53 protein-coding genes and 1 CRISPR repeat array (2 of these 54 running past the window's edge) are annotated in these 57,671 nt (G+C 35.1%); of the genes, 49 read left to right on the forward strand and 4 right to left on the reverse strand.

The features are described from left to right. The 9 genes from ACSSV9_RS02925 to ACSSV9_RS02965 all read left to right on the forward strand — a co-directional run. Nucleotides 1-259 carry the 3' portion of a YraN family protein gene (locus tag ACSSV9_RS02925; protein WP_437345721.1) on the forward strand. The gene continues 107 nt to the left of window position 1, outside the view, so the window shows 259 of its 366 coding nt (coding positions 108-366); the start codon falls outside the window, past its left edge; the stop codon is at nt 257-259. 726 nt (nt 260-985) lie between these two features. Next, nucleotides 986-2,290 carry a S41 family peptidase gene (locus tag ACSSV9_RS02930; RefSeq protein WP_437345722.1) on the forward strand — a complete coding sequence of 435 codons (1,305 nt, stop codon included), beginning with the start codon at nt 986-988 and terminating at the stop codon, nt 2,288-2,290. A gap of 224 nt (nt 2,291-2,514) precedes the next feature. Next, nucleotides 2,515-3,072, forward strand: coding sequence for a GNAT family N-acetyltransferase (locus ACSSV9_RS02935; RefSeq protein WP_437345723.1), 558 nt, complete (start codon nt 2,515-2,517; stop codon nt 3,070-3,072). A gap of 148 nt (nt 3,073-3,220) precedes the next feature. Continuing rightward, nucleotides 3,221-3,694, forward strand: coding sequence for a class I SAM-dependent methyltransferase (locus ACSSV9_RS02940; RefSeq protein ID WP_437345789.1), 474 nt, complete (start codon nt 3,221-3,223; stop codon nt 3,692-3,694). Continuing rightward, complete coding sequence (locus ACSSV9_RS02945; protein WP_437345724.1) at nt 3,684-4,520, forward strand: CPBP family intramembrane glutamic endopeptidase; 837 nt, start codon at nt 3,684-3,686, stop codon at nt 4,518-4,520. The genes ACSSV9_RS02940 and ACSSV9_RS02945 overlap by 11 nt, the downstream gene beginning before the upstream one ends. A gap of 71 nt (nt 4,521-4,591) precedes the next feature. Beyond that, on the forward strand, nt 4,592-5,224 hold the full coding sequence (locus ACSSV9_RS02950) for a class I SAM-dependent methyltransferase (protein WP_437345725.1): 633 nt from the start codon (nt 4,592-4,594) through the stop codon (nt 5,222-5,224). 49 nt (nt 5,225-5,273) lie between these two features. Continuing rightward, on the forward strand, nt 5,274-6,791 hold the full coding sequence (locus ACSSV9_RS02955) for a M1 family metallopeptidase (RefSeq protein ID WP_437345726.1): 1,518 nt from the start codon (nt 5,274-5,276) through the stop codon (nt 6,789-6,791). Nucleotides 6,792-7,164: 373 nt separating this feature from the next. After that, nucleotides 7,165-8,073 carry an MBL fold metallo-hydrolase gene (locus ACSSV9_RS02960; RefSeq protein ID WP_437345727.1) on the forward strand — a complete coding sequence of 303 codons (909 nt, stop codon included), beginning with the start codon at nt 7,165-7,167 and terminating at the stop codon, nt 8,071-8,073. Beyond that, on the forward strand, nt 8,070-8,552 hold the full coding sequence (locus ACSSV9_RS02965) for a hypothetical protein (protein WP_437345728.1): 483 nt from the start codon (nt 8,070-8,072) through the stop codon (nt 8,550-8,552). Before ACSSV9_RS02960 ends, ACSSV9_RS02965 begins: the two co-directional genes overlap by 4 nt. Before the next feature lie 3 nt (nt 8,553-8,555). Here the strand turns inward: ACSSV9_RS02965 and ACSSV9_RS02970 are convergent, their stop codons facing one another. Further along, nucleotides 8,556-10,808 carry a PAS domain S-box protein gene (locus ACSSV9_RS02970; RefSeq protein ID WP_437345729.1) on the reverse strand — a complete coding sequence of 751 codons (2,253 nt, stop codon included), beginning with the start codon at nt 10,806-10,808 and terminating at the stop codon, nt 8,556-8,558. Between the two features lie 205 nt (nt 10,809-11,013). On the opposite strand from ACSSV9_RS02970, the gene ACSSV9_RS02975 reads away from it, so the two are divergent. Next, nucleotides 11,014-11,793 (forward strand): hypothetical protein, encoded by a 780-nt coding sequence (locus ACSSV9_RS02975; protein WP_437345730.1) that lies wholly within the window; start codon nt 11,014-11,016, stop codon nt 11,791-11,793. Here ACSSV9_RS02975 and trmB read toward each other — a convergent pair. Further along, nucleotides 11,790-12,434, reverse strand: coding sequence for a tRNA (guanosine(46)-N7)-methyltransferase TrmB (gene trmB / locus ACSSV9_RS02980; RefSeq protein WP_437345731.1), 645 nt, complete (start codon nt 12,432-12,434; stop codon nt 11,790-11,792). The two genes, ACSSV9_RS02975 and trmB, sit on opposite strands and share 4 nt — an antisense overlap. Nucleotides 12,435-12,558: 124 nt before the next feature. On the opposite strand from trmB, the gene ACSSV9_RS02985 reads away from it, so the two are divergent. The 28 genes from ACSSV9_RS02985 (at nt 12,559) to ACSSV9_RS03120 (ending at nt 42,552) form a co-directional block, all read left to right on the forward strand. Beyond that, the gene (locus tag ACSSV9_RS02985) at nt 12,559-13,200 is read left to right on the forward strand and encodes an SOS response-associated peptidase (RefSeq protein ID WP_437345732.1); all 642 of its coding nucleotides are present in this window, start codon (nt 12,559-12,561) and stop codon (nt 13,198-13,200) included. A 35-nt stretch (nt 13,201-13,235) separates the two neighbouring features. Continuing rightward, entirely contained in the window at nt 13,236-14,321 is a 1,086-nt protein-coding gene (gene prfA, locus ACSSV9_RS02990) for a peptide chain release factor 1 (protein ID WP_437345733.1), read from the forward strand. A 401-nt stretch (nt 14,322-14,722) separates the two neighbouring features. Continuing rightward, complete coding sequence (locus ACSSV9_RS02995) at nt 14,723-15,196, forward strand: hypothetical protein (RefSeq protein ID WP_437345734.1); 474 nt, start codon at nt 14,723-14,725, stop codon at nt 15,194-15,196. Next, entirely contained in the window at nt 15,186-16,241 is a 1,056-nt protein-coding gene (locus ACSSV9_RS03000; RefSeq protein WP_437345735.1) for a hypothetical protein, read from the forward strand. Before ACSSV9_RS02995 ends, ACSSV9_RS03000 begins: the two co-directional genes overlap by 11 nt. A 19-nt stretch (nt 16,242-16,260) precedes the next feature. Further along, complete coding sequence (locus tag ACSSV9_RS03005) at nt 16,261-17,133, forward strand: hypothetical protein (protein ID WP_437345736.1); 873 nt, start codon at nt 16,261-16,263, stop codon at nt 17,131-17,133. After that, complete coding sequence (locus ACSSV9_RS03010) at nt 17,117-18,205, forward strand: hypothetical protein (protein WP_437345737.1); 1,089 nt, start codon at nt 17,117-17,119, stop codon at nt 18,203-18,205. Before ACSSV9_RS03005 ends, ACSSV9_RS03010 begins: the two co-directional genes overlap by 17 nt. 370 nt (nt 18,206-18,575) lie before the next feature. Continuing rightward, nucleotides 18,576-19,520 carry a type III-B CRISPR module RAMP protein Cmr1 gene (gene cmr1, locus ACSSV9_RS03015; protein ID WP_437345738.1) on the forward strand — a complete coding sequence of 315 codons (945 nt, stop codon included), beginning with the start codon at nt 18,576-18,578 and terminating at the stop codon, nt 19,518-19,520. Next, nucleotides 19,517-21,217 carry a type III-B CRISPR-associated protein Cas10/Cmr2 gene (cas10, locus tag ACSSV9_RS03020; protein WP_437345739.1) on the forward strand — a complete coding sequence of 567 codons (1,701 nt, stop codon included), beginning with the start codon at nt 19,517-19,519 and terminating at the stop codon, nt 21,215-21,217. Before cmr1 ends, cas10 begins: the two co-directional genes overlap by 4 nt. Beyond that, nucleotides 21,201-21,851, forward strand: coding sequence for a type III-B CRISPR module-associated Cmr3 family protein (locus tag ACSSV9_RS03025; RefSeq protein ID WP_437345740.1), 651 nt, complete (start codon nt 21,201-21,203; stop codon nt 21,849-21,851). The genes cas10 and ACSSV9_RS03025 overlap by 17 nt, the downstream gene beginning before the upstream one ends. A 53-nt stretch (nt 21,852-21,904) precedes the next feature. Next, nucleotides 21,905-22,249, forward strand: a complete 345-nt coding sequence (locus tag ACSSV9_RS03030) for a type III-B CRISPR module-associated Cmr3 family protein (protein ID WP_437345790.1) — start codon at nt 21,905-21,907, stop codon at nt 22,247-22,249. Next, on the forward strand, nt 22,246-23,409 hold the full coding sequence (locus ACSSV9_RS03035; protein WP_437345741.1) for a hypothetical protein: 1,164 nt from the start codon (nt 22,246-22,248) through the stop codon (nt 23,407-23,409). Before ACSSV9_RS03030 ends, ACSSV9_RS03035 begins: the two co-directional genes overlap by 4 nt. Before the next feature lie 3 nt (nt 23,410-23,412). Beyond that, complete coding sequence (gene cmr4 / locus ACSSV9_RS03040) at nt 23,413-24,333, forward strand: type III-B CRISPR module RAMP protein Cmr4 (RefSeq protein WP_437345742.1); 921 nt, start codon at nt 23,413-23,415, stop codon at nt 24,331-24,333. A 10-nt stretch (nt 24,334-24,343) separates the two neighbouring features. Beyond that, a complete protein-coding gene (gene cmr5, locus ACSSV9_RS03045; protein WP_437345743.1) occupies nt 24,344-24,751 on the forward strand; it encodes a type III-B CRISPR module-associated protein Cmr5 in 408 nt (135 codons plus the stop codon). Continuing rightward, the gene (cmr6, locus tag ACSSV9_RS03050; RefSeq protein ID WP_437345744.1) at nt 24,744-25,601 is read left to right on the forward strand and encodes a type III-B CRISPR module RAMP protein Cmr6; all 858 of its coding nucleotides are present in this window, start codon (nt 24,744-24,746) and stop codon (nt 25,599-25,601) included. The genes cmr5 and cmr6 overlap by 8 nt, the downstream gene beginning before the upstream one ends. A 6-nt stretch (nt 25,602-25,607) precedes the next feature. Continuing rightward, nucleotides 25,608-26,546 (forward strand): CRISPR system precrRNA processing endoribonuclease RAMP protein Cas6, encoded by a 939-nt coding sequence (cas6, locus tag ACSSV9_RS03055; protein WP_437345745.1) that lies wholly within the window; start codon nt 25,608-25,610, stop codon nt 26,544-26,546. A 93-nt stretch (nt 26,547-26,639) separates the two neighbouring features. Then, on the forward strand, nt 26,640-27,596 hold the full coding sequence (gene cas1 / locus ACSSV9_RS03060; RefSeq protein WP_437345746.1) for a CRISPR-associated endonuclease Cas1: 957 nt from the start codon (nt 26,640-26,642) through the stop codon (nt 27,594-27,596). A gap of 7 nt (nt 27,597-27,603) precedes the next feature. After that, the gene (cas2, locus tag ACSSV9_RS03065; protein WP_437345747.1) at nt 27,604-27,882 is read left to right on the forward strand and encodes a CRISPR-associated endonuclease Cas2; all 279 of its coding nucleotides are present in this window, start codon (nt 27,604-27,606) and stop codon (nt 27,880-27,882) included. A 175-nt stretch (nt 27,883-28,057) separates the two neighbouring features. Next, nucleotides 28,058-29,690: a CRISPR direct-repeat array (repeat unit 37 nt; unit sequence ATTCAAATTCACCACCTTGATAAAGAAGGATTGAGAC). Between the two features lie 441 nt (nt 29,691-30,131). Then, nucleotides 30,132-31,226 (forward strand): C39 family peptidase, encoded by a 1,095-nt coding sequence (locus ACSSV9_RS03070; protein ID WP_437345748.1) that lies wholly within the window; start codon nt 30,132-30,134, stop codon nt 31,224-31,226. Nucleotides 31,227-31,450: 224 nt separating this feature from the next. Further along, nucleotides 31,451-31,702 carry a hypothetical protein gene (locus ACSSV9_RS03075; RefSeq protein ID WP_437345749.1) on the forward strand — a complete coding sequence of 84 codons (252 nt, stop codon included), beginning with the start codon at nt 31,451-31,453 and terminating at the stop codon, nt 31,700-31,702. Nucleotides 31,703-31,847: 145 nt separating this feature from the next. After that, nucleotides 31,848-32,456 carry a hypothetical protein gene (locus ACSSV9_RS03080; RefSeq protein ID WP_437345750.1) on the forward strand — a complete coding sequence of 203 codons (609 nt, stop codon included), beginning with the start codon at nt 31,848-31,850 and terminating at the stop codon, nt 32,454-32,456. Nucleotides 32,457-32,533: 77 nt separating this feature from the next. Beyond that, entirely contained in the window at nt 32,534-32,893 is a 360-nt protein-coding gene (locus ACSSV9_RS03085; RefSeq protein WP_437345751.1) for a hypothetical protein, read from the forward strand. After that, nucleotides 32,883-35,384 (forward strand): ATP-dependent helicase, encoded by a 2,502-nt coding sequence (locus tag ACSSV9_RS03090; RefSeq protein WP_437345752.1) that lies wholly within the window; start codon nt 32,883-32,885, stop codon nt 35,382-35,384. Before ACSSV9_RS03085 ends, ACSSV9_RS03090 begins: the two co-directional genes overlap by 11 nt. Nucleotides 35,385-35,411: 27 nt before the next feature. Next, nucleotides 35,412-36,206, forward strand: a complete 795-nt coding sequence (locus ACSSV9_RS03095; protein ID WP_437345753.1) for a hypothetical protein — start codon at nt 35,412-35,414, stop codon at nt 36,204-36,206. Nucleotides 36,207-36,215: 9 nt separating this feature from the next. Next, the gene (locus ACSSV9_RS03100) at nt 36,216-36,584 is read left to right on the forward strand and encodes a hypothetical protein (RefSeq protein ID WP_437345754.1); all 369 of its coding nucleotides are present in this window, start codon (nt 36,216-36,218) and stop codon (nt 36,582-36,584) included. Nucleotides 36,585-36,679: 95 nt separating this feature from the next. Further along, on the forward strand, nt 36,680-37,594 hold the full coding sequence (locus tag ACSSV9_RS03105; protein ID WP_437345755.1) for a patatin-like phospholipase family protein: 915 nt from the start codon (nt 36,680-36,682) through the stop codon (nt 37,592-37,594). Between the two features lie 73 nt (nt 37,595-37,667). Continuing rightward, nucleotides 37,668-39,530 carry an NAD(P)/FAD-dependent oxidoreductase gene (locus tag ACSSV9_RS03110; protein ID WP_437345756.1) on the forward strand — a complete coding sequence of 621 codons (1,863 nt, stop codon included), beginning with the start codon at nt 37,668-37,670 and terminating at the stop codon, nt 39,528-39,530. Between the two features lie 366 nt (nt 39,531-39,896). After that, entirely contained in the window at nt 39,897-41,153 is a 1,257-nt protein-coding gene (locus ACSSV9_RS03115) for an MFS transporter (protein WP_437345757.1), read from the forward strand. 100 nt (nt 41,154-41,253) lie between these two features. Next, complete coding sequence (locus tag ACSSV9_RS03120; protein WP_437345758.1) at nt 41,254-42,552, forward strand: sodium:proton antiporter; 1,299 nt, start codon at nt 41,254-41,256, stop codon at nt 42,550-42,552. Here ACSSV9_RS03120 and ACSSV9_RS03125 read toward each other — a convergent pair. Then, nucleotides 42,538-43,080 (reverse strand): hypothetical protein, encoded by a 543-nt coding sequence (locus ACSSV9_RS03125; protein ID WP_437345759.1) that lies wholly within the window; start codon nt 43,078-43,080, stop codon nt 42,538-42,540. The two genes, ACSSV9_RS03120 and ACSSV9_RS03125, sit on opposite strands and share 15 nt — an antisense overlap. Continuing rightward, on the reverse strand, nt 43,073-44,050 hold the full coding sequence (locus ACSSV9_RS03130) for an asparaginase (protein WP_437345760.1): 978 nt from the start codon (nt 44,048-44,050) through the stop codon (nt 43,073-43,075). Before ACSSV9_RS03130 ends, ACSSV9_RS03125 begins: the two co-directional genes overlap by 8 nt. Before the next feature lie 388 nt (nt 44,051-44,438). Between ACSSV9_RS03130 and dnaA the strand changes: the two genes are divergently transcribed. The 11 genes from dnaA to ACSSV9_RS03185 all read left to right on the forward strand — a co-directional run. Then, on the forward strand, nt 44,439-45,848 hold the full coding sequence (gene dnaA / locus ACSSV9_RS03135) for a chromosomal replication initiator protein DnaA (RefSeq protein ID WP_437345761.1): 1,410 nt from the start codon (nt 44,439-44,441) through the stop codon (nt 45,846-45,848). A gap of 303 nt (nt 45,849-46,151) precedes the next feature. Next, nucleotides 46,152-47,273, forward strand: a complete 1,122-nt coding sequence (gene dnaN, locus ACSSV9_RS03140) for a DNA polymerase III subunit beta (protein ID WP_437345762.1) — start codon at nt 46,152-46,154, stop codon at nt 47,271-47,273. A 1-nt stretch (nt 47,274) separates the two neighbouring features. Continuing rightward, nucleotides 47,275-48,375 carry a DNA replication/repair protein RecF gene (recF, locus tag ACSSV9_RS03145; RefSeq protein ID WP_437345763.1) on the forward strand — a complete coding sequence of 367 codons (1,101 nt, stop codon included), beginning with the start codon at nt 47,275-47,277 and terminating at the stop codon, nt 48,373-48,375. Next, on the forward strand, nt 48,350-48,646 hold the full coding sequence (locus ACSSV9_RS03150) for a DciA family protein (protein WP_437345764.1): 297 nt from the start codon (nt 48,350-48,352) through the stop codon (nt 48,644-48,646). The genes recF and ACSSV9_RS03150 overlap by 26 nt, the downstream gene beginning before the upstream one ends. Before the next feature lie 2 nt (nt 48,647-48,648). Then, nucleotides 48,649-50,637: a DNA topoisomerase (ATP-hydrolyzing) subunit B gene (gyrB, locus tag ACSSV9_RS03155; protein WP_437345765.1), complete on the forward strand. Its 1,989-nt coding sequence runs from the start codon at nt 48,649-48,651 to the stop codon at nt 50,635-50,637. Beyond that, a complete protein-coding gene (locus ACSSV9_RS03160) occupies nt 50,637-51,632 on the forward strand; it encodes a magnesium transporter (RefSeq protein WP_437345766.1) in 996 nt (331 codons plus the stop codon). The genes gyrB and ACSSV9_RS03160 overlap by 1 nt, the downstream gene beginning before the upstream one ends. Before the next feature lie 33 nt (nt 51,633-51,665). Beyond that, a complete protein-coding gene (gene gyrA / locus ACSSV9_RS03165) occupies nt 51,666-54,101 on the forward strand; it encodes a DNA gyrase subunit A (protein WP_437345767.1) in 2,436 nt (811 codons plus the stop codon). A gap of 95 nt (nt 54,102-54,196) precedes the next feature. Further along, a complete protein-coding gene (locus ACSSV9_RS03170; protein ID WP_437345768.1) occupies nt 54,197-56,035 on the forward strand; it encodes a M1 family metallopeptidase in 1,839 nt (612 codons plus the stop codon). 245 nt (nt 56,036-56,280) lie between these two features. Then, a complete protein-coding gene (locus ACSSV9_RS03175) occupies nt 56,281-56,598 on the forward strand; it encodes an ArsR/SmtB family transcription factor (protein WP_437345769.1) in 318 nt (105 codons plus the stop codon). Between the two features lie 15 nt (nt 56,599-56,613). After that, nucleotides 56,614-57,414 carry an arsenite methyltransferase gene (gene arsM / locus ACSSV9_RS03180; RefSeq protein ID WP_437345770.1) on the forward strand — a complete coding sequence of 267 codons (801 nt, stop codon included), beginning with the start codon at nt 56,614-56,616 and terminating at the stop codon, nt 57,412-57,414. Nucleotides 57,415-57,552: 138 nt separating this feature from the next. Beyond that, on the forward strand, nt 57,553-57,671 hold the beginning of the coding sequence (locus ACSSV9_RS03185; RefSeq protein WP_437345771.1) for a S8 family serine peptidase. The gene runs 2,707 nt beyond the window's last position; the window shows 119 of its 2,826 coding nt (coding positions 1-119); the start codon lies at nt 57,553-57,555; its stop codon lies off the right edge, out of view.

Below are 57,671 nucleotides of genomic sequence, written 5' to 3' on the forward strand. Positions count from 1 at the left end.
CGGACATGGTGAAATCGATATAATCTGTAAGGAGAATGAAACCATTGTTTTTGTGGAAGTTAAATATAGAAAATCATTCAAATACGGTGACCCGGAACTGGCAATTACAAAAAGCAAACAAAGGCAAATTCGTAAAATTGCCGAAGCTTATCTCTATGAAAAAAATATTTTCGATGTTCCCTGCAGAATTGATGTAATTACAATTCTACATGAAAGTGGAAAAGAACCCGTGCTTAATCACTTTAAAGATGCCTTTTGATTTGAATAAACTTCTTCTCCTACTTAATAACAGCTGATTGCTCTCTCACAACCAAATTTGTCATCAGTTTGTTTTCGTAAAAGGAAAGAATGTTTTGCGACTGTCTAATTATTATCACTTTTAAAGTAACCAGGCAGAAATTTCCACGAATAAATTATATAGCTTTTTTGGTGCTTATGTATCTCTGAATAAAGAGCCTTTTATTTGTAGATCTATTATCGACAGTTATATCAGCCTTTTAGATAATCAATTATTAGTTTCTATTTATTCCTGCATTAATTCCAGCTGCCATCTGACTCAATTTTTATGCACAGCAATTAACCATAATAAAAGTAGCAGCAAAATTTTTAACTTATTCCCCTGTTCATCGGATCTTAGTTTATGTAACTTTTTTACTCTACTGCAAGTCATAATTGGGTATAAAATAAACGTTCTTTTAATAAGTAATTTCAAACACAAAAACCAATGCTATCTCCTTCGATGTGTATACTTATCTAATCTACCACCAAATAAATGCATTAGAAGCCGAAGAATAAATCATCTTCTGCATTTATGTAGGGGATCTAAAGTTTAAGTATATACTTACTTGCAATATTTTCAATGGAAGATGGTAAAACTTAGAATTAATCTGGAGTCACATTAAATCAAGAGTGTAGTTCCTGAAGAAAATACGGGATTTTTATGCGTTGACTCATATTATTTTAAATTTACTCAACGGAGGATAAAGTGAAAAAGTTTAGACTATTAATTTTATTGCACATCGTCCTATCTTCGATTGTGTTTGCTCAACTTGAAAATACGCTCTCAAGAGAGGACAAATTGAATGGACTGTCAAAGATATGGATGGAAGTTACATATAATTTTGCTTTCTTTCATCATGTACCTGATTTGAACTGGGATAGTACCTACAAAGCTTTTATACCAAAAGTATTAGAAACAAAAAGTGACTGGGATTACTATTTAGAATTACAAAAATTCATGGCGCTCTTAAAAGATGCTCACACCCGTCTTTTTCCGCCAGTTGCTTTACGAAAAAAATATTATGGGACTGCAACCAAACAAATTTTGACCCGCCTGATAGAAGGAAAAGTAATCATCACAAAAGTAATATCTGACTCACTTCGACAAAAAGGATTAAAAGAAGGAATGGAAATAGTAGCAATCAACAATACAAATGTTTTTGACTACGTCGAAAAAAATGTGGCACCTTATGTATTTGCATCTACTATACAGGACCTCAATTTGCAAAAATATGGTCATTTTTTGTTGAATGGTAGCGTTACAAAACCAATACAAATTGATGTAAAAGATTTCAGAGGCAAAATTAAAACATACTACATAAACCGCGAACCCTGGATTTTAGAAGAACAACTTTTTAGTGGAAAACAGTGGGATTTTGAAATACTGAACAATAATATTGGTTATTTAAAAACATATAATTTTATTTCGAGTGAACAATTTCAAACAAAATTCGATTCCCTATACAAAATAATTTTAACAACCGATGGATTAATTATTGATGTACGAAACAATATTGGTGGTTCGACACAAGTAGCTCATTATATTTTAAGACATTTTACACAAAAACCATTTAAATCGGTAAATTGGAGAACACCCAAAAATATCTCAGCAAATCGATCATGGGGTAAAAAAATTGAATGGTTAAATGTAGAGGGAAATTTTGTATATCCACACACGGACAAAACAATATACACGAAACCTCTAATTGTATTAGCGGATGAAAGTACATTTTCTGCAGCTGAAGATTTTTGTGTAGCGTTTCTAACAATGGAGCGGGGTAAATTGATTGGTCGCAAAACTGCAGGAAGCTCGGGTAGTCCACTATTAATTAATTTGCCCGGAGAAGCTTTTGCCTCAATATGTACAAAGGAAGATTTTTTCCCGGACGGTAGAGAATTTGTCGGCATCGGCATCTTGCCTGATATCGAAGTAAAGACTACAGTCAATGATATTATAGAAAATAAAGATGCCACGCTGGAAATGGCAATAAAAGAAATAATAAATGAATAGTCTTTTTTCAATTTATAGAAAAAAAGTTTCGCAAAGATTTGTAATTTTTTGTCGGTGTACCACCAGCAGCTTCTATAAAAGTAAGCAAATAAAGATTTAACAGAGCCATTTAAAATGGGAAAATTTATAAAAAATAATCTTTTTATTGAGTTTTCTCAGGATTTGTTCGTTATCAGATATGAATAGTACAAACTAACGTCCCGAAGAGAAAGGGAAATCATAATATGGATGAGTTAGAATTACAGCTGCCAGCATTAGAGCATAAAACAGCAGCAGAAAAATTCAAAAGTGAATTTTTTGAAAACAAGGAATATGTTATAAATGGAAGTGCTTTGTTTGACCGGATGGAATATGAAGAGTGGCTGATACATAATACAAATAATCGCCATGAAAGTACTGTAAATCCTGGCTGGGTAACGGCAACCACATTTTTTGCTGTCAGAAAAAGTGACTTAAAAATTATAGGAATGATTGATATCAGGCATAATCTTGAAAATGATTTTCTGGCAAAGTATGGTGGTCATATAGGTTATTCAGTTTGTCCGAGCGAAAGGAGAAAGGGGTATGCGACAGAAATCTTAAGAATGGGAATTGAATATGCAAAATCCTTGCATATTAAAAAACTAATGCTTGCATGTTTTTCGGATAATATTGCATCTATTAAAACAATTGTAAAAAATGGTGGAGTGTTGACTGAAACAAAAATATATACGGACGACCAACAGGTAAATATGCCTGACTCAAAAGGGAAACTTGTAAATATTTACTGGATTGACTTATGAGTTTTTAATTATAAAAAAAATAAAAAGGAGCGAGCGTAGATATACTAATATGAAAAAGAGTTTTGCAACAAAAGGTGTTTTTCCTCACCAATGAGCTTTTACACTGCTTTTTCCTTTAAGAAATATTTTTCTATCGCCGGAAAAATTAATTAAAAGGCTTGATGTAAAGGAAAACTATAAAGTATTGGAAGTAGTACCGGGTCCGGGTTATTTCAGTATTCCTGTTGCAAGAAAACTAAAAAGCGGTAAACTTTATCTTGCCGACATTCAATCTGAAATGCTGGATTATGCAAAAAAACGATTCGAAAAAAGAAAGATGAAAAATGTAGAATACTATTTGTGTAATGGAAAGACATTTGATTTCAGCGATGATTTCTTTGATGTTATTTATTTAATTACCGTATTAGGAGAAGTTGAAAATAAGGATGCGTACATCAAGGAGTTTTATCGAATGTTAAAAAGAGATGGAATAGTTTCGATTTCTGAACTTGCCGGGGATCCCGATAAGATGAGTATCGAAGAATTAGTTGCTCTCTTTGAAAAGCATAATTTTTATGTTGATGCTCAGTATGGAAACAAAAGAAATTTCACAATAAATTTTAAGAGGAAAAATGGAAAATAAAATTATTGAAAAGTACAACCGGCCGGTTTTCTTTTACGGCCTATCATTGTTAATCCCATGGATTTTATGGTTTGCAGCAGCCTATATCAGCCATATGCCAGAAAGAAATAACCTGTTACTTTTTGCCCAGGCAGGATTGTCCATACTTGGTTTACTGGCTCCGGTATTTGTAGCAGCTTATTTATTTTTATCGAATAAAGAGCTATACAACGACCTGAAAAACAGAATGTTCAGCCAAAAAGGGTTCAGTCCGATATATACTGTGTCAGCTTTTATATTGATTTTTCTATCAATGGTTGCAGCGCAGTTCATATCCCTTGTGTTTGGACATAGCCTCGACCAGTTTCACATTTCAGGTTCACCGAGTTTTACCTCTGCAATATTTTCACCATGGTTCATTCTGCTTTTTGCACCTATTGTTGAAGAATTAGCCTGGCACTCTTATGGCACTGATACATTGCGCAGGAGGTTCAATTTATTTAACACTTCGATTATATTTTCTTTATACTGGGTTTTATGGCATGTGCCTCTTTCCTTTATCAGTGGCTACTATCACAGTAATGTTGTAGCTCAAGGCGTATTGTATTCGTTAAATTTTGTATTCAGCCTGTTTGTATTTGTAATTTTAATGAACTGGCTGTATTATAAAACAAATCGCAATATTTTAGTAGCCGTAATATTTCACTGCTCGGCAAATGTAACGAATGAAATTTTTGCCACTCACCCCGATAGCAAAGTCATTCAAACAGTATTGCTGCTCATTATTGCTATCATAGTTTTAATTAAAGAAAGAGAGATGTTCTTCAGAAAGGATGTAATAAAGTAATAAATCAATCAAGCTATGATAATAAATTAATTTTTTTGGAAAAATATTTAGTTTAATCTGGGAATTCGAAGATGAATAATCCATGGGAAAAGATAGACTTAAATATTTATGAGACTCATATGTCATCAAAAAATGTGTTTCAACTTCAAACACTGAATAAGATTACGAAGGAACAGCTAACAGATTATGATAACTCTTTTATAACCATTCTTGGCATAGCAGGTGGGAATGGACTTGAGCATATAGATTGTGCAAGAACAAAAAAAGTCTATGGTATCGATGTCAATAAAGACTATTTAAAGGCCTGCAGAGAGAGGTATCCGAATCTTAATGAGATTCTGGAGTTGATTCATTGTGACCTCACAAAAGATGATGTCATTTTGCCTGAATCGGATGTTTTGATTTGTAATTTGATAGTTGAATACATTGGAGAAAAAAAATTTGCTAAACTCATTCAAAGAAACAGGAAAAATGTAAAGGTTATTTCTTGTACTATCCAAATCAATGATGGGAACGGTTTTGTGAGCCGTTCCGAAGTTCAGTCTGCTTTTGATTGTTTATCAGAGATTCACAATGATATTGATAAAAATGAACTTGTAAAGGAGCTTGCGGCCATTAACTTCGCCTGTATCAAAGAAATTAATCACCCACTTCCAAACGGTAAACGTTTAATGAGAATCGATTTTCGGAATAATGATGGATAATAGATTCAAAATATATTTTGATTTGCCAGGATTCGTTAAGGAGTAAAGTATGATCCGCAAATTATTCATTTTCACTTTTATTAGCTTTGTCTCGACAGTTTTTGCCCGGAGTAATTCTTACGATATTAAACAGTATGATTTGTATATTCAGCCCGACTTTGTAAACAAAAGCCTTTTCATCTCCACAACGATTCGTGTGAATAATCCGGCACTTCAGGATACTTTTTATTTCGGGCTTAACGATCGTTATGAGATGCCAACGGTCAGATCAAATACATCACCGGTTTCTGTACAAAGAGAAAATGGATGGATTATTGTCGTCTTGCAAAGGCCCGCTAAAAATGTCACTCTTGTAATAGAAACAAAAGGAATAATCGGGAAAAGTGATAGCGAGAACAGGCAGGTAATAACAGATTCGAGCCTTTTTTTACTCTGGTCAGATAGATTTTACCCTATTGATTTTACCCACTGGGCAAAGGTCAAAACCACAATTTTACTTCCTGATAATTTTCTTGCAATTGCTCCAGGAAAACTGATTAGCACAAGAAAAAATGGTAAAATGATTGAGCATACATTTTTAACAACTAATCCTACGGTATGCTTCTCAGTCTTCGCAGATTCAAGATGGATTATGTCGAAAAGGAAAATCAACGGGATAACGATGCAGACGCTCCTTTATCCGGAAAGTCAAAAATTTTTGGAGCAGATTTTTAGTACGAGTAGCGAAATATTAAAATTCTATTCAGAAACTTATTGTGCTTATCCCTTCGACCAGTTCAGTTTTATTACTCTCGATAGCATTTATGCAAGACGAGCGTTTCCGGGATTTGTTGGATATAATCCCGGCTATCTGAAAAAAGAATTCACAACAACTGGATTTGATGCACACGAAACTGCACTTTTGTGGTGGTTCTATACCATGCGGGGCGAAGGGCCGGGGAGTTTTCAATGGACAGAAGGTTTTGGAGACTATGCAGAATTTCTCTATAATGAAAAATATCAAAAACCAATACCAGGAATTTTCCGTTATTTCCGTGAAAAATATCTGTCAATGCCTTCACAGGAAGATGTATTTTACTACGACCTTACAGGAAATACCCCGCAACAGATTGTTCATGGTAAATATCCCTGGCTTATGCATCTTATCCGTTATAGAGTAGGCGACGAGAAATTCAGAGAAGCGATGAAACTGATTTTTAAGAAATTTCGATTTCGAACATTTACCATGGAAGAGTTCATCGGTGTTTTGGAAGCAGGATGTGGACAAAAGCTTCAATGGTGGAAACAGGATTGGCTGGAAAGAAAAGGTGTGCCTTCAATTACATTCAAATCGGAAATTTTATCAAGCGACAGTTTATACATTATCAAATGTATTTTTACACAAGTCGCAAACCTTTATTATTTACCTATCGAAATAAGAATTGAAACTGAAAAGGGGCCTGAGATAAAAAAAGTGAATATCAGTGAAAGACAGGCAATTTTTACTTTTGAATCTCGTGAAAAACCTACTAATATAACGATTGATCCAAATAACTGGCTTCTAATGAAAATAATCGAGTTGAACTGAGTATTAATAATCTTTTAATCTGACTTTATTGTGGCAAACAAATTATGTAGAGGATTTATATAAATTCTGAGTTGAAAGGAATAAAAAGGGCACACAAGATTTTGTGATTTAAGCTAACATAAAAATCATAAGAAATAGGAAAAGTTTCACTAAATTAGAATATGCAATCTACCTTAAAAAAGCGACAACAAACTATAAAGCACTATCAGAAATTATTGTGCGTTTAGTCTATACAACAATTGATGAAAATATCAAAATAGCAAACAAATATATACAATAGTAAACAACCTTCCTGCTGGATAAAATTAAGACCTTAGTAAACTTTAGGTAAGAAGATTGTGTTTTTATTTACAAACTAATTAAAGGGGCAAATATGAAAACAACGCGCAAGAATTTTATAAAAACCTCGCTTCTTATTACCGGTGGAATTTTATTGGAGGGAAATAAGTTTTTCGTAAAAGCAGCACAGCAAATTTCGGGATTTAGAAATCTAAATGAAAATATCGGTATCTATACAGAAAAAGGGGGTACAATCGCCTGGTACGTAAACGACGACGCTGTTGTTGTTATCGATGCACAGATGGACGATTCGGTACGCAATTTCTATAAAGGACTTAAAAACAAAACAAGTCGTCGTATCAATTTCTTAATCAACACGCATCATCATAGAGACCACACTGGTGGTAACCATTTTCTGAGAGAATTTACAGACAAAATAGTGGGACATGAAAAATGCCGGGAAATGCAACAAAAATTCTACGGCAACAGCGATACTCCCCAAGCTTATGCGGATATTGTTTTCGAAAATGAATGGACTGTCGACCTGGGAAAAGAAAAAATCCATGCAATTCATTTTAATCCAGCACATACCGCTGGCGACATCGCCGTTCGTTTTGTAAACTCGAATATTGTTCATATGGGCGACGTTGTATTTAACAATACTTACCCCTATATTGATTTTCCGGGAGGATCAAACCTTTACCAATGGATTGAATTTATTAATAAAACTCTCGCATTGTACGACGACAATACAACTTTTATTTTCGGACACGCCAACAATGACGAAAATGTGATCGGTAAAAAAGAGAGCTTGCTTCAAATGAAAAATTATCTGACAACACTCCTTGATTTTGTAGATAATCAGATTAAAACAGGTAAATCGAAAGAAGAAATTATTAACGCAGAAGAAATACCAGGATTTGCTTTCCTTAAAGAACGCTGGAATGGCGCGCGACGCATGAATCTTGAAAGCGCTTATGAAGAAATAATAAAAAGAAAATGAAAAGAATAATTCTATTTTGTCTGATCATTACAACTTTTTTTACAGTGGCTTGTGAAGAGGAAAAAAAACAACCACCCGAAATTCCTTTATCCACTCTTTTGGCTGCAGACGATACTCTAATTTTCAAGAACAAAAAGCTGATACTGAAAACCAGTATCTGGTACAATAAAATGCCTCCAATTCCAGAAGCCACTCCTAATTTTAATATTCTATTAACACTTCAAACTACGGACTCGAGTTTAATCGATTTCCCTGTTGATATAGTCGCTTACTACTTAATCCGGGATAATCAAGTGTTTGCTGGACTGACCAGCGAAGAGATCTATCCGAATAATTTTCCTTATAAATATGAAAAAATTGGACGCGACGGTCCTCCCGACTGGGAATACGAATCAATAACTGTAGTTGCACTGGTAACTTTAGAGGGGAAGCAATCTTTATTAAAAGCAAAAAATCAATTTATCGATGTGGCTTATTGAGAACTAAGTTGAATCAATATTAAAATCTCTTCTATTAAAGACAACGCGGAAAATTGAGCCTTTATTCTTTTTACTTTTTAGCGTAATTATAGCTCCATTAATGTTACAATAATTTTTAACGAGTGCAAGACCGAGCCCATTGCCTTCATATTTTCTTGAATATCCAATTTCCTCCTGCATAAAAGGTTTGAAAAGCTCCCTCTGGAATTCATCAGACATTCCAATTCCAGTATCCGCCACATCTACAAACAGTTGATTCCTTTTATTTCTATCAATGATAATTTTTACACTCCCTTTTTCGGTATATTTAATTGCATTGTCGATCAAATTCGCAAATATCTGAACAACACTATATTCATCACCAAGAATTTTTGTGTCATCAGTTTTTTTCTTAAGCTCAAAATTGAGATTTTTTACACTGGCAAAGTTCTGATACTCGTTATAAAGCAATAAAAGTCTTTCATAAAGGTCAAATTCCTTAAATAACGGTTGGTATGATTTTGTTTGCAACTCAGCCATATTAAGAATTAAATCGATCGTGCGTATCAACCGTTGACTGGAAATTTCGATGCCGTTAAAATACTCATTTGATTCGTTCGTTTTTTCGGGAAGATTTTCTACAATAAAGTCTTTTATCAACGAAACATAACCCAGTATTCGATTTAACGGCGAGCGTATTTCGTGCGATATTTGCGCAAGAAATGCAGATTTAAGCTTTTCAGAGTGCTCCGCCTTTTCCTTAGCAATTAATAATTGGTTTTCATATTGCTTTCTTTCAACTATTGCTTTTGTTATCGACAAAATATGCGGTTCGTTCTTCAGATAAATTATTTTAGCCGACATAAGAGCCGGGATTAACGTTCCATCTTTTGCTCTGAATAACGACTCAAGATTTTCAACAATTCCATTCTTCATTAGACCTGCGATCAATTTATCCCTGTCCTCTGGTATTGCCCAGATATTTATCTCAGACGAAAGTTTACCAATAACATCTTTTTCTGTATAACCCGTCAAGCGAGTAAACCCTTCGTTAATTTCAACATACTCGCCATTTAGTTTATTAATGTTCACTGCATCGGGACTGGTATAAAATGCTGCTTTAAATTTCGTTTCGTTTGCTTCGGCTTTCTCTTTGGCTTCAATTATTTCTTTCTCATATTTCTTCCTGTCACTTATATCTCTTACAATGTCGGAATGAATAATTTCACCATTATATTCAAATGATGTAACCGATATTTCTACTGGAATAATAGTTCCATCTCTGGTTTTGTGCTCTGTTTCAAACGTATAACTCCTTCTTTCAATTGACTTTTCCCAGTGTTGCTCCCAGTTTTCTTTTTTAACATGCGGATCGATATCAAAAACTGTTTTGGAAAGCAATTCTTTTTTTGTATAACCGAGTTCTTTACAGGCAGACTTGTTTGCATAGATTATTTGTCCCTTTGAATTAACCCAGAAAATTGGGTCGTGCGCATATTCAATCGTTTTCTCAATTGCTCTTAATTTTTCTTCTTTCTGTTTGCGTATGGTTATATCCGTATTTGCAAAAACACATGTTTCAATTTTACCATCGTGTGTTAATTTAGGATAAATTCTGGCAATGGTTATAATTTCCTTACCATTCCTGTCTTTGTATTTGATTTCAACATCTTTAAACTTTTTGCCTTTATATATTTCATCGACCAACTTCTTCACATAATCATTTTCATATTTCTTACGTTTTATAATTATTGGGGAGCTGATAAAATTCGATACTTTTTTTGAATCTAATTTTTCGAGATTACCAAAGACTTTTTCGGCAGCAGCATTGAGATAAACAAAGTTCAAATTCCTATCGACAGTAAAAATAATATTAGGTGAATTGTCGACGGCACTTTTGAATTGAAACTCGACCTTCTTTGATCTTTCTTTCTCTTCAATCATCTCTGAAATATCGTACAAAATTCCATTAACTACATGGTGATTATCTATCTTCGTTAATTTTGCAATGTCTCTAATCCATCGGATCGAACCATTTTTGTGTAATATTCGATAAATTAGATTAGCCGTATGATTCTTCTTTTTGAACAATTGTTCTCTTTTTTTCTTGAATAGTTTTATATCCTGTTTATAAATTATTTCACTCCATTTTAATTTGCCGGATATAAAATTCTTAGCAGGATATCCGGAGACTCTCATTGCTTCGCCTTCTAAATAAATAAAACGATTTTCTGTCAAATCGAACTGATACAAAATTCCATCGAGTCTTTTCGTCATAAGACGAACGACAATTTCTTTATTGGTCAGCTTCGTTTTTATTTTCCCTATGTTATCCGACTTTTTCAATATTAATATTTAATTTTCTCTAATTATTATCGGACGCATTGAATTTAACTTAAATTAATACAAAAATCATTATTGCTAATTACGAATAATAAATTTAATTTGAAGTGAGGTAATCCATTCAAAAATATGAGGGGCGATGAAAAGGTTATTGTATTTATGTTTATTTCTTCTAATTTCATGTTCAGAAAGCTCTGATATTGTAGCTCCAGTTCTTTACAACGTAGAAAAATCAAGCACAGCTACAATAAAATTAGGAATCAAAAATTATGCATATATCAACAACGAACTAAAAATCCTTTTTCTTGAGGTACCGTCTGATTCAAGATGCCCAATTGGAGTAGAGTGCTTCTGGGAAGGAAATGCAGTCGTTCGTTTAAGAATTGTGTTGGGTTCAGAAAAAAGGACTGTCGACCTTAATACTTTCAGGTCGTTCGGATATTCTTATTCGATTGGAAATTATTTAATACGACTCAAATCGTTGTCCCCTTATCCGGTCTATCCTGACTCGATTAATCCAGAAGAGTATGTAGTCGAACTTGAGATACTTAATTCTCCTAATCCAATTCAAATTGAAAGCATAAAAGAACTCGAATTATATAAGAAAGATCCTTACGTTATTAACAAGATGGAATTATTGGACGATAAATTAATCCTTCAAGTATCATACAGTGGCGGGTGTAGAAAGCATGAATTTTACACTCTTTGGTATTATCCACCATGGTCTTCCGTATCAGATGTAAATCTTTATTTAATGCATGACAACAATGGCGATATGTGCGAGGCGTATTTAAGTGATACCGTATTCATCGATTTAGGACCCATAAAACAATATTTTCAAAGTATGAATATCGATGGTGTAGCTCTACACGTTCATAACAATCTGGAATTATATGATTCGATCAGGTACAATTTTTAATCGAGAGTAAAACGGACGAGTTTTATTTTCTTCCCATCTGCGATGTGCTGATTTTCATATTTTGTGCGGATTTTTTCTTCTTCACTCAGATTTTCTTCCGAATAGAGGTCTTTAAGAGCTTTGATCAACTTAAGATTTTCCTCTTCAACAACAGAAAGCGTATATTCGTAAAGAGTGTCGTCATCGGTCTTTAAACTGATAACGGCACCTGGAGTCATAATTTTTTTATAAACTTCAAGAAAGCGCGGATGTGTAAGCCTTTTTTTCATACTGCTGCGACGGGGATACGGGTCGGGAAATGTAATCCAGATTTCTTCGGCTTTCATTGTTTTGAATACTTCGTCGAGGCGTTCAATGTAGGAAATTAAAAAGGCTGCGTTTTTAATTCCTTTATCATCGGCATTTTTAGATGCATTCCAGATACGAGCCGCTTTCCTGTCAATTCCGATAAAATACCTGTCGGGATAAAGTTGCGCCAGATTAATTGAATAATCCGCCTGTCCGCAGCCGAGTTCCAGCGTTACTTTTTCGGTATTATTCAGGTAACTCCTCAGCTTTTCCTCTACGTTTTCCGATTTAGCATCGAACACATTTTCAAACGTTCTAACTTCGAGTAATTTTCTTAATTTTCTTCTCGGCATAAGCAAATTCTTTTTTGAAAAATAAAATTAAACATTTCGAAAGAAATTCTTATTGAAATTTCTTCTAAAAAAATTACTATTTTTAATTATCCTCATCCGAAAAAGAAAAAAAGGGGGTACTTAAATGTGTTATGGTTTCGAGACTAAAATAGAAGCGGCTATTCTGATAAGAAAACTTCTCGAAAAAAAATATAACGTCGAGGCAAAAGAACTCGACGAATCGTTTAAGAAAATAAACATCCGACCAAACGATAAAATTCTATGTGTTTATAAAGAGGGTAATAAACTCCAGATAAGCCTGATTAAATGGGGAATTAAATTCGGTAAGGATAAACCGAATATTGTCAATTCGAGGAGCGAAACAATTAAAGAAAAAAAATTCTGGAATGACCTGTTTACAAATAATCGATGCCTTGTACCGATGACAAGTTTTTATGAATGGATCGAGGTAGACGGCAAAAAAGTTCAGCATAAAATTTATATTTATAACGAAGAGTATTTTTTTGTGCCTGGAATAATGTATAAAGACAAAGACAACAATCTTTCTGTATCAATTATTACAACGACGCCGAATAAATTTATAGAACCTTTTCACAACCGTATGCCAGTATTGCTGGAACTCGACGAAGCATTACAATTTATAGACGAGTCTGCAATCGAATCATTAAAAAGACTCAGACCTTATCCTCACTCAATTAAAATGAGAAAAGAAGTGGCCGTTTTGCCGATACGAAAAAAGAAAGTAAGCGAGGTAAAAAAAGACTAAACTTAGTATATTTGAAATCGAATTTCGAGGATATAATGGAAATTTACGACAAATTAAAATCAATACGGGAAAAGTTTGAAGAAATTAACACCAAACTTACCGATCCCGAGGTGTTATCGGACCAGAAGAGGGTTATTTCCCTTAGTAAGGAACGCAGAGACCTGGAAGAAATTGTAGCCGCTTTCAGCGAATACGAAAAAGTACTCAAAGAAATCAACGGCAACAAAGAGATAATAGAAACTTCATCCGATAAAGAATTAGTAGAAATTGCCGAAATCGAATTAAAGGATTTGAACAAGAAACTTGAAGAGCTCGAAGAGAAGATAAAATTATTGCTCATTCCGAAAGACCCGAACGACGACAAAGATGTAATTGTTGAAATACGAGCAGGAACAGGCGGCGAAGAAGCAGGATTATTTGCCGCCGATTTGTATCGGATGTATTCGAGATATGCCGAAAAGCGCGGCTGGCACAAGGAACTGATTGATATCAACGATACAGGTCTGGGCGGTATAAAAGAAGTTGTCTTTTCGCTCTCTGGTACAAACGTTTACGGAGACATGAAATTCGAAAGTGGTGTTCATCGTGTTCAACGAGTGCCGGAAACTGAAGCCAGCGGCAGAATTCATACATCCGCCGCATCTGTAGTCGTTCTGCCAGAAGTTGAAGATGTCGACGTTGAAATCGACCCAAATGATTTACGCATCGACGTCTACAGAAGTGGTGGGGCCGGTGGCCAAAATGTAAATAAAGTGGAAACCGCTATCCGTATTACACACCTGCCTACAGGACTTGTAGTTCAATGTCAGGACGAACGTTCGCAGCTCAAAAATCGACAAAAGGCAATGAAAGTATTAAAAGCTCGCCTTTACGATATGAAAATGCAAGAACAGATGTCCGAAATTTCTGCACAACGTAAATTGATGGTACGCAAAGGCGATCGGAGCGACAAAATTAGAACTTACAACTTTCCTCAAAATAGAGTTACCGACCACCGCATTGGTCTGACACTTTATAATCTCGATTCAATTATGGAAGGTGAACTCGACGAGTTGATTGAAAAACTTAAGATTGCCGACCGCACAGAAAAATTGAACATGGCTGGTAGTAGTCGTGACTAAAAAGAAAAAAGAAGATGAACGGTATAATCCTCGATGTCCTTTTTGCAATTCAAACGCTACTTTGATTCTAAACCCCCCAAAATATAACCATCCCGACAACGAGTGGCTCTGCCTTCTTTGCGGTAGAATTTTTACAGAGAATAAAAAGAAGAATCCAGACTTGTATAATTCTTCCAGGGAAAACTAATTGCCATTTCCGGTATAGCCGTAATTTCAATTCATAGAAAGCTACTCATCGTATTTCCGATAAAAAATTAATAGTAGCTTTGAAAAGTTTTTAGAACACCTCCTTTACAATAATTTTAGATTACAACTTATTTAAAATTTATATCTAACATATAAAGTTTATTTGTTGATTGTTTATTAATCTACTATTTTTATACATAAAACAGATTACTTTTATGTATACAATCGAGTATTTAAAGAAGAAACTACATACAAACGGCAATATTAAACTTACAGAAGTTCGTTTAACAAAAAGATTGATAAATAAAGAAGAATACGACCCACTGTTAATTTATAATTTTGGTTCTGTCTGGTCGATTCCCGACGCAAAAATAAAATTTGGTAACGAGAGGCGTAATATAAAAGACGCAAACAGGCCGGTCGTTTTGTTATCAAAAGTAAATCAATTTAACGCAAAGAGTGAAATTGAAGTAGCACCTGGCACTTCATTATACCACAGACCATCAGAAACAATTTTAGTAGCAAAGGTGCCTCCAGAAAGATTAAGAAACACCACTTACTTCCTTTTACATCATAGACAAACTATCTCAATAAGATCGCTACGCAAAAAACTTCCCGATTTAAGTTACTCATTAATAAATGAACTAAAAAAAATACTCGATAAAACAAATGCAACTAATGAAGGATAATATAACCGACATAATTCGAAAAATAATATCAGAAGATTACAATCATACTGATATTATTGAACTCGACAATCAGATTAATAATATGCTTCATAAGTGGATAAAAGACACTAATAAATTTATTGAAGCTGAATTAATACAAGATTTCAAGCAAAATGTAATGCAGTCCCTGTGGGAATCCTTTTCAAAAAACGAAATCTGGAAAGAAAAAATCGTGCCCTCTGAAGACAATGATAAGATTATGATTTCGTATGTCTATTCAATTATTAGAACTTGCTATAGAGAATCGATCGATAAATCCAGTTTTAAAGACGTCATCAATCTCCGCTCTTCTGTCATAAAAGCCTTAGAGACACTGGTAGAGAAAAAACTAATCATCAAAGAAAATAAATTCAACGAATTTTATTATTCCGTGAATAATAAAAAAGAAAAAAAGATTTACGACGGAGAAGTCGAATTCAACCGCCTCTTCATTGTAAGACAAAATAGCTCAAATGGCTTAGGTAAAATTAGTTCTCAGGCAGTTTATGAGGCAGTTTGGGAGATTCTAAAAAATTTAGAAAATTATTATTTGTCCCTCTCTCTTATCATTGAAATCATAAAGAATAACAGCGACGTTAACAGTTTTAAGTTACTGCCGCTGGAAAATACAACTGATAATATGGATGAAAATATGAATGTTTTAGCTGAAGATCGTTTAATAGTAGAAAACGATGCTATTTCAATTACTACTGATGCGAACAAGTTTATTGATTACTGCAATGCTAAATTGAATTACTATCTCTCAAATAAACAAAAAGCTGATTACTATAAAATCTGTTTTTATCTCTATTTTAAATCCGGATTTACTTATTCAGAAATTCGCGATTTCTTAGAATTAAAATTCAATAAAAACATTTCGATTCAGACCGTAAAAAATTATATTTCCGATTTTTTTAACATACTCGATTTTAAGAAAGACTATAACATTGACGACAAAGAGCTTATGGAATTAATTGATGCATATATGAGCCACATCGCAAATGAATTTAATCTTATAGAAGAATAAAATTGATGCAGGAATAAATATGAACAAAGAACACAAATACATAGAATTTATGCTGAACCCTCCCGAAGTATTTGAAGAAGGACAGGTTTGGAAATCTCCTTCGAAAAGACTCGAGTTCGTCATAACAGAAGTGCTAAACAAAGAGATTGTGCGAGCAGCGTTTATTACGTCAATTAAAGAAGTAGTTGATAAAGGAGATGTTTGTTTGACAGAAGATCCTGTTATGTCGGAAGTTTTCGCTGTAGAAAAGTTCGTGCTTCGAATAACAGATAGACCGATACCGACCAAGTACTTGACTGTTTACGAAGGGAAGGTTACACCAGAAACGCTGAAGAAGATAAAAGCATCGCTCAAAAATAAAACGTACGACTATGACGAGCTTCAGCGGGTATTTATTGATGAACTGCTCGAAGATTTAGAGCCCTATTCAATGGAGGCTCTCGAAATCTATGAAGATTCACTTCCCCGCATCTTTCCGATCAATCTACCCTATGTAGAAAACTACTCAATCGAAAAGAAAATTCGTCTCGCTGCCAACGACTTTGCAACCGAAGAAAAAGATCTGGAATTCTGGAGAAAGGAAAGAGATTCGCTTTACAGGCACGAATTGCCCTTTGAAATTCCTGGTTTGCTCATAAGAATTTCAAACGTCGATAATGTCTACTATTTAATTATTGTTTCGAATCAATTCAAAAAAATCGACAAAATTAATATTACCGAAGAAAATGGTTCTTTTCTAAAGATGGAAAATCTTGAAATTCCTGATTCAAACAGAATTGCCATCCCAATAAATAAAGCTTTTAACGAGGATTTCCCATACAATATCGAAGTAATAATTGACAGCAAGGTTTATTCTCTTTCTTTTGTAGTGAATTATGATAAACAAAATTGAAGAATTGCTTCAGAGAGGAAGATTTAGCGAGGCTACTAAATTTTGTAAAGAACTAATTTCTTCTAAATCGCTTAATCTCGACGACGAAATTCATTTTCAAAACGAACTTAAGAATATCTTCCAACTTTGGGAAAATTTTAAAACCAATTCCATCGGGGAAACATATTTACCTGTTGTCGACCTCAACTTGCAGAATGGCAGCCTCCTTAAAATTAAATGCTCTTACGACAACTATAACGATATTATTGTAAATGAAGAATGGACGGAATTATTAATTCAAACTTTACCCGACTTTATCGAGCTCTATCTTAAACGAGAATTCCCTGAATTGCTAATTTTAGATTGGAACTTAAATTCATTAAAGTGTGGACTCAAAAAAAACTCCTCCTCACAAACTAAATACGAGATTGACGGTCGTTCCTTTTTTTTGCCTCTCTTCTTTGCTGCTATCTCTCTTTTGACAGAGCAAAAGGTGCCCGAAAATTATTGTTTCACCGGAGATGTAGTAAAAGACAACAATAAATACCTGCTTAAAAAAGTTAGTGGTGTCGATCTAAAAAAAAGTGTAGTTGAAGAAGAATTGCCTGACACAAACAATTTCATTTATCCCGATGATACAACGAGCGATTTATCAGAACTCGTTAAAAAAATTTTCGCCGAAAAAATAAAAAATATAGTCAACTCGCCTTTAATCAAAAGATATTTTTTGCTCGAAAAAAGAAATGCCACATCAAATTTTGGTCTACATAAATTAATATCTATCAAAACAAAACCGCGCGAAGCCTTAAAAATAGAAGACTTTCCTGCAATAGCTGAATTTTTACACCACAATATTGAGATTCTAAAAGATGAAGGGACGGGAGTAATTATCGATGGTCCAGCACCAATTGTAGTTTATTCCATGATTTCAAGTTTTACAGAAATATTTAACTCGCTGCCTAACTTTTTTGCTATTACCTATACCTCTGCCCCTGTTACTAATCCTGAATTTAAGCACAATGCTATTGTAATTAAAACTTCTAAGGTTGGCGCTTCTAAATTGAAAGCCGGGCAAATTCTTCAGTACAATTAATTTTTTCTCTCATTATAATCTACCATTCATTGTTGCCTTTGAAGATTATAAATTTTTTTTGAGCACAATTTTTATTTCCACTTTCATATTTGTTTTTCTATTTTTATATTGCAATTGATACTATTAAAGAGGGTTTATGGAAAAATTAAATTACTTCCCATTCAATTTAGCATCTTCAGACTATTCAAAAAAATATTTATTTATTTTAATCCTTCTAAAATATCCGTTAAAACTCCCAACCCCGATTACCTGATAAATTAAAATCATGAAAAAAAAATTACGATTTTTATCAGGATACCATAATCTTATTTTTTGAAAATTTTCTTCTTCTGGACTCTTAATTAAATACAAATATAAACGAGGTATAAAAATGCCAATCGAAAAAACTTATGAGTGCGAAGTAGTTACGCCAATGTTTTTGGGAGGCGTTGACCCTACAAAAGTTGAATTACGGGCGCCTTCTGTTAAAGGGGCTTTGCGTTACTGGTGGAGAGCTTTGCACGGCAACTTGAATATTAAGGAACTTCACAGAAAAGAAGCAGAAATTTTTGGCAGCAGTCACACAGACTACCAATTAAAAAGCAAAATAAGCGTGCGTACAAAAACTATTAAACTTAAAAAGGATTGTAAGCCATTTAAAAGCGACAATCTAAACACTATAAAATATATGTCTTTTGGTAAATGGGAAACTGGAAATAATGGAGAATTTCATGAGTACTTTGATGTAGGCGGTAAATTTGAAATTATTATAAAATATGACGACCAACTTACTAAGGAACAGATCGATTCAGTAGAACAGGCTTTAGCTCTCGTTTTTATGGTAGGCGGACTCGGTTCAAAATCCCGAAATGGCTTCGGACGCTTTTCAATTACTAATTTAAATTATTCTATTGATAACGTTTTTGACTGGATTGGAGAAAGAAAAGAATATCCTCCCGCTGATTTTACTGCTTTTTCTGAAAAAACAGAAATATTTTGGTTAGATGACAACAACTCCTCTATAGACGCTCTAGTTAGTTTAGGTAATTCATATAAAGATATCAGAAAATTTTTAAATACTTCAGAGCGTAGTTATATTGGTAGTCCTTTTAAGAATTCAGCTTTCAATATTGAAAGACATGGCAAACCTCTTTTCTTATCAGTTATAAAGAATCAGGATAATACTTATTCCGGATGCATCTTTCTTATTCCTTATAATTATTGCAGTGGTTATGAGGTAAAAGGTATATCGAAAGAAGACTTACTAAAGAATTATAATGAAGCAATTAAAAGAATAATAAATTATATAGAATCCGCTGAAGGAGAAGAAGAATGAAAGATTTTCTTTTTGTACTTACAATTTCTCCGGTTCAATCTTTTATTGCCCAGGCCAGAAAAACAAAGGATTTATACTCGGGCAGTAAAATAATATCGGACTTAGTTAAAACAGCTCTCGAGAAGTTTAACAAAGAGGATATTATCTTTCCCCACAAATCGAACGGAAGTTTGCCGAACCGGTTTGTAGCGCAAGTCAAAGCTTCGAATTCCGAAGAAATTCAAAAACTCGGAGAAGAAATTGAATCGGATATACGAAACAAATTTTCTAAAATATCAGAAGAAACGATTAATAATTACCTCAACAACAATTTACCGGAATCTTACAAAAATCAAATTGATTCTTTTTTAGAAATTTACTGGACAGCTTATGAGTGCAAAGGGGATTTCCGCACCGATTATGAAAATGCAGAAAAATTATTAGCAACGCAAAAGAACTACCGCGGTTTTAATCAACTGGTTGAAACTGGAAGAAAATGCTCTGTCTGTGGTCAAAGAAATTTTATTGTAATTAACAACAACGAATCAAAACTGCCGCCTGAAGTTTCTTTTGGTCTGAATCGAAATGAAGGGCTTTGCGCAGTTTGTTTTACCAAACGATTCTACCAGACAAAAAACTACCCACCCACAGCCGAAATTGCTCTATACGACTCTCTGGAAAAAATTGAAAAGGATTTTTCGCATAACGGAATCGAAATACTTCAGAAGTATAAAGAAATCTTTAGAGAAAACTTCGACGAACAACTTTTATTCGAAGAAAATCTCGATGCTAATTACTTTTCGAAACAGGGTCTGAAAAGGTTTATTCCAAAGCTCGAAGAAATAAAAAATTCTTACGCAGAAATAAAAAAGGTTGCTGCAAAGCAAAATCTAAAATTCACTCCCTACTACTCTTTGGTTATGTTCGATGCCGATTGGATGGGCGATTGGATTTCGGGCAAATTTATAAAAGACAATGTAAACCTAATTGAATTTCAAAAAAACTTGTCAGAGGCTCTCAATAAATTTTCACAAAAATCTCAGCTCGATAAACCCATCGGTGCCACTGTATATGCCGGAGGCGACGATTTTATGGGCTTCTTTAATTTGAATCACGTCTTTAAGAAACTCGTTGAATTGAAAAAAGAATTCGACACTCAAATTAATTCATCTATTGAGTCGTATTCAGAAAAAAAGATTACTTTTACAGCCGGTATCTTAATTTCTCATTACAAAACACCTCTAAATGTTGTCATCGAAGAATGCCGCCGCCTCGAAAAAGAAGCCAAAGATATGTTCGACAACAAAAACGCCTTTGCCATTTCTGTTATAAAACATTCGGGCGAAATTAATAAAGCCTTCTTCCAGTGGTTCGATTCCGAAAATCAGTTCGTTATGAATTATATTGAGCAACTTACGTCCCTCTTATCCAGAAATCTTATCTCAAATTCTTTCATTAAGAATTTTGAATCTGAATTCTCGAGAATTAACCGCGAAAAACAGCTCGAAAACGACGCTTTATATCTTACAGAATTGAAACGACTTATTAACAAATCGAAAACCGGAAGAACTAATAAAGAGCTTGCTGAGGAAGTCTACAAAAACGTCGAAGCTCTCTTTATGGCTTCCAGTAATGTCAATAATTTCATTTCAGCTCTGAATATTGCCGACTTTATTTCAAAATATATCAATGGGAGCAATAATGAAAATAAAAATTGACGCCATCGATACACTTTTCTTTAAAGATGGAAAACCCTTTTCGATGGGCGAGGAATCGTGGGCTAATGGCATTTTTCCGCCTGCACCATCTGTATTTTATGGCAGTCTACGTACTTCCTATTTTTCAAAAAATCTGTCAGAATTCAAAAAAGTTAACACGCCCGAAGATCCAACTTTTAATCTCAAGATAAATAAAATTTCTTACTGGTCGGAAGACGAATTCTTCCCCGCTCCTGCCGACCTTGTTACCGATAATTCAAATAAAAACAATCCCGATTTATTTAAATTAACACTTAACGACAAGCCTAAATATGGAAATTTTCCTCTTCCAAAAATCCTGGAATACAAAGGAAATTTATCAAAAGTAGAAAGACCCGAAGAATACCATTTAATCAGCTCCTTTTCGATGAATAAATATCTTTCCGGCGACTTCGAAAAAATAACCTCCGTTAAATTAAACAAGTTTATTACAATTGAACCGAAGGTAGGTATTGGTCGTAGCAATACTACAAGATCCGCCGCCGAGAGCATGATCTATCGCGTTGGAATGAGACGCCTCGAAAATAAATCTTCTCTTTCATTTTTACTCGATTTCGAAGGTCTGAGCATTTCAGAGGAAGGGATTCTTAATTAGGCGGCGAAGGAAAAGCAGCTAAATATTCTCTCTTTAAGGACGACGAGAATTTAATTTCTAAACCCGTCCTATCCTCAAACATCGTAAAATTATATCTGCTTACACCGGCTATATTCGAAAACGGCAGTCTGCCGAATCTCGAAAAGCCCCTCTTCAAAAAATATAATATGAAACTCCTTACTGCTGCTGTTAGCGGTTATAAATCAATTGGCGGTTTCGACATCCAATCCAATCAACCCAAACCTATGTACCGCGCAGTAAAAGAAGGTTCTGTTTTCTATTTTTCCTTTGAAGGCGATTCGAATGATCTGCTTGATGATTTCTTCCTTGCTTCTATCTCCGATTTCAACTTAGACAAACAAGGCTTTGGCATAACATTAATCGGAAATTATAAATGAAAACTGTAATTACATCTGTCGGCACAAGTTTAATTTCTCAATTTCTCAAAGAAAAAAATGATTTCGTCGACTTTATTGACGATATGGAAAAACTACGATACGACGAAAATTATATTAAAAACAACGAACGCAGAATTAACAATCTCAAAAGTAAGTTGAAAGATTTCCTTAATACCAACTCAGATTACTCTGCTGAAGTTTCTAGCACGCTGAAACTTAAAGAAAAAATAAACGAAGAAGTTTCGATATTACCAGTAACTACAGACACACTACTTTCAAATATCTGTGCCGATGTAATTTCGGACCATTTACTCAGTCGTTATAATATTTTTACCGACGAAAAAATATTAATTAAAGGGCTTCAGGTTTTTGACGAAAGAGTATTCATCAAAGAAGGAATTCCCAATCTCATTGACCGCCTCGATAAATACAGCGCTCAGCCGAACATCTACCTCAATTTTACTGGCGGCTACAAAGGCGTTATCCCTTATTTAACTCTTTGGGCACAGGTTAATAACGTAAAGATGATTTATCTCTATGAGGAAAGCAATTCATTGCTTGAAATTCCTCAAGCTCCTATTGATATCAATTGGGGACTTTTTGCCAAGTATTATAAATTACTTCTTCAACTCGAAGATGGATTGGAAATTTCTAAAGAAGAATTCTTCCGAAAGAATAATCTCTACAATTCAGATTTTCCCGACGTTATCGAAGAATTAAACGAAGATAAATTCAGCTTTATTTCATTAAACAGCGTCGGCGTAATTTTTCTTAAAAAGTTCAATCGCTTTAACATCTTCTTTCTGCCTGTAAATTCGAAATACTTTAACGAAGACCCAAACAAAAAATTGCAGTTAAACAGAGCAATTTCTGACCTTATTACAAAAATTGATGCTATCTCCGATAAGTTCGATACTTATCTGGATATAGACCTCAAACACGCAAGACTTAAAGATAACACTTATATCTTTAAGTACGCACATGGTAGTCTTCAAATCAGAATTCATTACAAGTACCAGAATAACCGGCTTACTGTTTTCAATTATCTTTTTGTTCAATCTACAAGCGACGACCATGAATATTCAAAAATATTTAACAATGAATACGAACAATTAAAAAACTCTGAATTAAGCTGTATACCATTACAAAAGGAGATATAAACTATGTACAACCAAAAAAAACTTTTCGTATTCCGTGCTATTACACCATTACATGTCGGAAGTGGCAGCGAACTTGGAATAATTGATCTTCCGATTCAAAGAGAAAAACATACGGATTTTCCAAAAGTCGAGGCCTCTTCGCTCAAAGGGAGTTTAAGAGAGGCATTCGAAAAAAAATTAGGCTACGATAATCTCGACGTTCATCTCGTTTTCGGCTACGACGAAGATTCCGACAGGAAAGGTGAAGTCAAAAATCAACTCAATCAATCAAATCCAGATGGTAGAAATACTGAATTTGCTGGTGCTGTTGCCTTTTCTGATGCACGCATTTTGCTTTTCCCCGTCAAATCCGCTAAAAACATTTTTGCGTATGTCACCTGTCCAAACGTCCTCGAAAAATTCAATAAAGAGAGAATTCTACTCGGTTATCCTTCCTTAGAACTTAATTTACTCGAAAATATTAAAAAGTATCCCGATTTCTGCATTGCCGGCTCAAATTCCCTCCTCGTCAATAAAAAAGTCCACTTAGACGAATATTCATTCACAGCCGAAATTAATGAACAATTTGCAAAAGAATTAGCCGAAGTGATCAACATACCCGAAGTTTCCGATCATCTCGTAATTGTTTCAAACGAAATTTTCAAGAATTTTACGCTATTTTCCACCGAAGTTATTACCAGAACAAAAATAAACAACGAAACCGGCACCGTTGAAGAAGGAGCTCTTTTTAACGAAGAATATTTGCCTGCAGAAACGATTATGTACTCGATGGTCTTTGCTTCCTCAATTTTCAATGAAATTAAAAATAACTTTACAGACGATAAGAGTGTTCTCGATTTTATTACAGAAAACTTTCCTCCTTATTTTCAATTAGGCGGCAACGCCACACTCGGTAAAGGAATTGTCGAATCTAAACTATTATGAGGTAATTACTATGGAAACTACTATCATAACAAAAATTGAACAAGGACGAGCTGCTTTTGCATACAAATGCGCAAGCGATGTAGCCCAAGATCAAAAATTAAAAAAAGATGAAAAAAAAGAATACAAACAATATTCCAAAAAACTAATTACCATGATTAAAACAAACGGACTTGCTCCTACATTAGCTTTTATACTTTCTAAAAGTGGTACTTATGAAAAATTGGGTAATGATATTAGTGCGTGGCTAAAAAAATCAAATTTATTTTCTGACAAATTTGCCAATCTTCATACAACTGTAGACCTAATCAAACATTTAATTAACAATACTGGTTCTGTCGAATATAATCTCATTACAACAGAAGTTCTAAACTTTTTAGTTTGGCTCAAACGATTTAACGAGGGGTTAATCGATGAATAAAAAAAATAATGAACCGAAAGAAATTCTCCTTCTTCCAGTAGATACAAGTAACAGTATTGACAAAAATTTATCTCAAATCGATAACTTTGCCCTAAAATACAACAAATTTATACTTGGGGACATCAATAACAAATATAAAATTGACCCTAAGAAAATTAATATTACTATAAACGAAAAAAGTTTAAAAAATTTGTTAGAAGAGATTAACCTTCAACAGATAAAATCTGCACAAGCTATATTTGGTCCCCAAAACGTAATAGAAAATAAAAAAGAATTATCCGACAAAATTATTGTTGGATTGGGCAACGAGTCTGTCTACGAAACTTCGATGACCTTGCACTATACGTACGGTTTTCCATATATTCCCGGCCAGTCGCTCAAAGGCGCCGTAAGAAGCCACGTCATTAATTATTATTTCCATAAAAAGGAAGAAGAGGCACTTACAACAAGTAAAACTTTCTGCCTGCTTTTTGGATGTCCTGAAAAAATTAAAGATCAAAAAACAGCTCTGGCAAAAGAATACAAAGGAAGCGTCGTCTTTTTCGATGCTTTCCCAATTTATATGGATGAATTGTGCTTAAAAAAAGACATTATAAATCCTCATTACGGCGAATATTACGAAAAGAAAAAACCGCCGGCAGATTATTTAATGCCTGTTCCTGTCAGTTTTCTGGCTATTGAGAACACAATCTTTCAATTTATATTAGCCGCTAATAATAACGAATTAGTTCAATGGCAGGGCAAAGAGGTAAAATTACTCGATTTGGCGTGGAATCTTACAAACGAAGCTCTCACAAAATCGGGTGTGGGTGCAAAAACTGCCGTTGGATATGGATATTTCAAGGAATAATTTTCAATGGAACAAAACTTAAGTCTGTATAAATTTATTTTCCGCTTTGAGTCAGAAGAAGAAATTTCATTGCCTCTTTATAAATGGTCGATGCTCAGAGGCACATTCGGGCATTCCTTTAAGTCGGTCGTTTGTATTACAAAAAAGAAATATTGCGACAAATGCCTTATCAAAAATCAGTGCAGTTACTATTTAATCTTCGAAACAGAGGCTCGGCAAAGTAATCTTTGGTTTCTCAATGGCGTCAAAAAATTCCCTCACCCTTTTATTATTAATTCTCCCGACAACGATAAAACTTCTTTAAAAAAAGGAGAAACTTTTGACGTCTCTTTGACCATTATACCCAAGTTTAAGCACCTTTTACCATTTTTTATACTTACTTTTCAAAAATTCGGGCAATTTGGGATATCTTCCGCACGGCACAAGCTATCACTTCAAAAAGTATTTTCTGTAAATAGCAGCGGAGTAACTGATATATTTGATTCAGCCACTCAAAATTTCAACGAAAATTTTACGGCTTTTAATATCAACCTCAATTCCGTAAAAACAAATAAAGTTAAACTTGAGTTTACAACTCCTTTGCGCATTCAAGAAAATTCCACTTTAATCTATCATAAAGACAAAATAACGCCCGATCTTTTGATGCGCACTATTTTACGAAGAGTATATTCAGTTCTAACACTTTTTTACGATATTCCCGTTACAGAAACAAATGCCGGCATTCAAGATATTAGCATTGTCGAAAACGACTTATATTATCAAAAAATACAGAGATATAGTAATCGGCAGAAACAAAAAATGGAATTTGGTGGTCTTCTGGGCTCTATTATAATATCGGGAAAAAATCTTTCGGAATATCTTCCCCAAATTGTTCTTGCGTCTCACTTTAATATTGGTAAAAATACTTCTTTTGGTTACGGTTCTTTTAAATTAACTTATCTATAAATTCGATTCGGCTCTTTGAAATATTGTTCGACCAATTTCTATTGGTAATTGGGCACAAGAAAATTTTAACGAATAAAAAAAAGCGGAAGTTTTATGAAAAGAATACTTATACTTACCAATCCTTCCATTACAATTACTCGCAAAAGCAAAAGAGTGATTCTCGAGTCGAACGAAAATTCAGAGGAGATAAAAGTAAAAGAAATTTCTGCGTGTCTATTATTTGGCAACATACAGATAACAAGTCAGGCAATTCGGCTTTTTGCAGAGGAAGGAATACCAATAACAAACCTTTCTTTTGAAGGCGAACCACGTTATTTTGTTTTGCCTCCTAAATACATTAATTACGATCTAAAAATTCGCCAGTACGAAGCCTTTCGTTCGCCAGAAAAACGCCTTGAAATCGCAAAATTCATCATTAATCAAAAGATAATTAACTCTTTAAATTTTATTAAAACATCGAAAAGCCGAAACAAAAAAATAACTGCTCGCGAAATAAAAAAAGTGGAAGCAACTGCAATCGAATCCGTAAAAAGAGCCAGCTCGATTGAAGAATTGATTGGACACGAGGGTAACTTTACAAAGATTTATTTTGATATGTTAAAAGAAATTTCATCAGGTTCAATTCGTTTCACTCAGCGGAGCAAACGCCCTCCAAAGGACGAAGCCAATGCGCTTCTCAGTTTTATTTATACGCTCACCTATTCTCTTATTACTGGTATTGTTTTCGCGGCAGGTTTCGATCCTTATATTGGATTTGTTCATTCCGAAGACTACGGGCGAAATTCGTTTGCACTCGACATTCTCGAACTTTACCGTGCCCCTTTTTGCGACCGATTCTTTATTAACCTAACCAACAAGAACATTCTTCAAGCTCGCCACTTCCTTAAATCTGAAAAAGGCGGGTTCTTTCTAAACAACGATGGAAAAAAAATCTTTTTTGAACACTGGAAAAAGTACGTTTACGATTACGACAAACCTTCTAAAAGCATTATCTATAATATTCAGGAAAACCTTACTAAATTCTCAAAATTATTGAGAGCGGGAGGTTAAAAGGAGATTGAAACAATACATTATTACTTACGATATTCCATCGGACAAAAGACGAAATAAAATTTGCGAACTCTTGAAAGACTACGGATTGCACGTACAATATTCCGTTTTTGAATTAGAACTTGACGATAAAGACTACAAGTTACTTATCAAAAAAATTAAGAAGACCATAAACACAAGCCAGGATTCAGTACGCATCTACACAATTCAGAGCAATCTTGATAACTGCATAATTGAATTAGGTACGGATAAATTTAACAAAGGGCCTGTAATCTTTATCGATTAAAATTTCTGCAGGGTCGACACGATAAAAACAGCCGACCCTGCAGAAAAATTTTTATTTGATTTTTCTCCATTTTTCCATAATTTATCTTCGCAACAAAAAATTGTTTTTATTTTTCATTAGCTGCAGAAAATTGGTCAATTAAGTTGTTCTTTAACAACGGGTTACAAAGGGAAGTATTCAAATTCACCACCTTGATAAAGAAGGATTGAGACTAAGACCCAGGGAAGCTAATACATCTCTACTAACCATTTCCATTCAAATTCACCACCTTGATAAAGAAGGATTGAGACCTGATCTTATTTTTTTGCCACCATAGTATTTTGCACGGAAGATGATTCAAATTCACCACCTTGATAAAGAAGGATTGAGACAGGCAGTTTCGAAATGGCGTCCATTTCGCCTCTCCTTCTCCATTCAAATTCACCACCTTGATAAAGAAGGATTGAGACTCTTTGTCGTGAATGTTTAGAATTCATATATATTGCGGAACATTCAAATTCACCACCTTGATAAAGAAGGATTGAGACGCGAATGTGCTTCAGCATTGAACGTTTTGAACGTTTGCCCCATTCAAATTCACCACCTTGATAAAGAAGGATTGAGACGCGTAAAACTGCTTAATTCTTGCAGTTTTAGCTAATCTAACCTCATTCAAATTCACCACCTTGATAAAGAAGGATTGAGACAGGAGAGACTGTTAGTCAAGCTATTAGTGCGGCACGTAGGGTTGATTCAAATTCACCACCTTGATAAAGAAGGATTGAGACAGAGGCAGCTCTGCCAAAATGGTCTTCGCCATTTTGTCCCCATTCAAATTCACCACCTTGATAAAGAAGGATTGAGACGCGTAAATGCTGTTTTTACTGTCCGATCTATTATCTGGTGCCAGATTCAAATTCACCACCTTGATAAAGAAGGATTGAGACCTAACTCCTTTACTGCAAGGCTAGCGAAAAGTTCTTCGTAAGATTCAAATTCACCACCTTGATAAAGAAGGATTGAGACCTCGCTTGCACGAGGCAGGTTCATGTTGTCCAAGCCAAGGTCATTCAAATTCACCACCTTGATAAAGAAGGATTGAGACTTGCCTCCGGTTAAACCGGAATGATAGGGACTGCCTGGATCAGAAATTCAAATTCACCACCTTGATAAAGAAGGATTGAGACGATCTCCACAGATTAGTACCTTGCTGCAGGCTTCAGATAAGATTTACAGATTCAAATTCACCACCTTGATAAAGAAGGATTGAGACGCACCAACTGGAACGTACCCATCGGGAGAGTTTATAGAAACTATTCAAATTCACCACCTTGATAAAGAAGGATTGAGACGACCCTTTCGGGTCTTTTACCAGTTTCAGGTTTCGGCTTAGGATTCAAATTCACCACCTTGATAAAGAAGGATTGAGACCTAAAGAGGCGAGCGCATCTTTTATACTCACTCTTTTACCTCATTCAAATTCACCACCTTGATAAAGAAGGATTGAGACACACCCGTGCCCACTCGATAAATTGTCGAAGAGCCAACTCAATTCAAATTCACCACCTTGATAAAGAAGGATTGAGACGACCGAAGAAGAGCTTGAGATTATGAATATTAAAGCTGTTAACTCATTCAAATTCACCACCTTGATAAAGAAGGATTGAGACTGCTTCTACTTTTCAAGTACCATTTCATTCCTTATTTTATCCAATTCAAATTCACCACCTTGATAAAGAAGGATTGAGACGACCCTTTCGGGTCTTTTACCAGTTTCAGGTTTCGGCTTAGGATTCAAATTCACCACCTTGATAAAGAAGGATTGAGACGAGATGGGCTAAGAGAATGGTTATCTTTAAGATTACCTGTTTTTTTTAAGCAGAAATGCGTATTATCTTTTACGTCAAAATAATTGCCTGCACCTCAATTGGAGATTTTTTTGCTTTGACAAAAGCCCCGAGAATATTTATTTTGAAAGTAAAAGGCATTACACTGATATAGACGGTGGAAGCGAAAAAATTCGAATAGTTAGTGTGTAAATGAATATTTAATAAACACCCCCTTGCTCCTGAAAAAACAAATTACAAGTCAATTAAAAATATTTTTGGGAGTTATAGATCGGCTTATTGGTAAAAAATTAAAATTGTGTGTTATCTTGAATTTAACAAAAGAAAGCGAAGCGACGGATTTAAAAGTGTGTGATGTGTTACCTATGATGTCCTTAAGGTGATTAGTCAAATTAGTACAATAAAAGGGTAAAGGAGGAAATTATGCGGAATATAAATATTTTACTTATTATTTTTTCTATATGCTGTTTTTGTATTATGGTTTCATGTGGCGATCGTGGAGAAGACGTTGTTGGGACAGATCTTCCCGATATTCCTGAATATACTAATTTATCGTTAGCAAATTTACCTGATAGTAAAATTCTTGATGTACCGACCAGAAAGAGTTTAGCAGGATTATGTTATATTGAATCATTTTCAATGCAGATAGCTTATATTGATAATTCCATTACAATACAGGAAGTCGTCGCTTTCTCAGGAAGTGGAGCAATTCTAAGTTATGATTCTTATTTGAAAGCATTTAAATCCGAGGTTCCATATCCGCAGTCTGCACGTGAATATCAATTAAAAAATTATGGTGTTCATTATATTTTAGGGTCAGCACATGGATACTCACGCCTTTATAACAATGCCCATGCTAAAATTACTTATAAAAATGCAGATGATGCATTGAAGTATCTAAAAGCGGTAATAAATTCGGGCAGACCTGCACAGGTCTACATTGATCTGGGTTATATGCACTCTCATCCTAAATTTCCGAACATTCAACCTGGTAAAGGTAGTCACTGGATTCTTGTAACAGGATATGATTCTGATGGAATATATATGAATGAGACATATGACGAAAATGAACCAGAGGATAAATATAAAAATTTTGAAATCCCTGTAGAGGAATTTTTAACTGCTTGGGAAAAGGGAGGTAACCTCGCCTCTGGTGAGGATCAGAGTGGTCCATACTGGATGATGTTTATAGAAGAGAAAACTAAGGAGCAGTTGATTAATAAAAAGTCAATTGCCGATGTTTTGGCAATGCAGAAAGGACTCTCCGCTAATAACTCCAGCACTATTGAAAATAATTTGGATTCAGATTTTTCTGGTACTCACTGGAATGAGATAGCATCTCTTAAGGAATCGTTTGGTAATTTCCTGATAGATAATGGTTACACCGAGGCAGGTAATATTTATAAAGAACTTGGAACGGAATATAGAAGTTGCAACAATCTAAGTAGGGATGGTATTAAGACTAAACTTAATACTGAGATAAAGTCAAAAGAAATAGAAGCGAGAATAAAATACTAACGAATGTTGTATTAGCAATTCTTAATGTCACGCCGTGATTCAATCACAAGTCGTCGCGGGTACACCAGTATTGTTGTGGTCGCTCGTATGAGATGGGAGTCTGTCACGTACACCCAGTCCCGACATATGCAGTGAAACTAGTTCCAGTTCCATCAGGCCTCAGTTAGGATGCACGTTCAGCCATGTTGTAACAGTACAAAAAAGATAGGCCTGTTCCCGCGATCATGGCGAAGAGCCAGTCAAAGTATACTGCGTCGATCTTCCAGCGATGGAACCGCGACAGATCGCTCGGAGCCCCTGTTGTAGAACAGCCGAAACTCACTTATCAACCTGCCATCATCTGGGAACTGTCTCCCATCAAATCTATAGCTGTTTCGTTTCGATCACTCTGCACTCGATATCCCCATTGTGACGGAATACGTTATTCGTTCAGTTTACCTTTCTTTGCAATTTTGAACGCAAGAGTGATATTCTGAATTCATATTCACTACCTTGATAAAGAAATATCGAGAGCAATCTTACAAAGTTTCTCGATCTTGCTAATCTTGAAATCTCATTATTTACTATCAGAAAATTTGTAACCAATTAATTCTTAACAAAAAATTTAATAGGAGTTTATAAATGCTTCAAAACGAATTTAATATGTCAAAATTAAGCTTGAAGTATTTCAAGCATTTCTGCTTTCCTAAAATTAAAACAAGTCTTAAATCACACCCCGAATTTGTCGTCGACGCTATTACTCACTCGATGGATCAAGATGAACTGAAAAAAAAGTTCAAAGAAAACAGTCACAATATTATTACTGCCAGCAAAATTTATGTGAAAATTGATCACATGCTAACTTTAAAAAAAATGATCGGTCTGTTCATTGTAAAAGAGCTTTCTAAAAAAAATCTTTACAGTTCTGATATGCTAAATCCCGTCGATATACCTTTGTTTTACTTGGACGACTCCCTTTTCAACTATGATGATGATGGTGATGATGATAGTGAAGATAATTCTGAATCTAGTCTTTTTGCTTTTGCCTTAATACCGTTTTTGGATAACTATATTAAAAAAATATTTGAAATCGATTTTTACAATAACGGTAATAAAATTATTCAAGGTCAGCTCTGGATATTGGCCCCCGTTCTAAAATTACTTGATGTAAAAGTTACTCCCCCTGAAATGACTTTCGAACAGTTTAAAAAAGATGTTATCGATTTAATTGAGACTTCCGACACACTTTAATATCTCTATAAGATTCCTTAAAATAAATTTTAAAGAGCCCGCCTGCGTCCCTCTTATTAGCAATAAAGGGGAAATTTATGGCGGCAATTTTATTACTTGGTCTATTTATGGTTATACTGACCGTAGTGTTCTGGTATTTGGAGTTGCGTCCTTTTTTGGACCATCTCTACTTTCTGCCGGCACGAAAAAATAAGTTCTCGATACTCTTTTACTCGTTGTATGCACTCTTTAACAACATATTTCGATTTTTTTATTATGGCCGCTACTTTTTAATCGACTTGTTTGCCACGGCTTTTCTTGTTTCGTTTTTAGGATTTGGGGATGCTGTCACGGGTGCAATTTTGGGCCTCACAATGTCGAACGCCATATCGATTCTTTTACTCTACATTCAAAAAAGAAACCAAAAAAAGAGAGGGACACTGTCGAATGTTAACTGAGATTAAAAAAAATTCTGTGCATAGACTATCACGAGAACAACAAGGGGTAGTAAAATTATCTGAGGGAAAGCATATTGTATTTGCCCCGCCTGGTACAGGCAAAACAGAAATTTTAGCACATCGAATTAATTATGCGCTTGCTCATAATGTTAATCCAGAAGAGATGCTCTGCCTTACTTTTACCAATCGTGCTGCTAAAAATATGCAGACGCGTATTGAAAATTATAACGGAAGCCATTCAGTATTTGTTGGTAATCTTCACAGCTTTTCATATCGTTTTCTTATTAAAAATAAATTACTTCCACGCTACACTGCTTTAATGGACGAAGAAGATTCTTACCTTTTATTAAGAGAAGCTGTTGATAACTTACACTATAGACCTTATGGTGTGAAAAATTTTTATGAAAAATTATCCCTAATAAAAAATTATTTAAAACAGCGGAGTCTAAATTTTCCAGAAAACTTAATTAAAATACCAAATGATTGTCTCGAACTCCTAAACGATACACCTATAGTTAAAAACATATGCGAGGAATATGAAAGATTAAAAGAAGAATCGGAATTAATTGATTTCGACGACTTACTAAATCTGGCTTACTGTCATTTGAGCAATGGCGGTCATAAAAAATATAAATGGATTCAAGTTGACGAAGCTCAGGATTTAAATCCTCTTCAGTTCAGAATTATTGAACTCCTTTCAGAGGATTCGGCACACGTCGTATATTTTGGCGATCGGGAACAGTCGATCTTCTCGTTCATGGGTGCCGACCTTGAAACCGTAAATAAATTGAGGAACAGTTGTACCTTACATACACTTACAAAAAATTATCGCTCGCCTGCTTACCTACTAAAAGTATTTGTGCAATATGCAAATTCTAATTTAAACCCAACCTGGGATAAAGAACCGCGTTCAATGTTAACCGGTATCAAAAATGAAAATGCCCTTAGAATTTATCACGTCGATGGCCAACCTGGAGACGAAATTGATTTTATTGTAGAAAATCTTATTAAAAAAGCTAATATTAATAAAGAAGACAGAACAGCCATTCTTGTTCATTCAAACAAACGTGCTGAAGCCTTTTCTGAAGTTCTTTTACAGGAAAAAATTCCTCACTTCAAGATTTCTGGCTTCGACCTTTTCCGCAGACGTACGATCAAAGATATCATGGCCTTTTTAAGCGTCCTCGAAAATAAATACGACCGTTTGTCGTGGAGTAGAATTTTTCACCTTTTTGCTAAAATAAGCACTTTAAAAGAATCCCGTTTATTCATCAACAAATTCTGGGAAAAAGGTCTTTTTCCCGATGATTTACTGGACTCAAAAATTTTTAGTACAAATTACTTGTCGAAATTTCTATCAACAATTCAAAATCAGAGAGTGGTTGTTTTCGATACAGAGACTACCGGCTTAAATAAAAAAGAGGACGACATTATTCAAATAGCTGCAGTTGAACTTATTAACGGCTCAATAGGAAGAGAATTTTGTGTTTACATAAAAACTGATCTGCCACTGGAAGAATCCTCAAAAATTCATAATATTACGCGTGCAATCCTCGATAAACAAGGACTTGATGCAGCCGAAGCCTTTAAAAAATTTAACGAGTTTGTTGATGGCGCCCCATTAATTGCCCACAATCTTGATTTCGACTACGAGATTCTTTCTAATAACATAAAAAGAAAAGAGATTGAATTTAATATACCAGGAAAATTATTCGATACATTAAACGTAACAAGAAGAGTATTTCCAAAATTAAATTCTTACAAACTCGCAGATTTAATAAAATACTTTTCGTTGGAAGGCATAAATTCTCATAATGCCCTGGATGATGTTAAAGCAACGGCATCTCTTATAAAATTCTTAATTCCAGAAATAAAAAAGAAAATAAATGAGATCGAAGAATTTTTATTGTCACATAAAAGAACCATCGAAAAGTTACAAAGCAATTTTTCACCTCTCTGGGAAATTTTTTATTCCAGCAACGACATTCTTGATTTACCTTATTTAATTAACTTGTTTTTAGAGTACTTAATGGATAATAATATTCTTGACATGGAACAATTTGAAAAAGATAAACCCTATTTAGAAAAACTAATTAGACATATGAAATTAAATTGTAAAGAGTTACCAGTAAAAGAATTATTAAATAAATATGTGCCTGAGTATAAATTATACAAAGAAGCCGATCTTATAACAGGAGAAGAAAAAATTATAGTTTCCACAATCCACAAAGCAAAAGGATTAGAATTCGAAAATGTAATTATTCCCGGTTGTATTAATGGCGTTTTTCCTTCTTTTTACTCGAGAACTAAAGAAGAAGAATTAGAAAATGCCAGGCTTTTATACGTTGCATTAACCCGCTCGAAAAAAAATATAACTATCACCACATACTCAAAGTTTCTTTGCTATACTAAAACCCCATCTCGATATCTAAGAACTATAGAAAATCTGTTTGTAACCACAAAAGTGAATCATAAATATTATAAAATATGATTACTCAAAAAAAATATAGAGGGCTTTATGGAAACTACAATTAACTTAGAAAAAAACAACGCGTTCCAACAAATTTATGACGAACTAAAATTTTCACTTTCTTCTTTAAGAAACTCGGAATTAAACTCAATCCTCATTGGCTTGCTTAAAGAATCTGCAGTAGACACATACGAAAACAAGAAGACTATAGTCAATAAAATATATAAAAAGACAAGCGAGAAGATAAATAAATATAAAGAAGCTACTTTTAAAGTTGCCTTTAAGGAAGATCTACTAAAATTAAAAACTTTTCTTAAGAATGCGCCAGAGAATATATCAAAAATAATCAACAGCATAAAGAAAATGAGTAAAGAAGAAAAAATCGATTTAATAATTTCTTATCTTTTTGCTCTTACAATTTTTTTAGTTGCTGCGGGAGGAACCGACATTGAAGGTGGTATTCCTGATCTCGATATTACAATTGGAGGGATTGGAATGCATCGAAGTTTATTTTTCCATTCTATATTGGTTGGCATTACTTTTGAATTTACAATGAGATTTTGTTACAAAATTGTGCAGTTGGTGATTGAAAACTTGCCAGAAGATCATCATAAAATTTGGGACAAAATAAAATTATTTATCGATAAGAATAAGAATTTATCAATTGCGGCACTCTGGCTTGGGATATCTGTGCATTTAATTAAAGATACTGGCATCGTTACTGGAAACTTCAAACCTTATGCCGACCTACCAATCAGTTTGAAAACAATGCATCATAAAATTATTTTAACAGCAAACGGTGTTGGCTCTTCAATTATTGGAATAGAAAACTTACATAAATAGAGGTACTCAATGCTTATCAATTTATCTAATCATCCTTTTGAACGCTGGAGTGAAAATCAAAAAAAGATTGCTGAAAGTAATTTCGGAAAAGTTATAGACATTCCGTTTCCAGAAATTCCACCAGAAAGCAGTCTGGAATATGTAACTAAATTAGCTGAAGAATATATGACCAAAATCGAAGATTTGATTAATCAAAACAGACCGGATTATTATGCTGTTCACATTATGGGAGAACTAACGTTTGTTTATGTAATTGTAAATAAATTAAAAGAAAAAAATATACCCGCCGTTGCTTCTACAACTAAACGAGAGGTTGTTGATACACCGGAAGGGAAATTATCAAAGTTTAATTTTACCCGTTTCAGAAACTATTTTTAATTTACTGAACGGAACGAGGCATAAAGCCTAAAAAATTTCCTCCTGTTGTTAAATTATCTTCTATCTTTGCAGTTGTAAAATCGGGAAATTAAAAAGTGTCGAAGTTAGGAATAGCATTGGGAGGCGGAGGGGCGCGTGGTCTTGCGCATATTGGTGTACTTAGAGTGCTCGAAAAAAGAAAAATTAAAATTCACGCCATTACCGGCTGTAGCATGGGTGCAATAATCGGGGGACTTTATGCCTATTACGGAAATATTAACGATGTTGAAAAGTTTATATACAATGTTCTTAACAATCCTCGCTTCAAAGAACTTGGCATATCAAAATTAGGCGATTCAAAGAATGCTCTTAACAGAAACTTTATGGAACAACTTTTTGATTTTATCGAAGTTCGTTTGAAAGCTTTTAAATCCCTTACGAGTTTATCTTACTTCGAAGAAGAAGAAACAGAAGAGCTGTTCCAGATTATTCCCGATGTTCCAATTGAAAGTATGAAAATTAAATTTTCTGCGGTTGCTACCGATTTAATTTCAGGCGAAGAAATCAATTTTACAAGCGGTTCATTAAGAACGGCAATAAGAGCCAGCTCGGCAATTCCTGGAATTTTTCCTCCTGTCAAGTATAAAAACTATTTATTGGTTGACGGCTATACTTCTGAGACCGTCCCAGCCACAAAGTTGAAAATATTAGGAGCCGACCGTATCCTGGCTGTGGATGTTATGAGAAAATTAAAACACTCAAAAGCACCTGAAAACATTATCGACCTCCTTTATCGTACTGAAGATATTACTGCTTACCATCTGGCTCTGTTAAAATTAAAGGAAGCCGATCTCATAATTCATCCTGATATAAAAAATTTATCGTGGGCTGATTTTGAACATGCCGATGAAATTATTAAAGCAGGAGAACTCGCCGCAATCGAAAACCTATACGAAATAAAAAAACTCGTCAACCGTTTTCCAGTCACTCTCTGGTTTTTCAAACTGATGAGATATTTGAGGAGAGTCTAAACTTACCTCAGTGCTTCCCCTTTCGAATCAATTTTCCCGATGTAGCATCTAACCAAATAAAAAATTATAAAAAATGGCACTCCCTGAATTCAGAAACAGATTAATTATGTCGGCCGTCAAAACTGGCTATGGAGACGGCAGTGGTAAAATAACAGAAAGACACATCGCTTTCTGGGAAAGGCGTTCCCGTCATGTTGCAGCGGTTATCTTCGAACCGTTTTATATTGACCGCAGAGTTAGAGAACTTCCTACTCAAATAGGGATCGATTCCGACGATAAAATAGAGGGACACAAAAAATTAGTAGATACAATCCATAAAAATGGTGCACTTGCAATTGCACACATCAATCATCCCGGCAGAATGGCAAATCCAAAACTCGAAGGAAACATCTTTCTTTCTGCTTCAGAAATTGAATGCCCAAACGGCGGCAAAAAGCCAAAAGAAATGACAATAGATGATATTAATTCAGTAGAGAATCAATACATACAGGCTGCCATTCGTGCTAAAAATGCGGGCTATGATTTAATAGAACTTCAGTTTGGACTTGGCTATCTGATTGCACAATTCATCTCTCCAGATTCAAACAAAAGAGTAGATCAATACGGCGGTAGTTTTGAAAATCGTCTCCGTTTTGGTATAGAAATATTGAGAAGAATTAAAGAAGAAACCGGCCTGCCTGTAATTGTTCGGCTGAGCGGTGATGAGATGTACGACGGCGGAATTTCGATTGAAGAGACCATTAGAATAGCAAAAACGCTGGAGAATAAAAAAGTTGATGCCCTTCATGTCACTTCTGGTAATGTTTGTATGAGCCCACCGTGGTATTATCAACATCACTTCATTCCAAAAGGAAAAAATTGGGAGCTTTCAAAAAAAATTAAAGAAGCTGTTTCAGTTCCTGTTATTGCCGTTGGGCAGATTAACGAGCCGGAAGATATCGACACAATTTTTAATTCCGGTTCTGCCGATTATGTGGCAATAGGGCGTGCTCTTATAGCCGACCCCGATTTCGCGGGTAAATATTTAAAACTACTTGACGAACGAATCCGCCCGTGCAGTTCTTGTTTAACTGGTTGCTTGGGTAGAATAAAGATTGGCAAAACTTTGCAATGTGAAATCAATCCGACGGTAGGAAGGGAACTGGAAGATATTGTTCCTTCTACAACGAAAAAGAATTATGCGGTTGTTGGAGGCGGCCTGGCAGGTATGGAAGCTGCTCTCACTTTGGCAAAAAGAGGTCACAATGTAACTTTGTTCGAAAAGGAAAAACTCGGCGGTCAATTTAATTATGCTCCGCTGCCACCAGGCAAAATTTCATTAAATAAGCAAATCAATTTTTATATCGAAGAAATTAACGATAGTAATGTTAAGGTAATATACAAAGAGGCAACTCCCGAAGATTTGATCGGAAAATTTGATGGGGTTTTAATTGCCACCGGTTCCAGACCTTTTATTCCGAAAATTGAGGGGATGAAAAAATACAATTGGGCAGAAATAATGTTAGACCCTCCGCACAATAAAAATGTACTCATTATTGGTGGTGGCTCGATCGGAGTTGAAATAGCATCGGCACTCGTCGACAATAACAACAATGTTACAATAGTCGAAATGCTCGACGAAATTGCCCGCGACATGGAATTAATAACCAGAAAATTGAATTTAAATAAGCTCAACAAAGCGGGAGTTAAAATTATAACAGACTCGAAGGTAACGAGTTGTTCTAAAGATGAAGTCCGCATCTCAAATAAAAACGGCACAGAAACCGTGCTTAAGAACATCGATTTATGTGTTGTAGCTGCAGGCATGATACCCGATAGATCGCTTGTAGAAAAGCTCGATGGAAAAATCCCTTATTACATAATTGGAGATGCCGAAAAAGTAGGTGATGCTGTTTCTGCTATACAAAGTGGCTACTTTACTGCAAAAGAACTTTAAACAGGAAGTGATAGATAATTCATTAAAACTGGTGTATTTTCTTCGGTAAACCAGGTGGAAAAAAGATTTATTACGCTCTTCATTTTACTTTTATGAATACGATAAGAATAGGCATGTAAGCTCTGTCAATAAACTATAGAATCCAGGCGAAAAGAAATTGCAAAATTATTTGAAATGGAAAAGCAACTTTTATTGTAGAAAATTTTTTCCTCATGCGTTTGAAACTATTAACACACCCAACAGCAATGTGTCAATGCAATGGAAATATAGTTTAAAGTGGGAGTAGAAAAATTATTATATGGAACAGTCGATTATATAAAGTAACAAACGGCAAAAATGAGCGTTGGTTAATAAAAAAAGACTACGATGCAAAAGATAATTGACACAGCACATCCTGTTACTTACCAAAAAAGAAACTTTTTTTCCCTCATATGGCATGCATTCTGGTTAGCACTGGCAGAAACTTTTGCAGATAAAAACACAATACTTCCGGCGTTAATACTTTATGCTGGAGGTACTCAAACAGATGTTGGATATCTTACTTCGATTATGATTGGGGTGCCGTTGTTATCTCAGTTATTCTTTGCAATTCTTCTTAGAGACAAACCACACAAAAAGAATTTTCTTCTTGCTGCCATTTATTTAAGAGTTATTGCCTTTGCAGGCGCTGCTTATTCTATTTTTCTTATTGGACAAATTTCAACGACCTCTTTTATTTATTTTTTACTTTTCTGGATGTTTCTTTTTTCAGTAAGCGGTGCTTTTGCGGGAATTTCTTACGGCGATATTGTAGGCAAAAGTTTTGAGAATTCAATACGTAAAAAATTCTTTGCCTTTAAACAATTTTTTACAGGGATCGGTATTCTCTTTTCAGCCTTCCTGGCAAAATATTTATTGAACGGGATTGAATTCCCGCGTAATTATCAGGTTGCCTTCTTCAGTGCAGCTTCTTTTCTTTTTATTGCATCATTCGGCTTCTGGATGATTAATGAGAAAGCTTCTCAATTAATAATAAAAAAAGAAAAATTATTAGGAATAATCACTCGTGAAATAAAAGACAGCAAAACCTTACGCCAGCTAATATTAATTTCCAATCTCGCCGGTGTTTCATTTGTCACGCTCCCTTTTTTAATTGGATATATAAAGGAATCCATTCCAATAACAAAATTAGAAGTTGGGAATTTTCTACTTATACAGATTTCAGGAATGATTGCTTCCAGCTTAATTTGGAAAAAAGTAGTACACCGTTATTCATACAAGGGAATGATGAGAATTAGTATACCGCTACTTGCTTCTATTCCCCTCTTATCTTTATTAATTAACTCGATAATGTTGTTTTATGTTTTGTTTTTCATAATCGGGGGAGCCATCGGTTCATGGAAGATAATACAGGAGGGTGCAATTATTGAAATTTCGAATGAAGAAAACAGAACCCTCTATCTTGGATTGTTTGGAACACTTAATTTATCTTTAATTATAGCGCCCCTCTTTATCGGCACAATCATAAACTATATCGACATTTCATATATCTTTGTTACATCAGCGATCCTCACACTAATTTCATTTTTTATTATAAAAAAGATTGTGTGTCCAATAGACTTAAAAATTAATTTATCTATATAGTTTTACATTAATAAGTATGATAAAAACCAACAAAAATTTGATATAATCGTCCGAAAATGATAGTTTTGCATAATTTTATTCAACAAAACTGGTTATAATTATGGAAGCTCATGAAGTCACAATTCCACTAATAAGTATAATTCCATTTGTATTGATGCTTTTATCGATAGCAATATTCCCACTTTTCTGGGAACACTTCTGGGAAAAGAATCGGAATAAACTAATCGTTGCAATAATATTAAGCATTCCCGCAGTAATTTATTTACTCTCAGCCGGCTTTTCTCACGAGTTATTTGAAATAATGGTTTTTGATTACATTCCATTTATAATATTGCTTGGCGCACTTTTTACAATTACTGGCGGAATTTACCTGTCGGGAGATATCGAAGCAACTCCAAAGGTAAATTCTTTGTTTTTGGGAATTGGAGCAGTTCTGGCTTCGTTTATGGGGACGACTGGAGCCGCAATGCTTCTAATACGTCCAGTAATTCAGACTAACAAAGAAAGAGAATTCAAAGTACACACCATTCTATTTTTCATTGCAATAGTTGCCAATTGTGGTGGTCTTTTAACTCCATTAGGCGATCCACCTTTGTTCATGATGTATTTGCGTGGTGCTCCATTTACATGGTTCTTTAAACTAACTCCAGAGTGGCTGTTTGCCAATCTTTTATTAATCATTACTTATTTTATTGTAGATAGTTATTATTACAAAAAGGAATCAAATCGATCGATTGTGAAAGATCGTACCAATATTAAACCGATCCGACTCGAAGGAAAATTGAATTTCTTCTGGCTTATTGGGGTGGTTCTTTCGGTTGCTTTTCTAAATGAACAGTATCTCCCCTTTATAGAAAAAAATGAATATTACAAATTCATCAGAGAAGCAGTAATAGTTGTAATGGCAATTCTTTCACTTCTTTTTACACCAAAGTTAACACGACAATCGAACAATTTCACATGGGAGCCAATAAAAGAAGTGGCATATCTCTTTCTGGGTATTTTCATTACAATGGTACCAGCACTCCTCTACCTGGAAACAAACGCCCATCAATTAGGTGTATCTCTGGCTCATCAATTTTATTATTATACTGGTGCGCTCAGCAGTTTTCTGGATAATACTCCAACTGCAGTAACTTTTCATTCTCTTGCACTTGGTCTGGGCATAAAGACTGGTCAGCTCGTAGCTGGAATTCCAGAGGACCTTTTAAGAGCTATTTCAATTGGTGCTGTTTTATTTGGTAGCATGACTTATATTGGTAATGGGCCAAATTTCATGGTAAAAGCTGTTGCTGAAGAGAATAATATTAAAATGCCCAGCTTTTTTGCTTATATGTATAAATTTTCTTTGATAGTTCTTTTGCCAATATTTATACTAATTCAATTACTCTTCATCTAAGATATTTTCAAGGCTGTTCTCCTCTTCGGGGGACAGCCTTCTTTTTTCACCGATTAGCAATGGCATTATTAAGATATAAACAAAAATAAGAAGAGCCAGTAAATAAAATAACAGACCTATTATATTGTCGTACTCAAGCAAGTTTATACTACTTAGAATATAATTCCAGTCGTGGTACACTTTGCTTCCGCCTAAAAGTCTCAATTTTTTCTCTGCTGCATCTGATGCATATATACTTATGTTAATTAAATTTTGAGCTAACCATAAAAGAAAAATCCTGGCGAGCGTATATTTTTTTTCCTTGTAGTAATAAATTATAAAGAGCAAGGGAATGATAATTTGCATGAGAGTTCCACCGAGCGTATAGATAAATTTTCCAAAGAGAGCAAAAACTCCGTGTCCTCCTTCATGAATGAGAAGATTTATTTCATTCAGAAGAAATACCTTTCCATCATTATGTATTAAAAAAATTATTGCCGGTAAAAATAGAATCGAAGGCATCCATTTTTTTAGGTGACTATCAGTCATCGCCGAACATCGACCTTAATTTATCAATCTCTTTTGTAATACCGAGACAGACAATCAATTTTATTCTGGCTTTTTGTCCGTTGAGATAGTCAGCAAAAATAACACCGATTTTCTTGAGCCACTTTCCTGCTCCTTCGTAACCGTAAATATCGAGAGTTTCTCCTGCGGGGCATCTGGAGACCAAAACAACTGGAATCCCTTTTTCAATAACGTATTTTATTCCCTCAAATGCTTTTGGAGGCACATTACCCACTCCCATTGCTTCTACAACCAGCCCTTCCGTTCCGCTATCTGCCGAATATTTGAAAAACTTATCGTCCATGCCTGCATAAACCTTAATTAAATCGACATTAGAATTTATTTTTTTTGTCTCAAACGTTTCAAGTTTTCTTGGCAAGCGATTAAAGATTACTCTGTCTTTTTCAACAAAACCAAGCGAGCCGAAATCGAGACTTCGAAATGTTTCAATATCTTCAGTATGAGTTTTTGTTACTTCGCTTGCTGCATTGATTTCTCCATTAAGACAGACCAGCACTCCCATGCCCCTGCTATTGGGATTGTTAATAATCGATATTGCGTCGAGCAGGTTTTTTGGACCATCCCAATCGGGTTCAGAGCTGGTTTTCATTGCTCCAATAACAATTATCGGTTTCTGCGTCTTTACAGTCAAATCGAGAAAATATGCAGTTTCTTCAAGCGTGTCCGTTCCGTGAGTTACTATTATACCGTCAATTTCTTTTTTCTTAATATAATTTTTAACTATTTCCGAAAGTTTAAGCATTAACTCCGGTGTCATGTGTGGTCCTGGGTAATTACCAAACTCGTAAACGGAAATTTTTGCCTTCTTATCAGCTTCTGGAATTATTTTAAGCAATTCCTTGCCATGATAATAAGGTACGGCGGAATTGGTTTTCTTATCGATCTTCATCGAAAATGTGCCGCCTGTAAAAATTATTAAAATATTTTTCACTTTCTTTCTCCATTTTTTTCGTAATTCAAAATAAATTGAGTTCATCGAAAAGAAAAGTGAAAAAGAATTTAAAATTAATTTGCTCTTATCGTCGGCAACTCATATTTTCACGCCCGGATAAGGTATAGAAAACAGGTGTTGATAATTTGTTGATAAGTTGATTGTGTGAAACGTTTCACATCGCGTTTACAAGGGTAATTTTATCAACTTTACTATTAATTTTTGTTCGTTATTTTACTGCAAATTCCGTAACCTCCTTAATTTTAAGGAGTTATAAAATTTATTTAATGTGAATAATTTGTGGAAATTAAACCTTTTCACTTACAGTTTTCTTAACAAATAATTAATATTCTCAATTTTTTCATTAATCTAATTGTGGATAAGTGATATGGAATTTAATCAATCTGCTCTAAATACCGAAAAGATTGAAACTGAAAAAAACGCAAAAGATATCTGGAAAGAATGCTTGAGTATTATCAAAGATAATGTTCCTTATATAACCTATAATACCTGGTTTTTACCCATAAAGCCATACGAGCTCGAAAATAATACGTTAAAAATATTCGTACCGAATAACTTTTTTATCGAGTGGATCGAAGAGCATTACAACACATTAATTAACAGAACTGTAAATCAAGTTCTCGGTCCTGAAGGTAAACTTGTTTACATTGTTTATGAAGAAAACTATCCCTTTGAAGAAACAACAGAAGCGGTAAAGGAGGAAAAACAAGAGCCTGTTGTTTTAGAAAAGAAGAAAAATGAATTCGAGTCATTTCTTAATCCACGCTATACATTTGAAAATTTTATAAAGGGAGAGGGAAATCAACTTGCACGAGCCGCTGCTCTGGCTGTGGCCGATAATCCTGGTCAGACTTCTTTTAATCCTCTTTTTATTTACGGAGGTGTAGGTCTCGGAAAAACCCACTTGATGCATGCAATTGGAAATAAAATTTTGGAGAAAGATTCATCAAAAAAAGTAATTTATCTTTCTTCCGACGCTTTTACTGTTGAATTTGTAGAAGCTATCCAGAGCGACCGCGTTAACGAGTTCTCTGCTTTTTATAAAAGCATGGATACACTTATTATCGATGATATACAATTCCTGGTTGGCAAGGAAAAAACGCTCGACTTATTTTTCCAGATATTCAATACACTTCATCAAAGTGGAAAACAGATAGTTTTATCGAGCGATAAACCACCGAAAGAATTGAAAGGCCTAAACGAAAGATTAATTTCGAGATTTTCCTGGGGTCTTACAGCAGATATTCAACCCCCAGATTTTGAAACTCGCGTAGCAATCTTAAAAAACAAGAGCGAAAGTTTTGGACTGGAACTTTCAAACGAAATTTATGAATATATTGCACACAATATCACATCGAACATTAGAGAACTGGAAGGATGTCTGATAAAAATTCTTGCGACTTCTTCTCTTAACTCAAAAGAAATCGACTTTGCACTTGTCAAAAAAATTGTAAAGGAAGTTTCTACAAACAAGCATGTTTCCATTTCCATTGATTACATAACTAAGGTCGTCTGCGATTACTTTAAAGTGGACGAAAACAAAGTACGCGAAAAAAACCGCAAGAAAGAAATTGTACTTGCCCGTCAAATAGCAATGTACCTTTCCAAAATATTGACCAAGTCATCACTCAAAACCATTGGTCTTCACTTTGGTGGACGCGATCACTCAACCGTGATACACGCTTTTAATACTATGGAACAAATGTTAGAAAAAGATAGCAACGTTAAAGAGATAATAGAAAACTTAAAAAACAAGATCGAAATGAGCGCTGTTTGAGTGTTTATATCTTGTTGGTAAACTGTTTTTTAGCTGTGGATAATTTCTTTTTATAAACATCCTTTTGATAACTCACTTTTTTCAACTGTTTATCCACAATAATAAAATTTAACAATGTTCCTTTTTAATCTATTAACGAGACTTTCAGTGCTTATCAACATATCAACATCGTTATTGTTTTTATTCTTTTGTTTATATAATAAAACTATAAAAACATAATAATTACGTGTGTGGACAAGGCTAAAATAAAATTGTTTATCTCTCTCTATTTTATTATTTTTTGTTGAAAGCTGGAGATTATTTATGGAATTTAAAGTAAACAGTAAAGAACTTGAAAAACTACTTGCCAAAATTATTCCCGCTGTGCCTACAAGAACTCCAATGCAAATACTCGAAAACTTTCTTCTTGAAGTTGAAAACGGAGTTCTGACTATTTATGCAACGGACCTTGAAATATCTCTGAAGTCGTTTTTGAATATAGCATCCGACGAAAATGTAAAAATAGTTATTCAAGCGCGTTTGTTTTACGACATAATAAAATCGTTTAAGGATACTACTGTTCACTTTAAAATTAACAGTAATAAACGACTCGAAATAACTACAGAAAATGGAAGATACACATTAAGTTATATCGACGCAGACGAATACCCGGAAATTCCAACCATAAATACAAGCAACGAAGTATATGAAATTTCGATCAACGGCCAGGAACTGAAGAACGCATTCGACAAAACCGCTTTTGCTATGAGTAAAGAAGAGATAAGACCAGCAATGATGGGAACTCTTTTTGAATTTTGCGACGATGGATTGAGATTTGTCACAACAGATGGACATCGTCTTGTTAATTATCTGAATAAAAGTATAAAGACGGATATTAATAAACAGTATGTGATTCCAGAACGTGCTGTAACAGTTCTATCCAAAGTGCTGGACGAAAAAGAGCTGAAGATTTATTTTACGAACAGTTATGTGTCGTTCAAATTAAACGATATGGAATTAATTACACGTTTAATAGCACAAAAATATCCGGAGTACAAGAGTGTAATACCTCTCGAAAATGAATATAAGCTACGACTTAAAACAAATGAAGTACTTGAGTCAATCAAAAGAATGATGCTTTTTACAACAAGTACTACGAGAAGAGTAAAGTTCTCGATTGACACCGATAAAGTTATAATTTCTGCTGAGGATATCGATATAGGTGCGGCAGGCGAAGAAAAAGTGATGTGCGACTACCAGGGAGAAAAAATGGAGATTGGATTCAATTCTACTTATATCAATGATATTTTAAGTCATCTTTCGGATTACGATGAAATAATATTAAAACTGCACTCGCCTACCAAAGCAGTTATTATTGAACCGGTGGAACAGAAAGAAAATACAGATTTGATGATGCTGTTGATGCCCGTACGTTTGAATACATAAGATGATCCTAAGAAATATAAACTTGCGCAATTTCAGACTGCATGAAGACACATCGGTAGAATTTTCCAATAAATTAAATTTCCTGGTAGGAGGAAACGGACAGGGAAAGACATCCATTTTAGAAGCTATCTACTACCTTTGTACCACAAAGAATCTTTTATCTTTTTCAGATTCCGATACTGTAACTTTTGGCAGGCAATTTATGGAAATTAGAGGAGTTATTGAAGATTTGGCAGTCCATTCGGTTCGTTTGAACTTCGATTCCAGGAGAAAGTACTATTATCTCGACGATAAAATTATTCCTAATTCAGCCGAAATAATCGGCAAATTTCCCATTGTAACACTTATTCAGTCAGACCACCTGCTTACTCAAGGGTCTCCTTCCGATAGAAGGAAATTCGTCGATTCAACACTTTCACAGCTAAGTCATTCATATTTGAACATCTATATCGATTACAATAAAATTCTGAGACAACGTTCAAACCTATTGTCTCAAATTAGAGAAAACAGAAACACAAATCTTTACGACCAGCTGGAAGCCTGGACGGAATCGCTGATTCTCAAAGGTACTCAGATTATTGAACATAGAATTAAATTTGTATCGGAATTTAATGAATACCTAAGGCAAGCATATCAGCACATAATGGGGGAAATCGAGATTCCTTACATAAATTATACTACGCTCTGCAACCCAGAAGAAAAGATAAATGAGGAATTTAGAAAACAAATTGATCTTGCAAGGGACGAGGAAATAAGGAGGGGAGTAAATTTAATTGGTCCACACCGTGACGATTTGATTTTTTTAATTAACTACAAAGAATTAAAAAAATATGGTTCGCAAGGTCAGCATAAAACTTTTCAGATAGCGTTGAAGTTCGCGCAGTTTTTTTATATCAAGGAAAGACTGAATAGAATACCCATTTTTTTGATGGACGATGTCTTCGGTGAGCTCGATAAAAAACGCGCTGAAAAAATTAGCGGCTATCTTTCTGAAATAGGACAGGCTTTTATTACTATGACCGACCTGACATATTTTGAAGAACTCAATAACGACAATAGAATGATAAAAGTAGAAAATGGCAAAGCAAAAGTTGTCAACTGACATTAAGAGTATAAGTCAGATTATTGAGCAGGAAGAATTTAAGAATCTGAGAGAAATTGCGGAATCGTACGAAGTTGTAGAAGAATTTTACACGATTTTTCCAGAATTGAAAGAAATCGCAGTACCGAAAAAAGTGGAAGACAAGGTGCTTTTTATAAAGGTCGAAAATTCTGTTTGGAAAAGCGAGCTCTTTTTATACAGAAAACAGATAACAGAAAAGATCAATAACTTTTTTAATAAACAGATTTTAAAAACAATAAAACTGATATAAACATGAAAAACAACACAGTTCAAAATGGTGAATACACAGCCAAAAATATTAACATATTAAAAGGACTTGAAGCAGTACGAAAACGTCCTGCAATGTATATTGGGGACATTGGTTCTCGTGGTTTACATCATCTTATTAACGAAGTGGTAGACAACAGTATAGACGAAGCTTTAGCAGGTTTTAACGATACAGTTATTGTCACAATACATAAGGATCAGAGTATAACAGTAGAAGATTTTGGAAGGGGAATTCCTGTAGATATTCATCCAGTCGAAAAAAAATCTGCACTCGAAGTAGTAATGACTGTCTTACATGCCGGCGGTAAGTTCGATAAAAGCTCGTACAAAGTTTCTGGTGGTTTACATGGTGTAGGCGTTTCTGTTGTTAACGCTCTTTCAGAATGGCTGAGAGCTGAAGTAAGAAGAGATGGTAAAATTTATATGCAGGAATACAAAAGAGGAGTACCTCAGGGCCCGGTTAAAGAAATTGGAACTTATAAAAAAGGTACTTCTGGCACAAAAATAACGTTCAAACCAGACAAAGAAATTTTCAAAACAGTAAAATTCAAATACGAAATAGTAGCTGAAAGACTTAGAGAGCTGGCCTACCTGAATAAAAATGTTACCATGATTTTAAAAGACGAGAATGAAGGCATTGAAGAAAAATATCATTTTAAAGGCGGACTGATTGACTTTGTTAAGTATCTCGACGAACAACGCAATCCTCTCCATAAACCGATCTACATCGAAGGGGAAAAAGAAGGAACTCCGGTTGAGATAGCATTTGAGTACAGCGACTCCTACAGTGAAAACGTTCACACTTATGTCAATAACATAAATACAATTGAAGGCGGAACTCATTTAGTTGGATTCCGAAGCGCTCTCACAAGAACTTTTAATAATTACGCTTACAAGAATGGGCTTATTAAAGAAAACAGTAAAATCACTCTGACTGGAGATGATTTTAAAGAAGGACTAACGGCAGTCATTTCAGTAAAAGTTATGGAGCCTCAATTTGAAGGGCAAACAAAAACCAAACTCGGAAACAGCGAGGTTAAGTCGATAGTTGAGTCGATTGTTGGAGAAAAACTTTCAGAATATCTCGAAGAAAATCCCTCTGTAGCAAGAAAGATTATAGAAAAAAGTGTCAAAGCTGCCGAAGCAAGAGAAGCCGCAAGAAAAGCTCGAGAATTAATTAGAAGAAAAAATGCTCTCGATACATTAAATCTTCCAGGCAAATTGGCTGACTGTTCTATCAACGACCCTGAGCACTGCGAGATTTATATTGTTGAAGGCGACTCGGCAGGTGGATCGGCCAAACAAGGACGCGATAGAAGATTCCAGGCAATCCTTCCAATTAAAGGAAAAATTATCAACGTCGAAAAAGCAAATATTAACAAGATACTCGAAAATCAAGAAATACAGGCAATAATATCTGCTATTGGTGCCGGTATCGGCGATGAATTCGATGCTTCTAAGTCGAGATATGGTAAAATTATTTTAATGACGGATGCCGACGTAGACGGAAGCCACATCAGAACACTTCTACTGACGTTCTTCTATCGTTATATGAAAGACTTAATCAATCAGGGGAAAATTTATATTGCACAGCCGCCTCTTTATAAAATAAAAAAAGGTAAAGAAGAATATTATGCTTACGATGACGAGGAGCGCGACTCAATTTTGAAACGTTTGAAGAGTGACTCTAAAGGAAAAGATGAAGACGAGGTTTATGAAGTTGAGGAAGGAGAAGAAGGAACTCAAAAACAAATGAAAGGAATTGTTGTATCGAGATATAAAGGACTTGGAGAAATGAATCCTGAACAATTGTGGCAGACAACAATGAATCCCGAAACAAGAACAATACTTCAGGTCAATCTTGAGAGTGCTGCAGCGGCCGATAAAATCTTTGAAACTCTTATGGGGGATGCGGTTGAACCGAGAAGAGAGTTTATCGAAAAACATGCTAAATACGCAAATCTGGACGTTTAATGCATAAACATCATAAATATAATCATCCGGTTAAGGAATATATAAGGAGCGACTATACCGCTTTGAATCAGGAGTTAACAATCGAAGAGGCCTTAGAAAAAATCCGCATGGAAGGCATTGGAGAAAGGATTGTATATTTTTATGTGGTCGACAACGAGGAAAAACTGGTAGGAGTGTTACCTACAAGAAGATTGTTAACTGCTTCAAAAAATACACATATTAAAGATATTATGATTACACGTGTGGCAGCTCTGCCCGATAACGCTACAGTTTATGATGCATGTGAGTTTTTCGTTACATATAAATTTCTGGCGCTTCCTGTAGTCGATAAAGATCACAAAATAATCGGTATTGTGGATGTGACATTATTTACTGAGGAATTACTTGAACTGGATCCGGATATCGAAGCACGCCAAAAAAAGAGTGATATATTCGAAATCATCGGTTTTACAATCGAAGAAATAAAAAATGCCACACCGCTAAAAGCGTGGAGATATCGCTTTCCCTGGCTCATTACAACAATTATCAGTGGCACTATTTGTGCCCTGCTTGCCGGCTTCTTTGAAGCTACTTTAGCCGAAAGTATTGTAATCGCTTTTTTTATTACGCTTGTACTTGGACTCGGTGAAAGCATAAGTATACAATCAATGACGGTATCAATTCAAGCCCTTCATACAAATCGCCCTACGAAGGAATGGTATCTGAAATCGATTGTCAAAGAATTAAAAACCTCAGCCTTGTTGGGATTAAGTTGTGCGCTGGTTGTTTTTGCCGTAATTGTTATCTGGAAGAAAGATCTTAATGCTGCATTTGTAGTTGGACTGAGTATTATTATAGTGGAATTGCTGGCTGCTTTCTGGGGAATTAGTGTACCGGCAATTTTACACAGAACAAATTTAGACCCAAAAATTTCTTCTGGACCTGTAACGCTTGCTCTTACCGATATTGGAACAATTTTATTTTATCTCGGGTCTGCAAGTTTGATACTGAAATAAATTAGAAATTATTAATTAATACAGACTGGAAATATGAGTACAATATTCGAAAAAATAGTACCTGTCTCTTTAGAAGAAGAAATGAAGTCGTCTTACATCGATTATGCGATGAGTGTTATAGTGGCTCGCGCATTACCAGATGTCAGAGACGGTTTAAAGCCTGTGCATCGTAGAGTATTGTTCGGTATGCACGAACTTGGATTAACTTATAATAAGCCATATAAAAAATCAGCTCGTATTGTCGGTGAAGTACTTGGTAAATATCATCCTCACGGTGATAGTGCCGTTTACGATACGATGGTTAGAATGGTTCAGGATTTTTCGCTGCGATATCCATTAGTAGATGGTCAGGGTAACTTTGGTTCGATCGATGGTGATAGTCCCGCAGCAATGCGTTATACAGAAGCACGACTGGCTCGTATTTCGGAAGAAATGTTGCGTGACCTCGACAAAAACACGGTCGACTTTATCCCCAATTTCGACGATACATTGCAAGAACCTTCTGTATTACCTTCTTATCTGCCGAACTTACTTGTAAACGGTTCAAGTGGAATTGCCGTTGGAATGGCTACAAACATTCCACCACATAATCTTACGGAAGTAATTGATGGATTGGTAGCTTTGATTGATAATCCGAAAATTACACCTGAAGATATTATGAAGTACATTAAAGCGCCCGACTTTCCAACGGGCGGAATTATCTACGGTTATGAAGGCGTTCGGGAAGCTTATTTAACAGGCCGCGGAAGAATTGTTATTCGTGCAAAAGCTAATATCGAAACTCTGAAAAACGAGAGAGAAAACATCGTTATTACCGAGCTTCCTTATCAGGTAAACAAAGCCGCATTAATCGAAAAAATAGCAGAGCTCGTAAGGAATCAGAAGATTGAAGGAATTTCCAACATTCGTGACGAATCCGACCGCGATGGTATGAGAATCGTCATCGAAATGAAAAGAGATGGCCAGCCTGCAGTTACATTGAACCAGCTTTTTAAACATACTCAGATGCAGGTCACTTTCGGCGTAATAATGCTTGCTCTTGTAAATGGTGTTCCGAAAGTTCTTACACTTAAACAAATGATGGAACACTTCCTCGACCATCGTATGGATGTTCTTATAAGAAGAACAAAATTTGAATTAGACGCAGCCGAAAGGAGAGCCCATATTCTTGAAGGATATATTATAGCTCTCGACAATATCGACGAAGTTATTGAAACAATAAAAAGATCTCGCGACGTTGAAACTGCCAAACACAACTTGATGCGCAAATTCAAACTTTCTGAAATCCAGGCAAAGGCAATTCTCGATATGAGATTGCAACGCCTTACCGGTCTGGAAAGAAAGAAAATTGAAGACGAATACAAAGAAACTATTAAATTAATCGAAAAACTTAAAGGTATTCTTGACAGCGAAAAGAAGAGAAAACAAATCATCAAAGAAGAGTTGCTTGCGCTAAAAGAAAAATATGGAGACGAAAGAAGAACCGAAATTATCTATGACTATAAGGACTTTTCACTCGAAGATATAATTGCCGAAGAAGACGTTGTTGTTACTATTTCGCATAAAGGATTCATTAAAAGATTCCCCGTTAGTGGTTACAGACGTCAGTCCAGAGGCGGTAAAGGAGTTACCGGAGCTGGCACCAACGATGAAGATTTCATTGAACATATGTTTGTTGCCTCTACACACCACTACATTATGTTCTTTACCGACAATGGTAAGTGCTACTGGCTCAAAGTGCATGAAATTCCTGAAGGCGGACGAACAGCGAAAGGTAGATCGATACTCAATCTTATCGAAAAATCGAAGGATGAAAAAATTGCCGCTTTTGTCACCGTTAAAGAGTTCAGCGACGATAAATACGTTGTAATGGTTACCGAAAAAGGAACAATAAAAAAGACTGTTCTCTCGGCATACTCCAATATTCGACGCGGTGGTATTTATGCAATCAATCTCGTTGAAGGCGATAATCTCGTCGAAGCAAAACTGAGCGACGGTAACAACGATATTATTATCGGTACACAGAACGGGATGGCAATTCGATTCAACGAAAAAGACGTGCGTGATATGGGTAGAACTGCAACTGGAGTAAGAGGTATTAACCTTGCTAAGGACGACAAAGTTATCGGTATGATCGTCGTTAGAAATGCATCGACACTCCTTGTAGTTACAAATAAAGGCTATGGAAAACGCTCAGAACTTGACGATTATCGTTTAACTCACAGAGGTGGCAAAGGCATTATTACAATTAAAACTTCTGAAAAGAACGGCAGAATGATTGCCATGAAAGAAGTAAATGACACGGATGAATTAGTTATTATTACTACTAAAGGAATGGTGATCCGACAGGCAGTAAAAGATATTAGAGTAATGGGAAGAAACACTCAAGGAGTTCGATTGATTAAATTAAATGAAGGCGATGAAATTGCTGATATTGCCAGAGTGGTTCCTGAAGAAAACGAAGTATAATTACAAAGGAGCGGAGGAAAATTCCTCCGCTCAATTGTTTATTTCGAATATCTCTCCTAAATTGTATTTAATTAAAAGAACTTAGGGCACTTAACATGAAAAAGATAATCTTCTTTCTTTTTATACCTGTAATTTTGCTATCACAACCACTGCCTTCTAATTTCAAACAAGCATTCGAAAAACAAACCAGAACTTTCAGTGGGAAACCTGGACAGAATTACTGGCAAAATAAAAGTGATTATCAAATCGATGCTGAGGTAATCCCATCAGAAAGAAAAGTTAAAGCCGAAGAAACAATAATTTATTTTAACAATAGTCCCGATACACTCGATATCATAGTGGTCAAGCTGTTGGCCGATATATATCGAAAAGGAAACTCAAGGGATTTTGAAATATCGCCAGGTGCAGTAAATGAAGGAATGAAAATTTTTGAATCAAAATTGAATGGTTCCGATTTCGAAATAACAGGTGAAAGAGAGAAACCACATATTGCAGGGACAAAATTAATAATACCTTTAAAGGAAAAATTATTGCCAGGAGCAAGTGCCGAGCTTTATTTCAAATGGGAAGTCGATATTCCGAACGAGTCACAAATACGTATGGGTGCGTACGATTCTACTTCATTTTTTGTTGCCTACTGGTTCCCGCAAATTGCTGTTTATGACGATATCGACGGCTGGGATATGAATGATTATTCGGGACAAACAGAAACTTACAACGATTTCTGCAATTATTCAGTTGAGATCACCGTTCCTCAAAATTTTGTGGTTTGGGCTTCCGGTAAATTATCAAATCCGGAAGAAGTATTCGAAAAGAAAGTTCTTGATAAATACAATATAGCAAATTCCTCAGAAGAAATAATACATATAATTACCGAAGAAGATTTAGGTAATGTAACACAAAAACGAGAGAAGTTAACATACAAATTCAGTTCAAAAGCAATCCCCGATTTTGCATTTGCCACGAGCGATCATTACTTGTGGGATGCCTCTTCATGGCGGGGCGTTTTAATTTCTGCGGCATATAACCCCGAGTCAAAAGGATTTTATAATGTTGCCGATGTGGCTCGTAAATCGATAATTTATTTTTCAGAGGAACTGCCAGGAGTTATGTATCCCTATCCTGTTATGACAGTTTTTAACGGTAGAGGCGGTATGGAATTTCCAATGATGTGTAATAATTCATCCGTTGATAATTTGAGTGGCACTGTTCATTTGACTTCGCATGAAATTGCACATACCTACTTTCCTTTTTTTATGGGAATTAATGAAAGGAAATATGCCTGGATGGACGAAGGTTGGGCCACAATGTTGCCTTTCGACTTTCAGGAATTGAATGCAGAGGGATACGATCCGAGACAAAGAAATGCAGAAAGTTATTCACGGTATGGCGGTACTGATCTCGATTTACCACCGATCATTCCTTCGTCTCAATTGAGAGGAAATTCTTATAGAATGGCCTCTTACAACCGTCCTGGAGCCGCTTACGATTTTATGATGAAGTTTATGGGTAAAGAAAATTTCAAGGCTTGTCTGCAAGAGTATATTGAACGATGGAATGGCAAACATCCCACTCCATATGACTTCTTTAATACATTCGAGGAAGTAAGCGGAGAAGATCTCGATTGGTTTGTTAAACCGTGGTTCTTCGAATTTAAGTACCCCGATATGGCAATTAAAAACGTTGTCTATCGGGACGAGTATCTTATTGTGGAAATTGAAAACAAAGGTGGTCTGCCGCTTCCTATAGCCCTGTATGCAAAATACGGCGAGGTCGAAAAAAAGAAAATATTCGATGCGCAGGCAAATATCTGGAAAGGCAAAACAAGCATATTAAAGCTCGAAATTAAAATTGATAAACCGATGGAATTATTTTTAGGAACGCATCAAATTCCTGACGTTAACGCTGCGGACAATAAATTTACAATAAATTGATTATGGCATTTTTCTATGACGGTCAAATTAATATCCTTGCCAGTTTTGTAGATAGAGAAGCGTCCATTTTGAGCACCTGGAATAATTTTAATATTATAATGAGATTTTAACGAAGTTCGCAAAGCAGTCAATTTCGTGCGATATTCTTAATCTATCCCTTAGTTAGTATCTTTTAAAAAAATGTTTATAGAAATTTGGTTTGTAAAATATTTATCGTATATTTACGATTAACGATTGGGGTAATTATGGCATATTCAAAAAAGGAAGAATTCGACAAAGAAGACGTCTGGCTGGCGGAAGTGGCAAAAGCGCTGTCACATCCAGCTCGCTTGCAAATTCTTAAGTTTCTCAACAAAATGAATTCGTGCATGGTGGGTTGTATCGTAGAGCACCTTCCGCTTGCACAATCGACTGTATCGCAACATTTGAAAGAACTAAAACGTGTAGACCTTATCGAGGGAGAAATCGATGGTCCAAAGGTCTGCTATTGTGTAAATAAAAAGACGTTACAACGCGTCAAAAAACAACTGGATAAATTATTTTCTGCAACTGGATGTTGCTGAGAAAGGAGTATCTATATGGAAAATCAAAATGAAATAAAAAAAGTCGTTAAGGAAAAATACGCAAAGATAGCAACCAGCGCCTTTGCAGAATCCTGCTGCGACAAGAATTCATGCTGTGGCGACAAAGTCGATTATTCTATTATTCAGGACGACTATACAGAAGAAGCCGGTTATCTGGCAGACGCCGACCTCGGACTGGGGTGCGGAATTCCTACAAAACACGCCGGTATTAAAGAGGGGGATGTGGTCGTTGACCTCGGTAGCGGTGCGGGGAACGACGTGTTCGTCGCCCGCGCAATTGTTGGCAAGAAAGGGAAAGTTATTGGTATCGACATGACCGAAGAAATGATTCGGAAAGCCGAATCTAACAATTCTAAACTCGGTTATGATAATGTAATCTTTAAACTTGGCGATATCGAAAATATCCCGCTTGAAGAAAATACGGCAGATGTAGTCATAAGCAACTGCGTCTTAAATTTAGTGCCCGACAAAAGAAAAGCCTTTACTGAAATCTACAGAATTCTTAAACCAGGAGCTCATTTCTGCATATCAGATATCGTATCGACGGGCGAAATGGCCATGGAATTAAAAAAATCGGCAGAACTTTATGCCGGTTGTATCTCGGGCGCCATACCACAAGAAGAATATCTTAAAATTATTGAAGAAACCGGATTTAAAAATGTTGAAATCAAGTCATCAAAAAAAACCGACTTGCCCGACGAACTTTTGCAACAACATCTGAGCGAAGAAGAAATTGTCAATTTCAAAAAAAGCTCAGTCGGACTACTGAGCATTACAGTAACCGCGTATAAGTAAACCACACACCATTAATAAATAATTTGCCCACACTTCTGTGGGCAAATTTGTCTCCATTCCTCGAACAGAAATCTGAATAAATTGTTATTATTGTGGTAGTTACTTTTTACTATAATCTCGAGTAATCTAAGGTGTAATATGAAATCAGCGCTGGGAATAATCATTTTCCTTTTTATTACTGTGACGGTTTTACCTCAAGACGAAATAAAAGTACGCGACAATATTTATTATTTGAGTAATACAATAGTTGTTAAATT

The organism is Melioribacter sulfuriphilus (assembly GCF_051488685.1).
Taxonomy (GTDB): Bacteria; Bacteroidota; Ignavibacteria; order Ignavibacteriales; family Melioribacteraceae; genus Melioribacter.

Coding starts and splice junctions, on each gene's coding strand:
- ACSSV9_RS02975 (WP_437345730.1), top strand. CDS start 11,014: ATGAAAAGGTTATTGTATTTATGTTTATTTCTTCTAATTTCATGTTCA.
- ACSSV9_RS03115 (WP_437345757.1), top strand. CDS start 39,897: ATGCAAAAGATAATTGACACAGCACATCCTGTTACTTACCAAAAAAGA.
- ACSSV9_RS02945 (WP_437345724.1), top strand. CDS start 3,684: ATGGAAAATAAAATTATTGAAAAGTACAACCGGCCGGTTTTCTTTTAC.
- ACSSV9_RS03035 (WP_437345741.1), top strand. CDS start 22,246: ATGAAAACTGTAATTACATCTGTCGGCACAAGTTTAATTTCTCAATTT.
- dnaN (WP_437345762.1), top strand. CDS start 46,152: ATGGAATTTAAAGTAAACAGTAAAGAACTTGAAAAACTACTTGCCAAA.
- ACSSV9_RS03085 (WP_437345751.1), top strand. CDS start 32,534: ATGGCGGCAATTTTATTACTTGGTCTATTTATGGTTATACTGACCGTA.
- trmB (WP_437345731.1), bottom strand. CDS start 12,434: ATGCCGAGAAGAAAATTAAGAAAATTACTCGAAGTTAGAACGTTTGAA.
- ACSSV9_RS02935 (WP_437345723.1), top strand. CDS start 2,515: ATGGATGAGTTAGAATTACAGCTGCCAGCATTAGAGCATAAAACAGCA.
- cmr4 (WP_437345742.1), top strand. CDS start 23,413: ATGTACAACCAAAAAAAACTTTTCGTATTCCGTGCTATTACACCATTA.
- ACSSV9_RS02955 (WP_437345726.1), top strand. CDS start 5,274: ATGATCCGCAAATTATTCATTTTCACTTTTATTAGCTTTGTCTCGACA.
- recF (WP_437345763.1), top strand. CDS start 47,275: ATGATCCTAAGAAATATAAACTTGCGCAATTTCAGACTGCATGAAGAC.
- ACSSV9_RS03080 (WP_437345750.1), top strand. CDS start 31,848: ATGCTTCAAAACGAATTTAATATGTCAAAATTAAGCTTGAAGTATTTC.
- ACSSV9_RS02965 (WP_437345728.1), top strand. CDS start 8,070: ATGAAAAGAATAATTCTATTTTGTCTGATCATTACAACTTTTTTTACA.
- ACSSV9_RS03110 (WP_437345756.1), top strand. CDS start 37,668: ATGGCACTCCCTGAATTCAGAAACAGATTAATTATGTCGGCCGTCAAA.
- ACSSV9_RS03070 (WP_437345748.1), top strand. CDS start 30,132: ATGCGGAATATAAATATTTTACTTATTATTTTTTCTATATGCTGTTTT.
- ACSSV9_RS03025 (WP_437345740.1), top strand. CDS start 21,201: ATGAAAATAAAAATTGACGCCATCGATACACTTTTCTTTAAAGATGGA.
- cmr5 (WP_437345743.1), top strand. CDS start 24,344: ATGGAAACTACTATCATAACAAAAATTGAACAAGGACGAGCTGCTTTT.
- dnaA (WP_437345761.1), top strand. CDS start 44,439: ATGGAATTTAATCAATCTGCTCTAAATACCGAAAAGATTGAAACTGAA.
- gyrA (WP_437345767.1), top strand. CDS start 51,666: ATGAGTACAATATTCGAAAAAATAGTACCTGTCTCTTTAGAAGAAGAA.
- cas10 (WP_437345739.1), top strand. CDS start 19,517: ATGAAAGATTTTCTTTTTGTACTTACAATTTCTCCGGTTCAATCTTTT.
- ACSSV9_RS03075 (WP_437345749.1), top strand. CDS start 31,451: ATGGCGAAGAGCCAGTCAAAGTATACTGCGTCGATCTTCCAGCGATGG.
- arsM (WP_437345770.1), top strand. CDS start 56,614: ATGGAAAATCAAAATGAAATAAAAAAAGTCGTTAAGGAAAAATACGCA.
- prfA (WP_437345733.1), top strand. CDS start 13,236: ATGGAAATTTACGACAAATTAAAATCAATACGGGAAAAGTTTGAAGAA.
- ACSSV9_RS03000 (WP_437345735.1), top strand. CDS start 15,186: ATGAAGGATAATATAACCGACATAATTCGAAAAATAATATCAGAAGAT.
- cas6 (WP_437345745.1), top strand. CDS start 25,608: ATGGAACAAAACTTAAGTCTGTATAAATTTATTTTCCGCTTTGAGTCA.
- cmr1 (WP_437345738.1), top strand. CDS start 18,576: ATGCCAATCGAAAAAACTTATGAGTGCGAAGTAGTTACGCCAATGTTT.
- ACSSV9_RS03125 (WP_437345759.1), bottom strand. CDS start 43,080: ATGACTGATAGTCACCTAAAAAAATGGATGCCTTCGATTCTATTTTTA.
- gyrB (WP_437345765.1), top strand. CDS start 48,649: ATGAAAAACAACACAGTTCAAAATGGTGAATACACAGCCAAAAATATT.
- ACSSV9_RS02985 (WP_437345732.1), top strand. CDS start 12,559: ATGTGTTATGGTTTCGAGACTAAAATAGAAGCGGCTATTCTGATAAGA.
- ACSSV9_RS03160 (WP_437345766.1), top strand. CDS start 50,637: ATGCATAAACATCATAAATATAATCATCCGGTTAAGGAATATATAAGG.
- ACSSV9_RS03005 (WP_437345736.1), top strand. CDS start 16,261: ATGAACAAAGAACACAAATACATAGAATTTATGCTGAACCCTCCCGAA.
- cmr6 (WP_437345744.1), top strand. CDS start 24,744: ATGAATAAAAAAAATAATGAACCGAAAGAAATTCTCCTTCTTCCAGTA.
- ACSSV9_RS02960 (WP_437345727.1), top strand. CDS start 7,165: ATGAAAACAACGCGCAAGAATTTTATAAAAACCTCGCTTCTTATTACC.
- ACSSV9_RS03095 (WP_437345753.1), top strand. CDS start 35,412: ATGGAAACTACAATTAACTTAGAAAAAAACAACGCGTTCCAACAAATT.
- ACSSV9_RS02970 (WP_437345729.1), bottom strand. CDS start 10,808: ATGACGAAAAGACTCGATGGAATTTTGTATCAGTTCGATTTGACAGAA.
- ACSSV9_RS02995 (WP_437345734.1), top strand. CDS start 14,723: ATGTATACAATCGAGTATTTAAAGAAGAAACTACATACAAACGGCAAT.
- ACSSV9_RS03010 (WP_437345737.1), top strand. CDS start 17,117: ATGATAAACAAAATTGAAGAATTGCTTCAGAGAGGAAGATTTAGCGAG.
- ACSSV9_RS03120 (WP_437345758.1), top strand. CDS start 41,254: ATGGAAGCTCATGAAGTCACAATTCCACTAATAAGTATAATTCCATTT.
- ACSSV9_RS02950 (WP_437345725.1), top strand. CDS start 4,592: ATGAATAATCCATGGGAAAAGATAGACTTAAATATTTATGAGACTCAT.
- ACSSV9_RS03170 (WP_437345768.1), top strand. CDS start 54,197: ATGAAAAAGATAATCTTCTTTCTTTTTATACCTGTAATTTTGCTATCA.
- ACSSV9_RS03100 (WP_437345754.1), top strand. CDS start 36,216: ATGCTTATCAATTTATCTAATCATCCTTTTGAACGCTGGAGTGAAAAT.
- cas1 (WP_437345746.1), top strand. CDS start 26,640: ATGAAAAGAATACTTATACTTACCAATCCTTCCATTACAATTACTCGC.
- ACSSV9_RS03090 (WP_437345752.1), top strand. CDS start 32,883: ATGTTAACTGAGATTAAAAAAAATTCTGTGCATAGACTATCACGAGAA.
- ACSSV9_RS03150 (WP_437345764.1), top strand. CDS start 48,350: ATGGCAAAGCAAAAGTTGTCAACTGACATTAAGAGTATAAGTCAGATT.
- ACSSV9_RS03175 (WP_437345769.1), top strand. CDS start 56,281: ATGGCATATTCAAAAAAGGAAGAATTCGACAAAGAAGACGTCTGGCTG.